The 57,671-nt window shown below is 54.5% G+C and carries 49 protein-coding genes; 24 read left to right on the plus strand and 25 right to left on the minus strand.

Annotation, left to right across the window (positions count from 1 at the left end):
• Nucleotides 1–128 precede the first annotated feature (128 nt).
• The 6 genes from kdpE to kdpF are packed head-to-tail and all read right to left on the minus strand — an operon-like array spanning nt 129 to nt 7,902.
• A complete protein-coding gene (gene kdpE, locus OGX81_RS05500) occupies nt 129–806 on the minus strand; it encodes a two-component system response regulator KdpE (protein ID WP_104868922.1) in 678 nt (225 codons plus the stop codon).
• Nucleotides 803–3,490 (minus strand): two-component system sensor histidine kinase KdpD, encoded by a 2,688-nt coding sequence (kdpD, locus tag OGX81_RS05505; RefSeq protein ID WP_104868921.1) that lies wholly within the window; start codon nt 3,488–3,490, stop codon nt 803–805. Before kdpD ends, kdpE begins: the two co-directional genes overlap by 4 nt.
• The gene (gene kdpC / locus OGX81_RS05510; protein ID WP_104868920.1) at nt 3,490–4,056 is read right to left on the minus strand and encodes a potassium-transporting ATPase subunit KdpC; all 567 of its coding nucleotides are present in this window, start codon (nt 4,054–4,056) and stop codon (nt 3,490–3,492) included. The genes kdpD and kdpC overlap by 1 nt, the downstream gene beginning before the upstream one ends.
• Before the next feature lie 8 nt (nt 4,057–4,064).
• The gene (kdpB, locus tag OGX81_RS05515) at nt 4,065–6,113 is read right to left on the minus strand and encodes a potassium-transporting ATPase subunit KdpB (RefSeq protein ID WP_104868919.1); all 2,049 of its coding nucleotides are present in this window, start codon (nt 6,111–6,113) and stop codon (nt 4,065–4,067) included.
• 20 nt (nt 6,114–6,133) lie between these two features.
• Nucleotides 6,134–7,813 carry a potassium-transporting ATPase subunit KdpA gene (gene kdpA / locus OGX81_RS05520; protein ID WP_104868918.1) on the minus strand — a complete coding sequence of 560 codons (1,680 nt, stop codon included), beginning with the start codon at nt 7,811–7,813 and terminating at the stop codon, nt 6,134–6,136.
• Nucleotides 7,813–7,902 carry a K(+)-transporting ATPase subunit F gene (gene kdpF / locus OGX81_RS05525; RefSeq protein ID WP_042285393.1) on the minus strand — a complete coding sequence of 30 codons (90 nt, stop codon included), beginning with the start codon at nt 7,900–7,902 and terminating at the stop codon, nt 7,813–7,815. The genes kdpA and kdpF overlap by 1 nt, the downstream gene beginning before the upstream one ends.
• Before the next feature lie 309 nt (nt 7,903–8,211).
• Between kdpF and OGX81_RS05530 the strand changes: the two genes are divergently transcribed.
• A complete protein-coding gene (locus tag OGX81_RS05530) occupies nt 8,212–8,418 on the plus strand; it encodes a YbfA family protein (RefSeq protein ID WP_024130535.1) in 207 nt (68 codons plus the stop codon).
• 570 nt (nt 8,419–8,988) lie between these two features.
• Here the strand turns inward: OGX81_RS05530 and OGX81_RS05535 are convergent.
• Nucleotides 8,989–10,470 carry an MFS transporter gene (locus OGX81_RS05535; RefSeq protein ID WP_104868916.1) on the minus strand — a complete coding sequence of 494 codons (1,482 nt, stop codon included), beginning with the start codon at nt 10,468–10,470 and terminating at the stop codon, nt 8,989–8,991.
• 266 nt (nt 10,471–10,736) lie between these two features.
• Between OGX81_RS05535 and ybgI the strand changes: the two genes are divergently transcribed.
• From ybgI to nei, 8 genes are all read left to right on the plus strand, one after another.
• On the plus strand, nt 10,737–11,480 hold the full coding sequence (gene ybgI, locus OGX81_RS05540; protein ID WP_024130534.1) for a radiation resistance protein YbgI: 744 nt from the start codon (nt 10,737–10,739) through the stop codon (nt 11,478–11,480).
• A 25-nt stretch (nt 11,481–11,505) separates the two neighbouring features.
• Nucleotides 11,506–12,162: a 5-oxoprolinase subunit PxpB gene (gene pxpB, locus OGX81_RS05545; RefSeq protein ID WP_047458123.1), complete on the plus strand. Its 657-nt coding sequence runs from the start codon at nt 11,506–11,508 to the stop codon at nt 12,160–12,162.
• Nucleotides 12,156–13,088, plus strand: a complete 933-nt coding sequence (gene pxpC / locus OGX81_RS05550; RefSeq protein WP_012133297.1) for a 5-oxoprolinase subunit PxpC — start codon at nt 12,156–12,158, stop codon at nt 13,086–13,088. Before pxpB ends, pxpC begins: the two co-directional genes overlap by 7 nt.
• A complete protein-coding gene (gene pxpA / locus OGX81_RS05555) occupies nt 13,078–13,812 on the plus strand; it encodes a 5-oxoprolinase subunit PxpA (protein WP_049009860.1) in 735 nt (244 codons plus the stop codon). The genes pxpC and pxpA overlap by 11 nt, the downstream gene beginning before the upstream one ends.
• A gap of 79 nt (nt 13,813–13,891) precedes the next feature.
• Nucleotides 13,892–14,617 carry a DUF969 domain-containing protein gene (locus OGX81_RS05560; protein WP_012133295.1) on the plus strand — a complete coding sequence of 242 codons (726 nt, stop codon included), beginning with the start codon at nt 13,892–13,894 and terminating at the stop codon, nt 14,615–14,617.
• Complete coding sequence (locus OGX81_RS05565) at nt 14,614–15,609, plus strand: DUF979 domain-containing protein (RefSeq protein WP_012133294.1); 996 nt, start codon at nt 14,614–14,616, stop codon at nt 15,607–15,609. Before OGX81_RS05560 ends, OGX81_RS05565 begins: the two co-directional genes overlap by 4 nt.
• Before the next feature lie 9 nt (nt 15,610–15,618).
• A complete protein-coding gene (pcp, locus tag OGX81_RS05570) occupies nt 15,619–16,263 on the plus strand; it encodes a pyroglutamyl-peptidase I (RefSeq protein ID WP_012133293.1) in 645 nt (214 codons plus the stop codon).
• Nucleotides 16,264–16,277: 14 nt separating this feature from the next.
• On the plus strand, nt 16,278–17,069 hold the full coding sequence (gene nei, locus OGX81_RS05575; RefSeq protein WP_012133292.1) for an endonuclease VIII: 792 nt from the start codon (nt 16,278–16,280) through the stop codon (nt 17,067–17,069).
• Between the two features lie 67 nt (nt 17,070–17,136).
• Here the strand turns inward: nei and OGX81_RS05580 are convergent, their stop codons facing one another.
• Nucleotides 17,137–17,985 (minus strand): AraC family transcriptional regulator, encoded by an 849-nt coding sequence (locus OGX81_RS05580; protein ID WP_012133291.1) that lies wholly within the window; start codon nt 17,983–17,985, stop codon nt 17,137–17,139.
• Nucleotides 17,986–18,178: 193 nt separating this feature from the next.
• Between OGX81_RS05580 and OGX81_RS05585 the strand changes: the two genes are divergently transcribed.
• The 4 genes from OGX81_RS05585 to OGX81_RS05600 all read left to right on the plus strand — a co-directional run bounded on the left by OGX81_RS05585 (nt 18,179) and on the right by OGX81_RS05600 (nt 23,334).
• On the plus strand, nt 18,179–19,960 hold the full coding sequence (locus OGX81_RS05585; protein ID WP_024130531.1) for a DUF2264 domain-containing protein: 1,782 nt from the start codon (nt 18,179–18,181) through the stop codon (nt 19,958–19,960).
• A 23-nt stretch (nt 19,961–19,983) separates the two neighbouring features.
• The gene (locus OGX81_RS05590) at nt 19,984–21,249 is read left to right on the plus strand and encodes an oligosaccharide MFS transporter (protein ID WP_012133289.1); all 1,266 of its coding nucleotides are present in this window, start codon (nt 19,984–19,986) and stop codon (nt 21,247–21,249) included.
• Between the two features lie 21 nt (nt 21,250–21,270).
• A complete protein-coding gene (locus tag OGX81_RS05595) occupies nt 21,271–22,461 on the plus strand; it encodes a glycoside hydrolase family 88 protein (protein ID WP_104868915.1) in 1,191 nt (396 codons plus the stop codon).
• An 81-nt stretch (nt 22,462–22,542) separates the two neighbouring features.
• On the plus strand, nt 22,543–23,334 hold the full coding sequence (locus OGX81_RS05600; protein ID WP_012133287.1) for an oligogalacturonate-specific porin KdgM family protein: 792 nt from the start codon (nt 22,543–22,545) through the stop codon (nt 23,332–23,334).
• A gap of 5 nt (nt 23,335–23,339) precedes the next feature.
• Here the strand turns inward: OGX81_RS05600 and OGX81_RS05605 are convergent, their stop codons facing one another.
• From OGX81_RS05605 to OGX81_RS22090, 7 genes are all read right to left on the minus strand, one after another.
• The gene (locus OGX81_RS05605) at nt 23,340–24,389 is read right to left on the minus strand and encodes an AbrB family transcriptional regulator (protein WP_104868914.1); all 1,050 of its coding nucleotides are present in this window, start codon (nt 24,387–24,389) and stop codon (nt 23,340–23,342) included.
• Nucleotides 24,390–24,593: 204 nt separating this feature from the next.
• Entirely contained in the window at nt 24,594–24,998 is a 405-nt protein-coding gene (locus OGX81_RS05610; RefSeq protein WP_049011595.1) for a DUF2251 domain-containing protein, read from the minus strand.
• Nucleotides 24,995–25,306 carry a bacteriocin immunity protein gene (locus tag OGX81_RS05615; RefSeq protein ID WP_104868913.1) on the minus strand — a complete coding sequence of 104 codons (312 nt, stop codon included), beginning with the start codon at nt 25,304–25,306 and terminating at the stop codon, nt 24,995–24,997. The genes OGX81_RS05610 and OGX81_RS05615 overlap by 4 nt, the downstream gene beginning before the upstream one ends.
• Nucleotides 25,307–25,349: 43 nt before the next feature.
• Nucleotides 25,350–25,628: a bacteriocin immunity protein gene (locus OGX81_RS05620; protein ID WP_049011593.1), complete on the minus strand. Its 279-nt coding sequence runs from the start codon at nt 25,626–25,628 to the stop codon at nt 25,350–25,352.
• An 11-nt stretch (nt 25,629–25,639) separates the two neighbouring features.
• Nucleotides 25,640–27,376 carry a type VI secretion system tube protein TssD gene (gene tssD, locus OGX81_RS05625; protein ID WP_104868912.1) on the minus strand — a complete coding sequence of 579 codons (1,737 nt, stop codon included), beginning with the start codon at nt 27,374–27,376 and terminating at the stop codon, nt 25,640–25,642.
• 230 nt (nt 27,377–27,606) lie between these two features.
• On the minus strand, nt 27,607–28,890 hold the full coding sequence (locus OGX81_RS05630) for a citrate synthase (RefSeq protein WP_012133280.1): 1,284 nt from the start codon (nt 28,888–28,890) through the stop codon (nt 27,607–27,609).
• A 205-nt stretch (nt 28,891–29,095) separates the two neighbouring features.
• On the minus strand, nt 29,096–29,203 hold the full coding sequence (locus OGX81_RS22090) for a hypothetical protein (protein WP_418222314.1): 108 nt from the start codon (nt 29,201–29,203) through the stop codon (nt 29,096–29,098).
• Nucleotides 29,204–29,586: 383 nt separating this feature from the next.
• Here OGX81_RS22090 and sdhC point away from each other — a divergent pair, with 383 nt between their 5' ends.
• From sdhC to OGX81_RS05675, 9 genes are all read left to right on the plus strand, one after another.
• Nucleotides 29,587–29,991 (plus strand): succinate dehydrogenase cytochrome b556 subunit, encoded by a 405-nt coding sequence (sdhC, locus tag OGX81_RS05635; protein ID WP_047458089.1) that lies wholly within the window; start codon nt 29,587–29,589, stop codon nt 29,989–29,991.
• A complete protein-coding gene (sdhD, locus tag OGX81_RS05640; RefSeq protein ID WP_012133278.1) occupies nt 29,985–30,332 on the plus strand; it encodes a succinate dehydrogenase membrane anchor subunit in 348 nt (115 codons plus the stop codon). The genes sdhC and sdhD overlap by 7 nt, the downstream gene beginning before the upstream one ends.
• Nucleotides 30,332–32,098: a succinate dehydrogenase flavoprotein subunit gene (gene sdhA, locus OGX81_RS05645; RefSeq protein ID WP_012133277.1), complete on the plus strand. Its 1,767-nt coding sequence runs from the start codon at nt 30,332–30,334 to the stop codon at nt 32,096–32,098. The genes sdhD and sdhA overlap by 1 nt, the downstream gene beginning before the upstream one ends.
• A 15-nt stretch (nt 32,099–32,113) precedes the next feature.
• On the plus strand, nt 32,114–32,830 hold the full coding sequence (sdhB, locus tag OGX81_RS05650; RefSeq protein ID WP_012133276.1) for a succinate dehydrogenase iron-sulfur subunit SdhB: 717 nt from the start codon (nt 32,114–32,116) through the stop codon (nt 32,828–32,830).
• Nucleotides 32,831–33,123: 293 nt separating this feature from the next.
• Nucleotides 33,124–35,925, plus strand: coding sequence for a 2-oxoglutarate dehydrogenase E1 component (gene sucA / locus OGX81_RS05655; protein ID WP_012133275.1), 2,802 nt, complete (start codon nt 33,124–33,126; stop codon nt 35,923–35,925).
• A gap of 14 nt (nt 35,926–35,939) precedes the next feature.
• Nucleotides 35,940–37,160 carry a 2-oxoglutarate dehydrogenase complex dihydrolipoyllysine-residue succinyltransferase gene (gene odhB / locus OGX81_RS05660; protein ID WP_286487532.1) on the plus strand — a complete coding sequence of 407 codons (1,221 nt, stop codon included), beginning with the start codon at nt 35,940–35,942 and terminating at the stop codon, nt 37,158–37,160.
• A gap of 129 nt (nt 37,161–37,289) precedes the next feature.
• Nucleotides 37,290–38,456, plus strand: coding sequence for an ADP-forming succinate--CoA ligase subunit beta (gene sucC, locus OGX81_RS05665; protein ID WP_012133271.1), 1,167 nt, complete (start codon nt 37,290–37,292; stop codon nt 38,454–38,456).
• Nucleotides 38,456–39,325 (plus strand): succinate--CoA ligase subunit alpha, encoded by an 870-nt coding sequence (gene sucD, locus OGX81_RS05670; RefSeq protein ID WP_012133270.1) that lies wholly within the window; start codon nt 38,456–38,458, stop codon nt 39,323–39,325. The genes sucC and sucD overlap by 1 nt, the downstream gene beginning before the upstream one ends.
• Before the next feature lie 589 nt (nt 39,326–39,914).
• Nucleotides 39,915–40,823 carry a LysR family transcriptional regulator gene (locus OGX81_RS05675; RefSeq protein WP_024130527.1) on the plus strand — a complete coding sequence of 303 codons (909 nt, stop codon included), beginning with the start codon at nt 39,915–39,917 and terminating at the stop codon, nt 40,821–40,823.
• A gap of 129 nt (nt 40,824–40,952) precedes the next feature.
• Here OGX81_RS05675 and cobO read toward each other — a convergent pair whose 3' ends face one another.
• The 10 genes from cobO to OGX81_RS05725 all read right to left on the minus strand — a co-directional run bounded on the left by cobO (nt 40,953) and on the right by OGX81_RS05725 (nt 52,241).
• Entirely contained in the window at nt 40,953–41,555 is a 603-nt protein-coding gene (gene cobO, locus OGX81_RS05680; RefSeq protein WP_012133266.1) for a cob(I)yrinic acid a,c-diamide adenosyltransferase, read from the minus strand.
• 9 nt (nt 41,556–41,564) lie between these two features.
• Entirely contained in the window at nt 41,565–43,217 is a 1,653-nt protein-coding gene (locus OGX81_RS05685; RefSeq protein ID WP_071259700.1) for a class I fumarate hydratase, read from the minus strand.
• Between the two features lie 108 nt (nt 43,218–43,325).
• A complete protein-coding gene (locus tag OGX81_RS05690; RefSeq protein ID WP_012133264.1) occupies nt 43,326–44,633 on the minus strand; it encodes a dicarboxylate/amino acid:cation symporter in 1,308 nt (435 codons plus the stop codon).
• Between the two features lie 167 nt (nt 44,634–44,800).
• Nucleotides 44,801–45,118 carry a DUF4387 domain-containing protein gene (locus OGX81_RS05695; RefSeq protein ID WP_012133262.1) on the minus strand — a complete coding sequence of 106 codons (318 nt, stop codon included), beginning with the start codon at nt 45,116–45,118 and terminating at the stop codon, nt 44,801–44,803.
• Entirely contained in the window at nt 45,115–46,485 is a 1,371-nt protein-coding gene (locus tag OGX81_RS05700) for an acyclic terpene utilization AtuA family protein (protein ID WP_104868911.1), read from the minus strand. The genes OGX81_RS05695 and OGX81_RS05700 overlap by 4 nt, the downstream gene beginning before the upstream one ends.
• Nucleotides 46,486–46,488: 3 nt before the next feature.
• Nucleotides 46,489–47,730, minus strand: coding sequence for a methylaspartate ammonia-lyase (locus OGX81_RS05705; RefSeq protein WP_012133260.1), 1,242 nt, complete (start codon nt 47,728–47,730; stop codon nt 46,489–46,491).
• Nucleotides 47,730–49,175 carry a methylaspartate mutase subunit E gene (locus tag OGX81_RS05710; RefSeq protein ID WP_012133259.1) on the minus strand — a complete coding sequence of 482 codons (1,446 nt, stop codon included), beginning with the start codon at nt 49,173–49,175 and terminating at the stop codon, nt 47,730–47,732. The genes OGX81_RS05705 and OGX81_RS05710 overlap by 1 nt, the downstream gene beginning before the upstream one ends.
• Nucleotides 49,176–49,193: 18 nt before the next feature.
• Complete coding sequence (gene glmL / locus OGX81_RS05715) at nt 49,194–50,582, minus strand: methylaspartate mutase accessory protein GlmL (protein WP_104868910.1); 1,389 nt, start codon at nt 50,580–50,582, stop codon at nt 49,194–49,196.
• Nucleotides 50,582–51,031 carry a methylaspartate mutase subunit S gene (glmS, locus tag OGX81_RS05720; RefSeq protein ID WP_012133257.1) on the minus strand — a complete coding sequence of 150 codons (450 nt, stop codon included), beginning with the start codon at nt 51,029–51,031 and terminating at the stop codon, nt 50,582–50,584. The genes glmL and glmS overlap by 1 nt, the downstream gene beginning before the upstream one ends.
• A 490-nt stretch (nt 51,032–51,521) precedes the next feature.
• Nucleotides 51,522–52,241, minus strand: a complete 720-nt coding sequence (locus tag OGX81_RS05725; protein WP_049008346.1) for a GntR family transcriptional regulator — start codon at nt 52,239–52,241, stop codon at nt 51,522–51,524.
• A gap of 177 nt (nt 52,242–52,418) precedes the next feature.
• Between OGX81_RS05725 and mngA the strand changes: the two genes are divergently transcribed.
• Nucleotides 52,419–54,335 (plus strand): PTS 2-O-a-mannosyl-D-glycerate transporter subunit IIABC, encoded by a 1,917-nt coding sequence (gene mngA, locus OGX81_RS05730; protein WP_104869154.1) that lies wholly within the window; start codon nt 52,419–52,421, stop codon nt 54,333–54,335.
• 21 nt (nt 54,336–54,356) lie between these two features.
• A complete protein-coding gene (mngB, locus tag OGX81_RS05735; protein WP_104868909.1) occupies nt 54,357–56,990 on the plus strand; it encodes a mannosylglycerate hydrolase in 2,634 nt (877 codons plus the stop codon).
• Nucleotides 56,991–57,671: the final 681 nt, after the last annotated feature.

Raw genomic sequence — 57,671 nt, forward strand, 5'->3', positions numbered from 1 at the left:
TTATATGTTATGGGTTTGTATTTTTATATTTTTTAAGGAATGAGCTTACACTGCAAAATACATTATTTGCAGTGTGGTTAATGATAAAAATGATATTTAGGAATTAATTAAAAAAAATGAATAACCATTCATGGCATAAAACGATAACCGATTCCGGTTTCGGTAATGAAATGGCGGGGGCGGGCGGGATCTTTCTCCAGTTTCTGTCGCAGGTGACCCATATAAATACGCAAATAGTGACTGTGCTCGACGGCGTTCGGGCCCCAGACCTGGTTCAACAGCTGCCGCTGGGTGAGCACTTTGCCCGCATTATTCAGCAACACGGCCAGTAGGCGAAACTCAATCGGCGTCAGGTGAATTTCTTCTTCATCACGGTGGACAAGGTGTGCTGCTAAGTCCACTTTTATGCTGGAAAAGTGCGCGATGGGGTCAGAAGAAGAGCCGCTGGCGTGACGGCGCAGCGCCACGCGTAAGCGCGCCTGTAGTTCGCCAATGCCGAAGGGTTTACTCAGATAGTCATCGGCGCCTGCATCCAGCGCAGTGATTTTATCGCTCTCCTCGCTGCGAGCAGAAAGCACAATCACCGGAATTGCGCTCCATTGTCGCAGGTCGCGAATAAAATCGATGCCGTCGCCGTCAGGCAGGCCAAGATCAAGAATGATGAGATCGGGTTTCCGCGTGGCGGCTTCCAGCAACCCACGGCTTAGCGTCTCTGCTTCGTACACGCGCAGCCCGTCGCTTTCCAGCGCGCTGCGCAGAAAGCGGCGAATAGCCTGTTCGTCTTCAACAATCAGAACGTTGGTCACATATCCTCATGAAAATCTTCAAGTTCAGGCGCAGTTTCCTGCGGGAGTGTAACACGGAAACAGGCTCCGCCCTGCGGGCGATTGTGGGCGGAAATCGTTCCACCGTGCACTTCAACAATCGCCTGGCAAATAGCCAGCCCCAGCCCAACGCCCGGTACGGCAGACTCTTTATTTCCCCGGGCAAATTTATCAAAGATGCTTTTCTCCTGCCCGTCAGGAATGCCGGGGCCATTATCCCAGACGTCAAGCTGAAGATGTTCGTCTTCAATATGGGCATCAATGCCGATCTCCGCCTGCGAACCGGCGTATTTGACGGCGTTTTCCAGAAGGTTGATCAGTACCCGTTCAAACAGCGGGCCGTCAACGTGTACCAGCGTCAGCGGCGCTGGCAGCGACAGGTTAATGGGGTGGGATAGCCCCGGCTCCAGCATTTGCAGGGCGCTGCCGACAACCTCTTCCAGCGTCAGCCACTCTTTTTTAAGATTAAATCCACCGGACTGGATGCGCGCCATATCCAGCAGGTTATTCACCAGCCGGGTGGTGTTGAGTATGTGCTGGCGGATTTCGCTGGCCTGGCGCGCATGTGGCGATCCTTCACTTGCCAAATCCAGGGTTAAAATCTCCGCCTGACCAAACAGCACCGTCAGCGGCGTGCGTAAGTCGTGGGAGAGGGCGGCGAGCAGGGCATTGCGAATGCTCTCGCGCTCGCTGGCGAGTCGGGCCAGCTCTTCACTGGCGGTAAGCGTCAGACGCTCCAGCGCGCTGGCGACCAGCAAGGTGAATGTTTCCAGTAGCCGCTGTTGCTCCGGGATCATCAACTGACGAAGATTCCCCGGCTCGACCACCACCAGTCCATGCGTTTTATCGGCGCTTTTTAACGGTAAAATTTGATACGGCACGCCGGGCAGGGTATCCGTGCCCGCCCCGGCCGGCTGGCCTTTGTCAAAGCTCCACCGGGCGATGGCGTCATCCCACGGCGTTATGCCCTGCTGGTGGGTCAGCGGCATCAGTGTGCCGTTTTCATCCGGCAATAACACCTGGCTGCGGGCCTGAAACGTGGAAGCGATAAACTGTTCGCTGGTGGCGGCGATATCCTGCCTGCTTCGCCCCACCGCCAGCGCTTTGGACATCTCGTACAGATGGCGCGTGCGCTGTTCCCGATAGCGGGCAACCCGCGCCTGATAGCGTACGCCCGCCGTCAGGTTACCGATCACCAGCCCCACCGTCAGCATCACGGCGAAGGTCAACAGATACTGCACATCGGAAACGGCAAGCGTGCCGCGAGGAGCAATAAAAAAGAGATCGAAGCTGGCGACGTTAATAAAGGTTGCCACTACCGAGGGCCAGCGCCCATAAAACAGAGCGATAATCACCACGCCCAGCAGATACAGCATCACCAGGTTAGCGGCATCAAAGGCGACCATCCACTGTACGGCGATGACGGTGGTCACCGCGCAAAGGGCGATCGCGACCAGGCAGCCCTGTATCTGCACCCGCCACTTATCTTTGAAGGCACGGGTATCCGGTGTCTGATTCAACGGGCGAGTCGGGGGATCATCAAGGGCGACGACCACCTGATCGAGATCCGGCGCCTGTTTCGCCAGGCGATCGGCAAACGAATCTCTGCGCCACCAGCGTCGCGTTGCCGGACGCCCCAGCACAATTTTGCCAAGATTATGTTCCCGGGCGTAACGCACAACCGCTTTTTCTTCGGCGGGATCGGAAAGCGTGGCGGTCTCTGCGCCCAGCTCCTGCGCCAGACGCAGGGCGCTCAAGATGGCGCGCCGCTGCTTTTCCGGCAGGCGATGCAGCGCCGGGGTTTCGACATACACCGCGTGCCAGACGCTGCCGAGGCGGGCAGCCAGCCGCGCGGCGGCACGCACCAGTTTTTCACTGCCGGTGTTGTGCCCGATGCACAGCAGAATGGCGTCGCGGGTATGCCACACTTTCTCTTCGCCTGGATGGCTCCGCCAGGCGCGCATTTGATCGTCCACCCGGTCGGCCGTGCGGCGCAGCGCCAGTTCACGCAGGGCGATCAAATTGCCTTTGCGAAAGAAGTGCTCAATGGCGCGTTCAGCCTGGCCGGCAATGTACACCTTGCCCTCTTTCAGACGCGCTCGCAGATCGTCAGGCGGCAGGTCGACCAGAACCACCTCGTCGGCGGCATCGAAGAAGGGGTCTGGTACGGTTTCTCGAACCTGAATGCCGGTCACGCCGCTGACCACATCGTTGAGGCTTTCCAGGTGCTGGACGTTGACGGTGGTAAAGACGTCAATACCCGCTTCCAGCAGTTCTTCTATATCCTGCCAGCGTTTAGGGTGGCGCGAGCCTGGCGCATTACTGTGCGCCAGTTCGTCCATGAGAATAAGCGCCGGGCGACGGACCAGCGCCGCGTCGAGATCGAACTCGCTGAGATGGCGTCCGTGACGCGTCTGCCGTTTTAGCGGCAGGATGCTGAGGCCGTCCAGCAGCGCGGCGGTCTCTTTACGCCCGTGGGTTTCCACGACACCCGTCAAAATATCCAGCCCTTGCGCCCGCAGTCGCTGCGCCTCAGCCAGCATCGCCCAGGTTTTCCCAACGCCTGCGCAGGCGCCGAAGAAGATTTTCAGTTTTCCCCGGTGTGGTGCGGCGGTCTGTTCCAGCAGGCGATCGGGGTCAGGGCGTAGCGGTTCTTCATTAACCATCAGAGCTTATCCAGCGCTAAATTGAGTTCCACGATATTGACCACTGGCTGGCCGATAAAACTGACCAGCGGCTTTTGCGTATATTCTGCGACCAACTGCGTCACGGCTTCAACGCTGAGATTTCGCGCTTTGGCGACGCGCGGGATCTGCCACGCCGCCGCCGCTGGCGTCAGGTTATTGTCCAGCCCGCTGGCGGAGGCGGTGAGCAGTTCCACCGGAATCGTCGTGCTGGCGTCCGGGTTAGCGGCCCGCAGCGCCTTCACCCGCTGCTGCAACTGGTTATCCAGCTCCGGGTTGCTGACCGCCAGATTACTGCCGCCGGAAGCCATGGGATTATAGGGTATTTCCGCCGTTGCTGACGGGCGTCCCTGAAAATAGCCGTCGGCGGTAAAATTCTGCCCGATAAGCGCAGAGCCGCGCACGAGACTGCCATCAATAATCAGTGAGCCGTTAGCCTGATGCGGGAACCACCATTGCCCCAGCGCGGTGGTAAGCAGCGGGTAAATGCCGCCGGTTAGCAGCGTCAGAAACACCAGCGTTGATAATGCAGGACGTAATCCACTCATTATAAACCTCACACCAGACCCAGCAGAGTCAGCAGTAAATCAATCACTTTAATGCCGATAAACGGCACAACCAGACCACCCAGGCCGTAAATCCACAGATTACGGCGCAGCATGGCAGAGGCCGAAAGCGGCTTATAGCTCACCCCTTTCAATGCCAGCGGGATCAGAAAAACGATAATCAACGCATTGAAGATCACCGCGCTGAGGATTGCGGAATCCGGCGAATGCAGACGCATAATGTTCAGCGTATTCAACTGCGGGTACGTCGCGGTAAACGCCGCCGGAATGATGGCGAAATATTTCGCCACGTCATTGGCGATACTGAACGTGGTGAGCGAACCGCGCGTCATCAGCATCTGTTTACCGATATGCACCACTTCGATCAGCTTGGTCGGGTTGGAATCCAGATCCACCATGTTACCGGCTTCTTTCGCTGCCTGAGTACCGGAGTTCATTGCCACCGCCACATCAGCCTGCGCCAGCGCCGGTGCATCGTTGGTTCCGTCGCCAGTCATCGCCACCAGGCGACCTTCAGCCTGGTACTGGCGGATCAACGCCAGCTTGGCTTCTGGTGTGGCTTCCGCCAGGAAATCATCCACACCGGCTTCGGCGGCAATCGCCGCGGCCGTCAGGCGGTTGTCGCCGGTGATCATCACCGTTTTGATGCCCATTTTGCGCAACTGGGCAAAACGTTCCTTAATCCCGCCTTTGACAATATCTTTCAGCGCGATAACGCCCAGCACGCGGGAACCTTCCACCACCACCAGCGGCGTGGCGCCAAGACGGGCGACGCTATCCACTTTTTGCTCCACGTCAGCAGGGAAGTGACCGCCGCTGGCTTCAACGTGGCGGCGAATGGCATCCACGGAACCTTTACGGATCATTCGGTTATCAATGTTGATGCCGCTCATCCGGCTTTGCGCGGTAAAGGGAACAAAGGTGGCATGGCGCGACTGCACATCGCGCTCGCGCAGATTAAAACGCTGTTTGGCGAGAATGACGATGCTGCGGCCTTCCGGCGTCTCGTCGGCCAGCGAAGAGAGTTGCGCCGCGTCGGCCAGCGTCTTTTCATCCACGCCCTGAGCGGGCAGAAAGTCCGAGGCCTGACGGTTGCCGAGAGTGATGGTGCCGGTTTTATCCAGCAGTAGGACGTCCACGTCGCCTGCGGCTTCCACCGCCCGCCCGCTGGTGGCGATGACGTTTGCTCCCAGCATTCGACTCATCCCGGCGACGCCGATCGCCGAAAGTAATCCGCCGATAGTGGTAGGGATCAGGCAAACCAGCAGGGCGACCAGCACCGTCACGCTAACGGCATGGCCGCCCCAGGCGGAAAAGGGCCAGAGCGTGGCGGTTGCCAGTAAAAAGACAATAGTCAGGGCAATCAGCAGAATGGTCAGCGCGATTTCGTTTGGCGTTTTACGGCGCTGCGCGCCTTCCACCATCGCGATCATCCGGTCAAGGAAGGTTTCGCCAGGATTCACGCTGCATTCGATGACCAGCCAGTCGGAGAGAATACGTGTTCCGCCGGTCACTGAGGCAAAGTCGCCGCCAGATTCACGAATCACCGGCGCGGACTCACCGGTAATGGCGCTTTCGTCCACCGATGCGCCGCCTTCAATGACCTCGCCGTCGCAGGGAATAATATCGCCCGCTTCAACCAGGACGATATCCCCTTTACGCAGCTCATCGGCAGGGAGGCGATCCGCCTGCGCGCCATACTTTGGTTCACGCAGTTTGCGGGCAAATGCCGTTTTCTTCACCCCTTTCAGACTGCTGGCCTGCGCTTTGCTGCGACCTTCCGCCAGCGCTTCGGCAACGTTTGCGAACAGGACGGTAACCCACAGCCAGAGGCTTATCGCGCCAGTAAACCGGGGATTACCTGGCATCTGCCCGGTTGCCATCGCCGCCGTGATAAGGGTCGTCAGCAGACTGCCGATCCAGACAATAAACATGACCGGATTGCGCCACTGGGTATGTGGGCTTAATTTTTTCACGGCCTCGATCAGCGCCTGAGCGACCAGGGAGGGCTCGAACAGCGCCAGTTGTTTGCGACTCATCACCATGTACTCCGCTTCGCTCAATATAAAGAGAGGTGTTCAGCAACCGGCCCAAGCGCCAGCGCAGGAATAAAGGTCAGTGCGCCCACCAGCAACACCGTACCGATCAGCAGGCCGACAAACAGCGCGCCGTGCGTCGGCAGTGTGCCGGGGCTGGCCGGCTGGCGCTTTTTACCGACCAGCGATCCGGCAATTGCCATGACCGGGATAATCACCCCGAAGCGACCGATAAACATGCAGAAGGCCAGCAGGCAGTTCCAGAAGGGCGTGTTGGCGTTCAGACCGGCAAAGGCGCTGCCGTTGTTGTTGGCCGCCGAAGAGACGGCGTACAGCACTTCGCTAAAACCGTGTGGGCCGGGGTTGAGCATTCCGCTACGGCCGGTTTCGGTCATCATCGCCAGCGCCGTACCGAGCAATACCAACGTCGGGGTAATCAGAATCGCCAGAGCGGTCATTTTCATTTCGCGCACGTCGATTTTTTTACCCAGATATTCTGGCGTGCGGCCAATCATCAGCCCGGCGATAAATACGGCTAACAATACGAACAACAGCATGCCGTACAAACCCGAACCGACGCCGCCAAAAACCACTTCGCCGATTTGCATCAGCCACATTGGCACCATGCCGCCCAGCGCGGTAAAAGAGTCATGCATAGCGATAACCGCCCCGCAGGAGGCCGCCGTGGTCACGACGGCGAACAGGCTGCTGACCAGCACGCCAAAGCGGCTCTCTTTGCCTTCCATATTGAGGCTGCTGTCGGCGCCAAATTTCAGCAGATGAGGATTGCCCTGAACTTCCGCCGACATCATCACGGCGACGCAGACCACGAAAATGAACGACATCGCCCACAGCAGCATCTGCCCCTGACGGCGATCGCCTGACGCATCGCCAAAGGCAAAGCAAAGCGCGGCGGGAATCAAAAAGATCGCCAGCATCTGTACCATGTTGGTTAATGCGCTCGGGTTTTCAAACGGATGCGATGAGTTGGCGTTGAAGAACCCGCCGCCGTTGGTGCCGAGCATCTTTATGGCTTCCTGTGAAGCTACCGGCCCCATCGGTAAAAGCTGTTTCACACCTTCAACACTGGTGAACGATTGATAGGGCAGCAGGTTTTGCAGTGCGCCCTGCTGGATGAAAAGCAGGGCGATTAACAGGGCGAGCGGCAATAAGATCCACAGCGTAATGCGCACCAAATCCATCCAGGCGTTGCCCAGCGTATTCATGCTCTGGCGCGTAAAGGCGCGGATCAGGGCGAAGATCACCGCGATACCGGTAGCCGCCGACAGGAAGTTCTGTACGGTCAGTCCCGCCATCTGGCTGAAGTAGCTTAAGGTGGTTTCCCCGCCGTAGGACTGCCAGTTGGTATTGGTGACAAAACTGATGGCCGTATTGAGCGCCAGATGCCAGGAAAGACCAGGCAACTGCTGCGGGTTCAGCGGCAGCAGGTTTTGCCCCAACAGCATCAGAAACAGCACTGCCAGACCCAACAGATTCAGGGTAAGAATGGCCAGCAGATACTGTTTCCAGTCCATTTCCTGCGTCGGTATCCCCAACCCGCGCCATAGCAGACGCTCTGCGCTGGCGGTGCCTGGCAGGGGAATGTCGTTGATAAGTCGCGCCAGACCCACGCCTAAAGGGCGGGCGAGCACGAACAGGATCAGTAAAAAACTGGCTGTCAGTAAAAATCCCTGGGCCGCCATCAGAATGCCTCCGCATTAATCAGGGCATACACCAGGTAACCCAAAAGTAAGAAAATCAGCACGATGCCGATGATTACGCCTGCACTCACGGTGCACCTCCAGTGGTTTTTCTTCTGATATGCGGAGGGTAATTTTTTGCCTGCAAAGATTTCGCAAAAATCGGCGCGTAGGGTGTAAAAAAAGTATAAAAATGGAAAAGACCATCATTTAACTAATGATTAGTATTAATTTAACTTTTATGTAACTTAATTACAGGGCGAATGTAAATAAAGCTTAAATAGACAAAAATAAGTGGTCGGATGAGTAGTAAAATTACACGCAAAGCGGTACTATTTTCAGCAGATAACCAATTTGACTTTACCGGTGATGATTACCGGCCAGATAAAGGGGAGAAAAGTATGGAACTCTATAAAGAATATCCAGCTCATGTTGTTTTGTTACGCCGCACTCTCGCCGTTGTGGCTGGGGTTCTGGCGCTGCCGGTCATGTTGTTCTGGAAAGACCGTGCTCGTTTTTACAGCTATCTGCATCGCGTCTGGTCGAAAACCAGCGATAAACCGGTGTGGATGGAGCAGGCAGAAAAAGTGACCTGCGATTTCTACTGATATACAGCATCGTCCGAGAAAACCGCCAACAGAAATGTGGCGGTTTTTTTATACGTTATGCCGGATGGCGGCGATGCCTTATTCGGCCTACAGATAGTGCCACACTGTAGGCCCGGTAAGCGTCGCGCCACCGGGCCTAAGAAATGTGGCGGTTTTTTTATACATTATGCCGGATGGCGGCGATGCCTTATCCGGCCTACAGGATAGTGCCACACTGTAGGCCCGGTAAGCGTAGCGCCACCGGGCGTAAGAAATGTGGCGGTTTTTTTTATACATTATGCCGGATGGCGGCGATGCCTTATCCGGCCTACAGGATAGTGCCACACTGTAGGCCCGGTAAGCGTAGCGCCACCGGGCGTAAGAAATGTGGCGGTCGGATGGCGGCGATGCCTTATCCGGCCTACAGGATAGTGCCGCACTGTAGGCCCGGTAAGCGCCGCGCCCCCGGGCGTAAGAAATGTGGCGGTTTTTTTATACGTTATGCCGGATGGCGGCGATGCCTTATCCGGCCTACAGAATAGAGCCACACTGTAGGCCCGGTAAGCGTAGCGCCACCGGGCGTAATGTCATTCAGGACTCAACCGCCAGCGGGCGGTTTCTGAATTTGAGTGACTGATACAGCCAAATCAACAGTACCAGCGCCACGCAGGCCAGCGCTCCCCAGGTTATCTGGTCGAACACATCGATATAGGCATTGATGGCGTAGTTGATCGCGCCGCTTGCATCAAACGCGCTCTGCGAGGTCTGATCAGCAATGACGCCAGCCAGATAGTTGGCGATTGCGCCGGAGAGCAACATATAGATACCGGTCAGAACGCCCGTCACGCCAGGGATCTCAATACGTGTAATCTGCGACATTGCGACCGGGTCGATGAACAACTCGGCAAAACCCATTACCGCCAACCCTAAGATCATCAGTGGCATAGAAGAGTGACCGTAGGCGGCAGATAACCGGGCGCTTACGGTCAGAATGCAGAATCCGGCGCTCATTAAACCGAGACCCAGGGCGAATTTCCCCCAGATCCGCACGGTACGGTTGCCGCCCATACTCTCCTTAATCAGCCAGGCCAGCACCACGCCGCACAGCATGACCGCGAAGGCATTCACTGACTGGAACATTGCCGTCGGTACTTCGTAACCCAGAATCGTACGGTTCACAAATCGGTCGATGTACAAACTGATGGAGCTGCCGCCCTGTTGGGCGAACGCCCAGAACAACATGCTGAAGAAGGTGAGAACCACAATCAGCCCCAGCTCTTTACGCTGTTTTTGCGTTTGTGCCTGACGGTAGATTTTTGTCAGCACCGCAAGACCAATGACGGTGGCGACAATCAGCGCATAGACCGACCATTCTTTCCAGAACAGCACCGTGATCAGCAGCGGTGCGGCAACTAACAGCACCAGCAGCCAACACCAGTTGGGCAGAACAAACGTTCTGGCGTGCAGCGCGGCTTTATTCACCCCAGTGGTGTGGGCGAAATGGCGATTGCCGTACAGGAAGATAATTAACCCGGCGATCATGCCGATGGCGGCCAGCGCAAAACCCATCGCCCAGCTGTACTCTTCCTGAACATAACCACAGGCGATAGGGGCAACGATCGAGCCGATATTACCGGCGGCATACAGCAGTGAGAATCCCCCGTCGCGGCGTGGATCTTCCGGTTTATACAGCTCACCCAACAGGCAACTGATGTTGGATTTGAACAGACCGTAACCGCAGACGATGATCGCCAGCGACAAATAAAGGAAGGTCGGCGCGATTTCACTCGCCCCCAGCACCAGATGCCCAACGGCCATCAAAAATGCTCCCAGCATGACAGCCATGCGATTACCAAGCACTTTATCCGCCAGATACCCGCCGAGAATCGGGGTGACATAGACCAGCGAACAGTAAGCGCTGAACAGCGCATACGCATGGTTATCGTCGTATTTTAGCTGGTTGGTGAGATAGAGAATCAGCAGGGCGCGCATGCCGTAAAAGCTGAAGTATTCCCAAATTTGCAGTGCGACGACGTAATAAATGGCGCGCGGTTGAGAAGATGGTTTATTCATTGTGATTCCGGGATGGATGTCACACCGCAAAAGAAATCCGCGACGTGAGTGTGTTTCCTTAAAGTTATAACTTCGATACAGATCTGATTATTTTTGCAATATGCTGTCTGATTGCATAAATATACATGAATCAGATCGAGTAAGGGTAAGCATTTTGCGTCTTAAAACGGCGTGATTGTTTCTCAATGTGTCGAAGAAATGGCTATCGACGAAGTGACGGGAGAACGCTATTTTAACGTAGTGCACATATGAAGAAGGGAGCGATGATGAAAAACACCGAACTGGAACAACTGATCAATGAAAAGCTGAACAGCGCGGCCATCAGCGATTACGCGCCGAATGGCTTACAGGTCGAAGGCAAAGAGACGGTGCAAAAAATCGTGACCGGCGTGACGGCAAGCCAGGCCTTACTGGATGAAGCGGTACGCCAGCAGGCTGATGCGGTCATCGTTCATCATGGTTACTTCTGGAAAGGGGAATCTCCGGTCATTCGCGGTATGAAACGCAACCGGCTGAAAACGCTGCTGGCGAATGACATTAACCTCTATGGCTGGCATCTGCCGTTGGATGCGCACCCGGAACTGGGAAACAACGTGCAGCTGGCGGCGCTGCTCGGCATTACCGTGATGGGAGAAATCGAGCCGCTGGTGCCGTGGGGAGAGTTATCAATGCCGGTGCCGGGGCTGGAACTGGCCTCGTGGATTGAAGCGCGCCTGGGACGTAAACCGTTATGGTGCGGCGATACCGGGCCGGAAAAAGTGCAGCGTGTGGCCTGGTGTACCGGTGGCGGGCAAAGTTTTATCGACAGCGCCGCGCGCTTTGGCGTGGATGCGTTTATTACCGGCGAGGTCTCTGAACAGACGATTCACTCCGCCCGCGAACAGGGGCTGCATTTCTATGCCGCCGGACACCACGCCACCGAGCGCGGCGGTATTCGCGCGTTAAGCGAATGGCTGACTGAAAATACGAGTCTGGATGTGACCTTTATTGATATTCCTAATCCGGCATAACGCATAAAACACGAGAGGGACGAAAGTGCAACGAGCGCGTTGTTATCTGTTAGGTGAAACGGCAGTGGTGCTGGAGCTTGAACCGCCGGTCACGCTGGCATCCCAGAAACGCATCTGGCGACTGGCGCAGCGTCTGGTCGATATGCCGAATGTTGTTGAAGCAATTCCGGGTATGAACAATATCACGGTGATCCTGCGCGAGCCGCAGACGCTGGCGCTGGATGCGATTGAACGTTTGCAGCGCTGGTGGGAAGAGAGCGAGGCGCTGGAGCCTGATTCACGCTTTATCGAAATTCCCGTGACCTACGGCGGCGAGGGCGGCCCGGATCTGGCGGAGGTGGCGCGACACAGCGGATTAAGCGAAAAGCAGGTGGTTGAACTGCACGCTTCAGTAGAGTACGTCGTCTGGTTTTTAGGTTTTCAGCCGGGCTTCCCGTATCTCGGGGGCTTACCGGAACAATTGCACACGCCAAGACGGGCAGAACCGCGCCTGATTGTTCCGGCGGGTTCCGTGGGGATTGGCGGCCCGCAAACCGGGATTTACCCTCTGCCAACGCCGGGCGGTTGGCAACTAATCGGCCATACGCCGCTGAAGCTGTTCGACCCACAGCGGGATGAGCCCATCCTGTTACGTCCGGGCGACACCATACGCTTTGTCCCGCAGAAGGAGGGGGTATGCTGAACATTATTCGCGCGGGTATGTACACCTCAGTGCAGGATGGGGGACGACACGGCTATCGTCAGTCCGGTATTAGCCATTGCGGCGCGCTGGACAAACCGGCGCTGCATATCGCGAACCTGCTGGTGGGGAATGACGCCAGTGCTCCGGCGCTGGAGATTACGCTCGGCCAACTGGTGGTGGAATTTGAATCCGACGGCTGGTTTGCATTGACCGGCGCCGGGTGCGAGGCCCGTCTGGACGACCAACCGGTCTGGACCGGCTGGCGGCTGCCGGTGAAAGCGGGGCAGCGTCTGGCGCTGAAGCGCCCGCTCCACGGAATGCGCAGCTATCTGGCCGTGGCAGGCGGCATTGACGTGCCTGAAGTGATGGGGTCGTGCAGTACCGACCTGAAGGTCGGCATTGGCGGGCTGGAAGGGCGCTTGTTAAAAGATGGCGATCGGCTGGCGACAGGAAGGTCAGAACGCCAGTTCAGCGGCCCGCAGGGCGTTAAACAGCTGCTGTGGGGGAACCGGATTCGCGCGTTGCCTGGCCCGGAATACCAGGAGTTTGAAGCGGCCTCGCAGGAGGCGTTCTGGCGCTCGCCGTGGCAGCTTAGCCCGCAAAGTAACCGTATGGGCTATCGTTTGCAGGGGCAACCGCTGAAACGTACCACCGAACGTGAGTTACTGTCGCACGGACTGCTGCCGGGCGTTATTCAGGTGCCGCATAATGGTCAGCCGATCGTGCTGATGAACGATGCCCAGACCACTGGCGGCTACCCGCGTATCGCCTGCATCATTGAGGCGGATATGTATCATCTGGCGCAGATCCCTCTCGGGCAACCGATCCATTTTGTTCAGTGTACGCTGGAGGAGGCGCTTAAGGCGCGTCACGACCAGCAGCGTTATCTGGAACAGTTAACATGGCGACTCAACGATGAACATTGATCTTAACGCAGACTTAGGAGAAGGGTGCGCCAGCGATGCGGCGTTACTGCAACTGGTGTCATCCGCCAACATCGCCTGCGGATTTCACGCGGGCGATGCGCAAACCATGCTGGCGAGCGTGCGCGAAGCGCTGAAAAACGGCGTAGCGATTGGCGCGCATCCCAGTTTCCCGGATCGGGAAAACTTTGGCCGCACCGCCATGACGTTACCGCCGGAAACCGTCTATGGCCAGACGCTGTACCAGATCGGCGCGCTGGCGGCGATAGCCCGCGCGGAAGGCGGCGTTATGCGTCATGTCAAACCGCACGGTATGTTGTACAACCAGGCGGCGAAAGATCCACAGCTGGCGGATGCCATCGCCAGAGCGGTACATGCCTGCGATCCGTCGCTGATTCTGGTCGGGCTGGCGGGCAGCGAACTGATCCGCGCAGGCGAGCATTATGGCCTGACGACGCGTCAGGAAGTTTTTGCCGATCGGGGGTATCAGGCTGACGGCAGCCTGGTGCCGCGAACCCAGCCGGGCGCGCTGGTAGAAGACGAAGAGCACGCGTTGGCGCAAACGCTGGGCATGGTGGAATCCGGTAGAGTGAAAAGCATTACCGGTGAATGGGCGAACGTTGTGGCGCAAACGGTATGTATTCACGGCGACGGCGAGCACGCACTCGCTTTTGCCCGTCGTTTGCGCGCGGCGTTTGAAGAACGCAGTATCAGGATTATGGCATAACCAATAACCAGGCTGACACAGTGCCCGAAGAGGCGCTGTGCAAATAAAAACAACGCAACACGACTGACAGGAACGGATCATGGGAGACGCAATTTCTCTCTGGCCACTGATGGGTATCGCCGTCATTGTGGCTGGATTTCTTTTACGCTTTAACCCGGTATTAGTGGTCATTATTGCCGGGATCGTCACGGGACTGGCGGCGCAGATGCCGATCGCCACGATCCTCGAAAAACTGGGTGAAGGGTTCCTCAATACCCGTAACCTGCCCTTTATTCTGCTGATTCCGCTGGCGGTTATCGGTCTGCTGGAACGCCACGGGCTCAAAGAGCGCGCGCAGGCGTGGATCGCGAAAATCCGCAGCGCCACAGCAGGACGTCTGCTGATTGTCTATCTGTTTGTCCGCGAAGCGACGGCAGCGCTGGGGCTGACCAGTCTCGGCGGCCATCCGCAAATGGTGCGTCCGTTGCTGGCGCCGATGGCGGAAGGGGCGGCAGAGAAAATACACGGGGAACTGCCAGGCACGGTTCGCTACCGGCTGCGGGCAATGTCAGCAGCCACCGATAACGTCGGGCTGTTTTTTGGCGAAGACATTTTCGTGGCTTTTGGCGCCATCATCTTTATGCACAACTTCATGCTGGAGTCCGGCGGGATTCAGACCGAGCCGCTGCATATTGCGCTGTGGGGGATTCCGACGGCGATCTGCGCTTTTCTGATTCACGGCGCGCGCCTGTGGCGTCTGGACAATTATCTGCAACGTGAGGTGGCGAAAGTCAGCGCGGCGATGAGCAAAGGAGAGGCGAAATGAATTTTCAACAAAGCTATCTCTATTGGCTGGCCGGTGTGGTGCTGTTGATTGTCGCCGTCATGTCGTGGCAGGACAAAGCCAACCCGCGTCGCCTGACGACGGGGTTATTCTGGGGCGTTTATGGCGTACTGTTCCTGCTCGGCGACTGGACTTATCAGCTGGTGGGCGACAAACGCATGGTTAACATCGCCGTCGGTGGGGCGGTGGTGGTGATGGCGCTGATTGCCGGTTTCGGCGGCGTGAAGCTCGGAAGCTATCACCAGCGAACTCGCGAACAGCGTGAGGAAAGCGCCAGTCGTCTGGGCAACCGCCTGTTTTATCCGGCGCTGGCGATCCCGGTGGTCACGGTGATCGGCGTGCTTATGTTCAACCATGTTCCCGGATTGCAGGAGGCGCTGTTCGGGCCGGGCAATCACGCCACGCTGGTGACGCTGTTTTCCATGACTGCGGGGTCATTAATTGGTCTGGGGATGGCGATAAAGATGACGCATGAGAAGGTGCACCAGCCGATTCAGGAAGCGCGTCGTCTGCTGGATTCCATCGGTTGGGCGTTCATTTTGCCGCAGATCCTCGCCACGTTAGGGCTGTTATTTACCGCGGCAGGCGTCGGCAGCGGAATTTCGTATCTCACCCAGGAATATCTTGCCGTCGATAGCCGTTTTATCGCAGTGGCGGTCTACACCATCGGTATGGCGCTACTGACGATGGTGATGGGGAACGCCTTTGCCGCATTCCCGATTGTGACGGCGGGGATTGGGATTCCAATCCTGGTGCTGCAACATGGCGGGAACCCGGCGGTGATGGCGGCAATCGGCATGTTCTCCGGCTACTGCGGAACGCTGATGACGCCGATGGCGGCAAACTTTAATATCGTGCCTGCGGCGCTGCTGGAACTGCCGGATAAAAATGCGGTGATCAAAGCGCAGGTGCCGACCGGTATTGTGCTGCTGTTGGTTAACGTGTTTCTGATGTATTTCCTGATGTTTCTGTAAGGAGGAAGGATGAAGACGGTATTAATCACCGGGTTTGAACCCTTCGGCGGCGAGCAGGTTAACCCTTCCTGGGAAGTGGTCTCGCGTCTCGACAATGCTATTATCGCAGGGTGTCGCGTGGTGGCCCGCCAGCTCCCTTGCGTCTTTGGCGACTCTCTCACCGTGCTGAATGCGGCGATTGACGCGTTATCCCCGGTGCTGGTGCTGGCGATAGGGCAGGCCGGAGGGCGCACGGATATTACCGTGGAGCGCGTGGCGATTAATATTGACGATGCGCGTATCCCCGATAATCGCGGCAGGCAGCCAGTTGATGAGCCCATCGTGGCGGAAGGCCCGGCAGCCTGGTTTAGCACGCTGCCGATCAAAGCGATGGTCTCGGCGATGCGCGAAGCGGGGATTCCGGCATCGGTCTCTCAGACCGCAGGCACTTTTGTCTGCAACCACGTAATGTATGGACTGTTGCATAAATTGCGCGATATTCAGGACGTGAAGGGTGGATTTATCCATATTCCTTATCTGCCGGAACAGGCGGCGGCACATCCTGGTGCGCCCAGCATGGCGGCGGAAACGGTGCGTCAGGCGTTGGAAATCGCCATTGTCACAGCGCTTCATGTGGAAACTGACATTGCAGTAACAGGCGGAGCAACTCACTAACAAAGGACAGAACTATGCCTGAAGGCCCGGAGATCCGTCGTGCGGCGGATAACCTGGAGGCGGCGATAAAAGGCAAACCGTTGACGGACGTCTGGTTTGCCTTTTCGCAGTTAAAACCGTATGAATCGCCGCTGATTGGGCAGACGGTCACCCATATCGAAACGCGGGGGAAAGCGTTGCTGACCCACTTTTCGCAGGGGCTGACGCTCTACAGCCATAACCAGTTGTATGGCGTATGGCGAGTAGTGGAGACGGGGAACATCCCGGCAACCACCCGGGTATTACGCGTTAACCTGCAAACGGCGGATAAAACCATTCTGCTTTACAGCGCGTCCGACATTGAAATGTTGACGCCGGAACAGCTCGCCACCCACCCGTTTCTGCAACGCGTCGGGCCGGACGTGCTGGACCCGCGGCTGACGCCCAGTGATGTAAAAGCGCGTCTGCTCTCTGCGCGTTTTCGTAATCGTCAGTTTTCCGGGCTGTTGCTGGATCAGGCGTTTCTCGCCGGGCTGGGCAACTATCTGCGTGTGGAAATTCTCTGGCAGGTAGGGCTGACGGGGCAGCATAAGGCGAAAGATCTCAGTGACCAACAGCTGGAGGCGTTATCTCATGCGCTGCTCGATATCCCGCGCCTTTCTTATACCACGCGCGGTCAGGCGGATGAGAACACGCATCACGGCGCGCTGTTTCGCTTTAAGGTGTTCCACCGGGACGGCGAAGCCTGCGAGCGCTGCGGCGGCATTATTGAGAAAACGACGCTCTCCTCGCGCCCGTTCTACTGGTGTCCACACTGCCAGACGTAATTCGTCAACGCGCCGGATGGCGGCTTCGCCTTATCCGGCCTACAGGCCAGGCCATCCAGCGTGGGAACTAGGCGGGGGAATACGTTTTGCGATATTGCAACGGCGTTTTACCCATATTCTTGCGAAAACAGGTAATAAACCAGGCGTACTCGGAGAAACCGACCTGTTCGGCAATCTCACGCACTGAGCTGTTGGTGTGCAACAGCAATTCACATGCCTGACGGATACGGCGCATCATCAGATACTCCTGAATGGTGCCGCCCGTTTCCTCGTGAAAGCGGCGTGAGGCATGTCCGCGTGAGCAGCCCATCTCGTGGGCGATATCGTCCAGCGAGCAGCGCTGGTGAAAATGGGTTTCTATCCAACGGATAATACTGACCGAAAAGGTATTGTATCCCGTCGCCTGCTCCTGATGCGGCAGCAGGCTGATAATCTGCATCACCAGAAATGCGCTGTCGCTGACGCTGAACGTTTTGCTTTTTACCAGCGTTTCAAAACGGCTCAGCAGCGTTTCAATCACCGGCTGTACGTCGCCGACATCAAATACCCGCGCCTTTTCTCCCCGACCGCAGAGCTGACGCAGCAACATTTGCTGACGCGGAAAATCCCGCAGGTACTGTTCAATAATTGAGCCATTAAAATGCAGCGTTGTACGGTGATAAACATTACGATCGTCCTGCTCGACAAACACCTTATGCAGCTTTCCCGGCGGAAAAATAAAAATACGCCCCGGCTTAACGGTGTACTGCTGGTGCTCCATTAGCGCGATGCCAACTCCCTGAGAAACTGACAGGATCTCCACACACTGATGCCAGTGGTAGTAGTTGGCAGGCATATTCTTCATGCGGTTAAAGTAAATCGACTTATCGTTGAGGTTGATATTCTCAAGATAACTGCTGTCTTCCATTCGCTGCATTTCTGCCCGCCCCTCCCGCAATGTGAATAAACTTAAATTTTTATCACTCTAATCGAATTTTTGTCACTAAAAGAGGATGAATGTTGTTATTCATCACCGACGTTGTCCGAAAATACGACAATTATCACATTTGTCTGTCCGTCTGAATCCTTATTATGCGTCCAACATTTATCAAATGAAACGAGGTTTCATTATGCGAATAAGGCAAGAATACGTCGGACTGGCGCAACAATGGCTGGCGTCAGCCGTCCCCCATTTGAGGCGAGGAAACACGCGTCTGGACGCCGGAGAAACGTCTGCACACTATCCGGCGGATGTCGCCGGAATGGAGGGTTTCTCTCGTCTGTTGTGGCTGCTGGCGCCGTTACTGAGCGGTGGCGAAGCCGATGATTTTCGCGAGACGTTTATCGACGGTATTCGTCACGGCTGCGATCCCGAACATCCTGACTACTGGGGCTCCCTGGCGGATAACGATCAGCGATGCGTCGAAATGGCGGCGTTTGGCCTGGCGCTGGCGTTACCGGGAACGGGGCTTTGGTCAGCGCTCTCCATCGACGAGCAAAACAATCTGGAGCGCTGGTTACGCCAGAGCGCCGACATTCAGATCCCCGATAACAACTGGCATTTCTTCCCGGTGCTGGTGCAGGTGGGGCTTAAGTGCGTCGGGCGGCATTACGACATGATGGTGATTGATAAGCATCTGAATGCCATTGAACCGTTCTGGCTTGGCAACGGCTGGTACGCCGATGGCGCCGGTAAGCCGCGCGACTACTACATCTCCAGCGGGTTTCACTTTTACAGCCTGCTGTACAGCCACTTTATGCAGGATGCTGATCCCGAACGTTGCCTGCGCTATCGTCAGCGCGCGCGTCAGTTCGCGAAAGATTATATCCATTACTTTACCGGTGACGGCAATGCGATCCCCTTTGGCCGTAGCCTGACTTATCGCTTCGTACAGGTCGCATTCTGGAGCGCGGTGGCATATACCGGGCTGGATGTGTTTAGCGTACCGGTTATCAAAGGGCTGATCCTGCGGCATATCGACTGGTGGATGAGCCAACCGTTTATCGGCCCGGATGGTTTGTTCACGCTGGGGTACACATACCCGAATCTGGTGATGACCGAAGATTACAACAGCCCCGGTTCGCCGTACTGGGCATGTAAGGCATTGCTGATTCTGGCGCTGCCGCAAGAGAGTGCGTTCTGGCAGGCGGAACCCGCGCCATTGCCCGCGCTGGAGACGGTTCACCCGATAGCGGAAGCCGGGCAGTTTATTGTTCATGCGGAGGATAACCATCACGTCTGGATGCTGATGTCCGGGCAGTACGATCGCAATAACTTCGTCAATTTCGACGCCAAATACTGCAAGTTCGCCTATTCCAGCCACTTTGGTTTCACCCTTGAACGCGGCGTGTATGGTCTGAACCATGCTGCCTGTGACTCGATGCTGATGTTCAGCGAGCAGGACGGCTACTGGCGCGGGCGTCGCGAGTGTGATGCGGTGGAGATGACGCCAGCGTGGCTTCGAAGCGTCTGGCGCCCCTGGCCGGATGTCAGCGTCACCACCTGGCTTATTCCGCATGAGCAGGGGCATCTCCGGCTACATCGCGTTGTAACCCCACGCACGCTCGACTGCGTGGAAGGCGGATTCGCACTGAATCGCCATCATCTGACGACGACCCGAATGGCAAAAAACGGGCTGACTCTCAGTACCACTTCCGGCGTGTGTCAGATCGAGGATTTGCTGGCTGAACGCCAGCCGCTGGTCGTCACCACCCCGCCGAACAGCAACATTCTGTATGCCTCTCCTGGAGAGATCCCCTGTCTCGGCACGACGCTCACGCCGGGCACTCACTGGCTGGCCTGTAGCGTTAACGCCACGATGTCTCCGACGCTGCCGCCGCCGGTAATCATGGCATTCGATCGTGTCAATCAGGTGCTGACGCTGAACTCGAAAACGCTGGAAATAAAATAATTGACGCTGATGCGGAGAAAATAATGATGAACCCTGTTCAGTCGACACGTTCGGCTTACATCAAGCTGAGTCTGTTTGTATTTCTGTTTACCTTTACCTGGGCGGCCAGTTTTGGCCTGTATGCTATCTGGCTGGGGGATAAAGCCGGGCTGGATGGCGTGGAAATCGGCACGGTGTTTGCCGTTAACGGCGTTTTTGCGGTGATTATCAAACCCGTTTACGGCTACATCATGGACAAAATGGGCATGAAAAAACACCTGCTCTATTTTGTCTGTATTGTTTCGGCACTGATGGCGCCGTTTTACATCTGGTGCTATCTGCCGCTGCTGCAAACCCATTTTGTCAGCGGAATGATTGTCGGCGCGCTGTTTTTCAGCCTCGGCTGGTATGCGGGCGTGGCGGCAGAAGAGTCGTATGTTGACCGTTTCAGCCGTCTGTATGACATGGAGTTTGGCCGCATCCGCATGTGGGCGGCGCTGGGCTGGGCGACGGCGTCATCGTTTTCCGGCTATCTCTACAATATCTCCCCCAAAATCAACTTTGTTATCAGCACCGTTTCCGCGCTGTGCATGTTCGCGGTGCTGCTGACGCTGAAGGTCGATCACTTTGGTCAGGAAGAAAACAACGTTCTGTCGAAAGAGAAGATTGTCATTGGCGATGTGTTCCAGCTGCTGCGCAATAAAAAGTTCTGGACCTTCTCCCTGTATATCGCGGGCGTGGCATGGATGATGTTTATTGCCGAGCAGCAATTCTCTCGCTATTTCGTCACCTTCTTCAGTACCAAAGAGGAAGGAAACGCCATGTTTGGCTATATGAGCACCGCGCAGTCCGCCGCCGAGTTCTTCGGCATGATGCTGGTGCCCGCCATCATTAACCGCATCGGCGCCAAGCAGGGGATGCTCCTGACAGGGCTGGTGATCAGCCTGCGTTTGATTATCTCCGGGTTAACCAACGATCCGCTGATTATCTGCCTGGTGAAACCGCTGTATGGGATTGAAATTGCGCTGATTCTGGTCTCGGTTTTCAAATATATCGCCGAACACTTCGACAAGCGCGTCAACGCCACGATGTATCTGCTGGGTTATCAGGCCATGATTTACGTCGGCTCTATCGTGGTGGCGCCGCCTGCCGGGTATGCCTATCAGAAGATCGGTTTTGAACACACCTATCTGATTATGGGCATCATCGCGCTGATATTTACCGGGATCTCCGCCATCACGCTATCTCCCTGCTATCAGCATAAAAAAAACACCGCCATCCCTGCCCACGGGCAAGAAGCCATTCATTAAAGTAAAGAAAACGAGAGAATTATGTCTGCAACTATCCGTAAAGAAACGATTGTCCCTGTTGCGCTACAGCGCGGCGAGCGCGCTGCTATCGCGCAGAAAATTCGTCATGCGTTGCCGGTGATTTTAAAGGCTGTTGATCGTAACAGCGCTTATTTCGGCCAGCGTTTTCCCGACGCGGCATGTAAAAACGGTATCTATCCGATTATCGATAATCAGGAGTGGACGACCAGTTTCTGGACCGGGCAACTGTGGCTGGCATGGGAGTGGACAGGGAATGCCGCATATCGTGCGTTAGCCGAGCAGCATGTCCGCTCCTTTGGCGAACGTATCGCAAAGCGCGACCACACTAACCACCACGACCTCGGGTTTCTGTACAGCCTTTCCTGCGAGGCTGCCAGCAAATTGACCGATAACCGGGAGGCAATATATATCGCCCAACAGGCGGCAGAAGTGTTGATGGAGCGCTATCACGACAAGTGCGGCATTATTCAGGCGTGGGGCGAGCTGGATAACCCGGAACAGCAGGGGAGGATGATCATTGACTGCAATATGAATCTGCCGTTGTTGTATCAGGCCAGCGCGACAACGGGCGACCCGCGCTATGCCCAGGCGGCGAAAAGCCATATTGAGCAGGCGCGACGCTATATTGTGCGCGAGGACGGCTCGACGTTTCACACGTACTATATGGATGTTCACACCGGTGAGCCACGTTTTGGCAATACCCATCAGGGGTTCTCCGACGATTCCTGCTGGTCGCGTGGGCAGGCATGGGGCGTGTATGGCTTTCTGCTGAACTACCTCTATACCGGGGATGAGAAACTGCTGGAATTGAGCCAGACGCTGGCAAACTATTTTATTAACCGTTTGCCGGAAGACCTGGTCTGTTACTGGGATCTGGCGCTGACCGATCCCAACAGCGAAAGAGACAGTTCTGCCAGCGCGATTCTCGCCTGCGCCTTGCTGGAGCTGGTAAAACAGCTTCCGGCGACTCATCCCGATCGCGAAAGTTATGAGGCGCTGGCATTGCGAATGATTGAGCGGATGCTCGACGGCTATCTCAATCTGGAGCACAAAGAAGGCGAAGGATTATTAAAACATTCTGTTTATTATTTTAAAGGTAACGTCGGCGTGAATGAATGCTGTGCCTGGGGTGATTATTTCCTGATGGAGGCCATTACCCGCGCAACGTCATGCTGGAATAGTTACTGGTAATATCCCACTCCTCCTGTTGAATAATAATGCTATTCAGTTAGCAGGGGGAGATTTTATCTCTGTTTCTGCAAGGAAAATATAATGCAAAGTAAGAATATGAATACAGCCCTATTAGCGGCTGCACTGGTCATGCCTTCCGCCAGCGTTTTTGCGGACAATAACAGTCATTCAACGACGGCGCCACAGGCAAAAGAAAAACCGTTTACGACGGTTTATTTTGCGCCACGCACACAATATCGCACGGCCAGCGAGCGTTTTTTACAACGACTGATGCTGACAGGCGTGGTGCAGGACCCGAACAGTATTTTCGCCCGAATGTACTGGAGTTTTGAGACGGACTCCGATCTCGGTAAAAATATGGAGCAGTGGAAAAGCAGCTACGAAGAAGCGGAGTTTAACAAGCCGTTCCCGCTGGGCGAGAGCGACTTCTGGCTTGAACCTGGGGTTGTCTTTCATTGGGAGTCCGCCGGTTCGCGTATCGATCCTTACCTCGGCATTGGTTATCACTTTGACCCAACGCTGGGTGCCGTTTTACGCTATCGCTATAATCATCAAAATCACGACAGCCAGACGCTACAGGGCGACTGGGATGACTCTTCGGAACATCGCGTTGATATTTATCTGACCAAATATTTTACGCCAGATTTTTGGGTGCAATATAATCCGACATATTACAGTAAAACGCATGGCGATAAATTTGAATATGCGAATGGTAAAAACCATACGCTGCAACATAATTTTGTTTTTAACTTCCATGCAACGCCGCGTTTTTATCCCTTCTTTGAATTAGGTTATCTGGATGAATATAAAGATGGCGATGACACCAAAAATGAATACCAGATCAGGGTTGGGTTTAAGTATAATTTAAATTAAACATTTTATACCTGCGGTTGTTTCGGCGCATAGGTTGAAATAAAACGGGCAACCGCAGGCCCGGTCAACAAAATGCTGAACAGCCGCAGGGTTTGCATCGCCATAATCAGCGCCATGTCGGCGTTGCTACCGGCGGCGATCACCGCCACGGTATCCAGCCCGCCGGGGCTGGTGGCAAGCCAGGCGGTGATAAAATCAATCTGCATGTAGTGGGCGAGTCCCCAGGCCATCGCCGCGCAAATCGCCATCAGGGCAAAGATGGAGGCCAGAATCTGCGGCAGCGGACGCAGCGCCATAAAAAAGACCTGTCTGTCGAACCCTAATCCGATGCGCCAGCCAATGGCCATATACGCAATCGCCAGCAGCCATTCCGGCAGTTCAATCACGATCATGCCGCCTGCATGAAGCCATGCGCCGACGATCATCGGCGCCAGCATAGTACCGGAAGGAATGCGCAATATGCGCCCGGTGAAACCTGCAACCGCAGCCAGCAGCAGCGTGCTCCACAGATTGCCGCTCAGCGGCGGGAACCACGCAATCTGCTGGCTGACCGCTTCTGCGCTGTCGCCGAGGATCAGCCGCGTGACCAGCACGGCGGCGCCTGCGACAAACAGTACCCGCAGGTACTGCATAAACGCCACCAGGCGGATATCCGCGCCGTAGTCCTGCGCCATCGCCACCATTGCCGCCGCGCCGCCGGGGGAGGAACCCCATGCGCCGGTATTGCCCGGCAGTGAGCTGTAGCGCACCAGCAGCCAGCCGACCACCGCGCTGGAGAGCAGCGTCACCATCAGAATGGCTAACACCACCGGCCAGTTCACCGCCAGTGTGGTGAGAATCGAACCAGTAAGGTTTTGCGCAATCATGCAGCCGAGAATGGCCTGCGCTGCGAGAAAAGTGGAGCGGGGGAGTTGCAGCGTAATGCCTTTCAGACTGAATGCGATACCGGCAATCATTGGGCCGAGCAGCAGCGCCGCCGGGAGGTGGATGCAGAGAAAAGCCAGCGAAAGAAGGAGTGATAGCAGGAACAACAAACCCCACTGCAAAACCGGCATCCTGTGCTCCCTGGCGGTATCCAATCAAGTGTATCGATACAGCATAGAGAAAAAGTACGCTGAAAAAAATATCAGGCGTCAATAAAAGCGGGCTAAACCAGAACTGAATAACAGGTGTCTGGTACTGTTTTATACTGACAGGAGGATACTTTAATTTTACCTCGACAGTATTGATATGCCTGACACCTGTGGGTTATTCACAAATCATCTGAAAAAATCATCAACGGTATCATTCCAGTTGTGACCTGAAACAGACCATTCCTGATTGATTGGGGGTGGGAAGCCACTTCGGCAGTATCCATTTTTAGATTCAAAATCAAATACACCATGCGGATAATTATTAATTAAAAGCACGCATTTCCTGCTGTCTTCTGACCAACCGATCTTCACATCAGACGGGATATGCCCGTCTGAAACGTCTTCTGTATTGTAGATATGTAGAGCATCTCTGATAGGATTACCATCAACAGACTCATCAAGGGCATAGAAATATCCCGTTTTTCCATCGTCTTCAAACACTGCTGCAAATGAACCTTCGGGGGCCAGACTCTCTATCACCTGCGCTTCACCCACAATGAGCTGAGCCTGAACCGTAACCAGTATTGTCATTTGAATTTCCTTAGGTTTGTATCTGAGTTTTTTCTGTGATTGAACGGGGGAAGTCCCTGGGATTTACGCCATCTTTTAATTTCTCCAATGATGCCTTGTGGACTGTCCTCCCTGTCATCCGGGGGATAAAAAATCAAACCATTGCCTTCAGGATGATCCACGATTTTATCGAAATGATCGACTAATGAGTCGATGTAAGATTCACGGTCCATTTCTCCCTGGTAGCGCGGGTTTGCGGAGAATTCATTTAGGAAGTCTAAGAATTCGGATTCAGTGTAGTCTTCGAGTTTTTGTTTAAAATGAATCATATGTTCACTTTTCTAATGTGTTGTTAAATACAGGGCCTCGTATTTACTCAGAGTCTTTGAATGATGGGCGTCCCTGAGATTTTCGCCATCTTTTAATTTCTTCAATGATGCCTTGTGGACTGTCCTCCCTGTCATCCGGGGGATAAAAAATCAAACCATTACCTTCAGGATGATCCACGATTTTATCGAAGTGTTTGACTAGCCTATTAGAGTGAGATTCAAATTCTCTTCCTTTCAGATTGCCAGGGTTTTCAAAAAATTCATTCAGGAATTCTATGAATTCGGATTCAGTGTAGTCTTCAAGACGTTGTTTTAGTTCCATGTGTATCCTCTCTACTTATTTGAGTGATTTTTAATGTGATTTTTTACAGTGTTAACGCGCATATTATCCATATCAAAGACTGCACCACCATTAATAATAAAATCAAGATGGTGAATTTCAAACCATGGTCTGCCTCCTACCTGTTCAGAAGGAATGCTAAATGGTGCGTTGCCACTAAGAATTCTGGTTTGATTCGATTTACTAAACTGTGACATCAGTTCAGGGCATTCCGACACCGCAAGCCAGAACTCTTTTCTGAAATGGTCAAAGTTGCGAAACGTTCTTCCTCGCAGCTTATCTGCGACCTGTGCAGGTATCGGCGCTCCCAGCCCTGAACTGGCGGCCTCAAGCCAACGACTATTTTCGGGTAAAATTTCGCCGTAACCGGTTGCCGTGCCGGGTTGTTTGCGCGGATCTTCACGAAGATAAACATATATCGGCTGAATGCCTGAATCGGCCGGAAAGACCAGAATATAATCGTTAAAATCGGCGACATCCGGCACCGGGAACGGTGGCGTGGTGTACTCATTTTTGCCATCCGGGATAGGTGTCACCAGAATGGTTGGCTGATCAAGCGGTGGAACATTGCTTCCGGTGTGATTAGGTAAATCACCAGTCACGGGGTTTTCCGGTGTCCAGGTGATTAACGGCCCGTCTACGTCGTGGGCGGGGGTAAATTCATAGCGCTTCGCGTTGGCATTCCACACCATGTTCGCGACGCGGACGTTTTCATAGGGGGTACCTTCCCCTGTATGTACGCCATAGACCTGCGGTGCGCCGTGAGTGTCGGTGCCCCAGAAAAAGCGTACCCGGGTGGTGGCGGTACTTCCGGCTAGCGCTTTCTGTCTGAGGGTCTCTTCGTACCAGTATTCATCACGCCCGGGAACGCGCGCGCTGCCTTCGCCAGCGGACGAAATATACAGAGCGGAAGCCAGGGCTCCCACATAAGGTATCGCTCTTGTCGCACTGAGCGTACCGCTGAGCGGCCACTCCCCCCACACCTGCGCCAGTCCGCCCAGAGCCAGCGGTATGGCTGAGGCTTCTGCGGGCTGCGTATATCCGCAACAATAATCGACTGACGATTGTGCAAAAATCGCCATCTGGCCGAAGTTTTCTGCCGGTTCTTCTGTGTTCCCGGCGTCCGTACATCCTTTCGCTTTCAGGCAGGATTTAGCATAGACCGGTGTGATTTTTGGGGGATGTTGGCTGGGGGGCGTGATTTTTATTGCCGCTGGTCTGGGGGGATTCACCGGTTGAGGGCGCTGCGGCATAAACAAGTGGTTATATTCAGCGGGAAATGCCAGGTAGTCAAATTCGGTATTGGCGATGAGGTGTTTGCAAAGAATATAATCATATGATACCGCAATCTCTTCGGTATCCAGCTCATTAAGGGCCACATGCGTTTGAATACTTCTTACAGAAGCATTTTTTAGTTGAATATAATAATAGCGTTCCCATCGGCCCGTTCTGTTTATTCGCCAGAAATCAATTTCAATGAACAGCCTTTCATTATTAGTGATTGCATTACAAAATAGCGGGGTGCTTTTATCGATTAATTTGCTGAATCTGAGTCCCTGAAGGTTAATACCCCTTCCTGTATTACTCAATGCGCTGAATAGCGAAAATACGAAGATCTCGTCTTCATGCCCTTTTTGCCAGCGATTACCTGTTGACGAATATGTTCCACATCCCGCCGAAATGTTTCCTTGTTCTTCACCTGTGATTCTCAGGTAAATAATATCGCCCATTCCATTTAGCCTTTACCTGCATCCAATTGTGTCGGATTAAAGATCTAATGGTTTTAAAGGTCAAATAATGCATTAGCTATTGATGCTATGTGAAAGGAAATAGCTATTTTTTCGGCGGTAATATATTGGGAGTGACTGGAGTAATAAAGGTTATATTGGCAAGATGAATATTGTTGCCAGAGTTTCAGTAAATAATAAAGGCCACCGGTGTTACCCGATGGCCAGGATGATTAACGCTTAATATCAGACTTGAAATCGCGCTTTTCGTAGCCGGTGTACAGCTGACGCGGACGGGCGATTTTCATGCCTTCGCTGTGCATTTCGTTCCAGTGTGCAATCCAGCCCACGGTACGCGCCATCGCGAAGATCACGGTGAACATGGAGGACGGAATGCCCATCGCTTTCAGAATGATGCCGGAGTAGAAGTCTACGTTCGGGTAGAGTTTCTTCTCGATAAAGTACGGGTCGTTCAGCGCGATGTGTTCCAGCTCCATCGCGACTTCCAGCAGGTCATCTTTGGTGCCCAGCTCTTTCAGAACTTCGTGGCAGGTTTCACGCATGACGGTAGCGCGCGGGTCATAGTTTTTGTAAACACGGTGACCGAAGCCCATCAGGCGGAAAGAATCATTCTTGTCTTTTGCCCGGCGAATAAATTCCGGGATGTGTTTAACAGAGCTGATTTCTACCAGCATTTTCAGCGCCGCTTCGTTCGCGCCGCCATGCGCCGGTCCCCACAGGGAGGCAATGCCCGCCGCGATGCAGGCGAACGGGTTCGCGCCGGAGGAGCCTGCGGTACGGACGGTTGACGTCGATGCGTTCTGTTCGTGATCGGCGTGAAGAATCAGAATCCTGTCCATTGCGCGTTCCAGCACCGGGTTAACTTCATAGTTTTCGCACGGTGTGGAGAACATCATGTTCAGGAAGTTGCCGGAATAGGAGAGGTCGTTGCGCGGGTAGACGAACGGTTGACCGATAGAATACTTGTAACACATTGCCGCCATTGTCGGCATTTTGGACAGCAGGCGGAACGCGGCGATTTCACGATGACGCGGATTATTCACATCCATCGAGTCGTGGTAGAACGCAGCCAGCGCGCCGGTGACGCCGCACATAACGGCCATCGGATGCGAGTCGCGGCGAAAACCGTGGAACAGACGGGTAATCTGCTCATGGATCATGGTATGGCGTGTGACGGTGGTTTTGAACTCGTCGTACTCTGCCTGGGTCGGTTTCTCGCCGTACAGCAGGATGTAACATACTTCCAGATAGTTAGACTCGGTAGCCAGTTGGTCAATCGGGAAGCCGCGATGTAACAGAATGCCTTCGTCGCCGTCGATGAAGGTGATTTTGGATTCGCAGGATGCGGTAGAGGTGAAACCTGGATCAAAAGTGAACATCCCCTTTGAGCCGAGACTACGAATATCAATAACGTCTTGACCGAGTGTGCCCTTTAGCACATCCAGTTCAATAGCAGAGTCACCATTTAGGGTGAGTTTTGCTTTTGTATCAGCCATTTACGGTCTCCTTAGCGCCTTATTGCTTAAGACTACTCAGTGAGATTTGCTTCGTTACATAAATCAACCGTTACCAGTTTGTTATTTGGCTCGCCGCTCTGCGAAAGAGGAGAAAACCAGGGTACAGAGCAATGGGCGCTTGCAGGTAAAAACAGTTAACTTATGGCGAATTAGCAACAAATCAACAACTTAGCAATCCGAATTATTAAACCTGACTATCACTAATAACTGTCCTGAATAAATTGGTCAATACCGCCACACTGTTACATAACTTATTAGCAGGTGAAAGAGTGACCCCATAACTTTTGCGCATTATATGCCTTTTCTGGTGTTGTTTGTAACAACTTTGTTTAATGTTTGTCAAATCAGATGATTAAAAATTAAATAAATGTTGTTATCGTGACCTATGTCACTGTTCGGGATAAAACCCGACAAACTATATGTAGGTTAATTGTAATGATTTTGTGAACGTCCTATACTGCCGCCAGGTCTCCGGAATACCCTGCAATCCCGAGCCACCCAGCGTTGTAACGTGTCGTTTTAGCAACTGGAAGCAGTGTTTTACATGACGCGCAGTTATAGAAAGGACGCTGTCTGACCCGCAAGCAGACCGGAGGAAGGAAATCCCGTCGTCTTTCTGGCTACAGGTAGATTCACCCTCTGTACCCGAAGTCCAAAGGGAATAATAAGAACAGCATGTGGGCGTTATTCATGATAAGAAATGTGAAAAAACAAAGACCTGTCAATCTGGATCTGACAACGATCCGGTTCCCAATCACGGCGATAGCGTCCATTCTCCATCGCGTTTCTGGAGTGATCACCTTCGTGGCGGTCGGGATTCTGTTGTGGTTATTGGGCACCAGCCTCTCTTCCCCTGAAGGATTCCAGCAGGCATCCGCCATCATGGGGAGCTTCTTTGTTAAATTTATTATGTGGGGCATCCTCACCGCGCTGGCGTATCACGTCGTGGTCGGTATTCGTCACATGATGATGGATTTTGGCTATCTGGAAGAAACATTCGAAGCGGGTAAACGCTCAGCCAAAATCTCTTTTGTTATCACTGTCGTGCTTTCACTTCTCGCAGGAGTCCTCGTATGGTAAGCAACGCCTCCGCATTAGGACGCAATGGCGTACATGACTTCATCCTGGTCCGTGCTACCGCTATCGTTCTGACCCTCTACATCGTTTATATGGTGGGCTTTTTCGCAATAAGCGGCGAGCTGACCTTTGATGTCTGGAGCGGTTTCTTCTCATCGGCATTCACCAAAGTCTTCACCCTGCTGGCACTTTTCTCCATCTTGATTCATGCCTGGATCGGCATGTGGCAGGTGTTGACCGACTACGTTAAACCTCTGGCCCTGCGCCTTGTGCTACAGCTGGCAATCGTTGTTGCGCTGGTGGTTTACGTCATTTATGGATTTGTTGTGGTGTGGGGTGTGTAATGAAACTGCCAGTCAGAGAATTTGATGCTGTTGTTATTGGCGCAGGCGGCGCAGGTATGCGCGCAGCGCTGCAAATTTCCCAGAGCGGCCAGACCTGTGCGCTGCTCTCCAAAGTCTTCCCAACCCGTTCCCATACCGTATCCGCACAAGGTGGCATCACCGTGGCGCTCGGTAATACCCATGAAGATAACTGGGAATGGCACATGTACGATACCGTAAAAGGATCGGACTACATCGGCGACCAGGACGCGATTGAATATATGTGCAAAACCGGCCCGGAAGCGATTCTGGAACTGGAGCACATGGGGCTGCCTTTCTCCCGTCTTGACGATGGCCGTATCTATCAGCGTCCGTTCGGCGGCCAGTCGAAAAACTTCGGCGGCGAACAGGCGGCGCGTACCGCAGCAGCGGCTGACCGTACCGGTCACGCGCTGTTGCACACGCTGTACCAGCAGAACCTGAAAAACCACACCACCATTTTTTCTGAATGGTATGCGCTGGATCTGGTGAAAAACCAGGATGGCGCGGTAGTGGGGTGTACCGCGCTGTGTATCGAAACCGGCGAAGTGGTCTACTTCAAAGCGCGCGCAACCGTGCTGGCGACCGGCGGCGCAGGCCGTATTTACCAGTCCACCACTAACGCTCATATCAACACCGGCGACGGCGTGGGTATGGCGCTGCGTGCCGGTGTTCCGGTGCAGGATATGGAAATGTGGCAGTTCCACCCGACCGGCATTGCGGGCGCGGGCGTGCTGGTGACAGAAGGCTGCCGTGGTGAAGGCGGTTATCTGCTGAATAAACATGGCGAGCGCTTTATGGAGCGCTATGCCCCGAACGCGAAGGACCTGGCCGGTCGTGACGTGGTCGCGCGTTCTATTATGATCGAAATCCGTGAAGGTCGCGGCTGCGACGGCCCGTGGGGGCCGCACGCGAAACTGAAGCTCGACCATCTGGGTAAAGAAGTACTCGAATCCCGTCTGCCGGGTATCCTCGAATTGTCCCGTACCTTTGCGCACGTTGACCCGGTTAAAGAGCCGATCCCGGTTATTCCAACCTGTCACTACATGATGGGCGGTATCCCGACCAAAGTGACCGGTCAGGCGCTGACCGTGAACGAGCAGGGCGAAGACGTGGTGATTCCTGGTCTGTTCGCGGTGGGTGAGATCGCCTGCGTATCCGTACACGGCGCTAACCGTCTGGGCGGCAACTCGCTGCTTGACCTGGTGGTCTTCGGACGTGCGGCCGGTCTGCATTTGCAGGAGTCCATCGCCGAGCAGGGCGCGCTGCGTGACGCCAGCGAGTCTGACATTGAGGCCTCTCTGGAACGTCTCAACCGCTGGAACAACAACCGTGACGGCGAAGATCCGGTGGTTATCCGTAAAGCGTTGCAGGAATGTATGCAGCACAACTTCTCGGTATTCCGTGAAGGCGACGCGATGGCGAAAGGGCTTGAGCAACTGAAGGTGATCCGTGAGCGTCTGAAAAACGCCCGTCTGGATGACACCTCCAGCGAGTTCAACACCCAGCGCGTCGAGTGTCTGGAGCTGGACAACCTGATGGAAACGGCTTACGCAACTGCGGTATCCGCCAACTTCCGTACCGAAAGCCGTGGCGCGCATAGCCGCTTCGACTTCCCGGATCGCGATGATGAAAACTGGCTGTGCCATTCCCTGTATCTGCCAGAGACGGAATCCATGACGCGTCGTAGCGTCAATATGGAACCGAAACTGCGCCCGGCATTCCCGCCGAAGATTCGTACTTACTAATGCGGAGACAGGAAAATGAAACTCGAGTTTTCGATTTATCGCTATAACCCGGATGTTGATGACGCTCCGCGTATGCAGGATTACACCCTGGAAGGCGAAGAAGGGCGTGACATGATGCTGCTGGATGCGCTGATGCAGCTGAAAGAGAAAGATCCCAGCCTCTCTTTCCGTCGCTCATGCCGTGAAGGCGTGTGCGGTTCAGATGGCCTGAACATGAACGGCAAAAACGGCCTGGCGTGTATTACGCCGGTTTCGGCGCTACACCAGCCGGGTAAGAAGATTGTTATCCGTCCGCTGCCCGGTTTACCGGTTATCCGCGATTTGGTGGTAGACATGGGGCAATTCTACGCACAATATGAGAAGATTAAGCCTTACTTATTGAATAATGGGCAAAATCCACCCGCTCGTGAGCATTTACAGATGCCCGAGCAGCGTGAAAAACTCGATGGGCTGTATGAGTGTATTCTTTGTGCGTGCTGTTCAACGTCGTGCCCGTCGTTCTGGTGGAACCCGGATAAGTTTATCGGCCCGGCAGGTCTGTTAGCAGCGTATCGTTTCCTGATCGATAGCCGTGATACCGAGACCGACAGCCGCCTGGAAGACCTGAGCGATGCATTCAGCGTATTCCGCTGTCATAGCATCATGAACTGCGTCAGTGTATGTCCTAAGGGGCTGAACCCGACGCGCGCCATCGGCCATATTAAGTCGATGTTGTTGCAACGCAGTGCGTAAATAATAACGCCGGTAAGCGCAGTAAATGACAGTCCCGTAGGCCGGATAAGACGTTGGCGTCGTCATCCGGCATATATTGCCCGATGGCGCTACGCTTATCAGGTCTACGGGGCCACCACCGGTTTGAAATGCAGGAAACCTTTAAAAACTGCCCTGATGGTTAGACAGTTTCTAAAGGTTCCTTCGCGAGCCGCTACACAGAGAAGAGCTCGCAAGTGAACCCCGGCACGCACAGCAATGTGCGTGGTAGTATCCACGGCGAAGTAAGCATACAGAATGCTTAAGGGATCACGATGCAGAACAGCGCTTTGAAAGCCTGGTTGGACTCTTCTTACCTCTCTGGCGCAAACCAGAGCTGGATAGAACAGCTCTATGAAGACTTCTTAACCGATCCTGACTCGGTAGACGCTAACTGGCGTTCGACGTTCCAGCAGTTACCTGGCACCGGAGTCAAACCGGATCAATTCCATTCAAAAACGCGTGATTATTTCCGTCGTCTGGCGAAGGATGCCTCACGTTACTCTTCTTCGATTTCCGACCCTGACACCAATACGAAGCAGGTCAAAGTCCTGCAACTTATCAACGCTTATCGTTTCCGTGGTCACCAGCATGCGAATCTCGATCCGCTGGGACTGTGGGAACAAGAAAACGTGGCGGATCTGGACCCCTCTTTCCACGATCTGACAGAGGCCGATTTCCAGGAAAGCTTTAACGTAGGTTCTTTTGCGATTGGCAAAGAGACGATGAAGCTGGGCGAACTTATTTCCGCGCTCAAACAAACATACTGCGGCCCGATTGGCGCCGAGTATATGCACATCACCAGCACCGAAGAGAAACGCTGGATTCAGCAGCGTATCGAATCCGGCCGCGCCGCCTTCAGCGCGGAAGAGAAAAAACGCTTCCTCAACGAACTGACCGCCGCCGAAGGGCTGGAGCGTTATCTGGGGGCGAAATTCCCGGGGGCGAAACGCTTCTCGCTGGAAGGCGGCGATGCGTTAATCCCGATGCTCAAAGAGATGATCCGCCATGCGGGCAACAGCGGCACCCGCGAAGTGGTGCTGGGTATGGCGCACCGTGGTCGTCTGAACGTGCTGGTCAACGTGCTGGGTAAAAAACCGCAGGATCTGTTCGACGAATTTGCGGGCAAACATAAAGAACACCTCGGCACCGGCGACGTGAAGTACCACATGGGCTTCTCGTCTGATATCGAAACCGAAGGCGGTCTGGTTCACCTGGCGCTGGCGTTTAACCCGTCGCACCTGGAAATCGTCAGCCCGGTGGTGATCGGTTCCGTGCGCGCCCGTCTGGATCGTCTGGATGAGCCGAGCAGCAATAAAGTGCTGCCAATCACCATTCACGGCGACGCCGCAGTGACGGGCCAGGGCGTGGTTCAGGAAACCCTGAACATGTCCAAGGCGCGTGGTTACGAAGTGGGCGGTACGGTGCGTATCGTCATCAACAACCAGGTGGGCTTTACCACCTCCAACCCGCTGGATGCGCGTTCCACCCCATACTGCACCGACATTGGCAAGATGGTTCAGGCGCCGATTTTCCACGTTAACGCGGATGACCCGGAAGCGGTGGCTTTCGTTACCCGTCTGGCGCTGGACTTCCGTAACACCTTTAAACGCGATGTCTTCATCGATCTGGTGTGCTACCGCCGTCACGGCCATAACGAAGCCGACGAGCCGAGCGCAACCCAGCCGCTGATGTACCAGAAAATCAAAAAGCATCCGACGCCGCGTAAACTCTACGCCGACAAGCTGGAAGCGGACAAGGTCGCTACGCTGGAAGACGCCACTGAAATGGTCAACCTCTACCGCGATGCGCTGGATGCAGGCGAATGCGTGGTGAAAGAGTGGCGTCCGATGAACATGCACTCCTTCACCTGGTCGCCGTACCTCAACCATGAATGGGATGAGAGCTACCCGAACAAGGTGGAAATGAAGCGTTTGCAGGAACTGGCTAAACGCATCAGCACGGTGCCGGAAGCGGTAGAAATGCAGTCGCGCGTCGCCAAAATTTACGGCGATCGTCAGTCGATGGCCGCTGGCGAGAAGCTGTTCGACTGGGGCGGCGCGGAAACGCTGGCCTACGCCACGCTGGTTGATGAGGGGATTCCGGTGCGTCTGTCCGGCGAGGACTCCGGTCGCGGCACCTTCTTCCACCGTCATGCGGTGATTCATAACCAGGCAAATGGTTCCACGTATACGCCGTTGCAGCACATTCATAACGGTCAGGGCACCTTCCGCGTCTGGGACTCCGTCCTGTCTGAAGAAGCGGTGCTGGCGTTCGAATACGGCTATGCGACCGCTGAACCGCGCACCCTGACCATCTGGGAAGCGCAGTTCGGCGACTTCGCCAACGGCGCGCAGGTGGTGATCGATCAGTTCATCTCCTCTGGCGAGCAGAAATGGGGGCGGATGTGCGGCCTGGTGATGCTGCTGCCGCACGGCTACGAAGGGCAGGGGCCGGAGCACTCCTCCGCGCGTCTGGAACGTTATCTGCAACTTTGCGCTGAGCAAAACATGCAGGTTTGCGTCCCGTCCACTCCGGCGCAGGTTTACCACATGCTGCGTCGTCAGGCGCTGCGCGGTATGCGCCGTCCGCTGGTCGTTATGTCGCCGAAGTCGCTGCTGCGTCATCCGCTGGCGGTCTCCAGCCTGGACGAACTGGCCAACGGCGCCTTCCAGCCAGCGATTGGCGAGGTTGATGAGCTCGATCCGCAAGGCGTGAAGCGCGTGGTGATGTGTTCTGGTAAGGTTTATTACGACCTGCTGGAACAACGCCGTAAAAACGATCAGAAAGATGTCGCCATTGTGCGCATTGAACAGCTCTACCCGTTCCCGCACAAAGCGGTTCAGGAAGCGCTGAAACCGTACGCCCACGTACATGATTTTGTCTGGTGCCAGGAAGAGCCGCTCAACCAGGGCGCATGGTACTGTAGTCAGCATCATTTCCGTGAAGTGATTCCATTTGGGTCTGCTCTGCGTTACGCAGGTCGCCCGGCCTCCGCCTCTCCGGCGGTAGGGTATCTGTCCGTTCACCAGAAACAGCAACAAGATCTGGTTAATGACGCGCTGAACGTCGATTAATTAAAGGATAAATAATGAGTAGCGTAGATATTCTTGTTCCCGACCTGCCTGAGTCCGTAGCGGACGCAACCGTTGCGACCTGGCACAAAAAACCGGGCGATAGTGTCCAGCGTGATGAAGTGCTGGTAGAAATCGAAACTGACAAAGTGGTACTGGAAGTACCGGCATCGGCTGACGGCATTCTGGATGCGGTTCTGGAAGATGAAGGTACGACGGTAACGTCTCGCCAGATCCTGGGTCGCCTGCGTGAAGGCAACAGCTCCGGTAAAGAGACCAGCGCCAAATCCGAAGAGAAAGCGTCTACACCGGCTCAGCGCCAGCAGGCGTCGCTATCCGAGCAGAACAACGATGCCCTCAGCCCGGCGATCCGCCGTCTGTTGGGTGAACATAACCTCGACGCCAGCGCCATCAAAGGCACGGGCGTAGGCGGTCGCATCACGCGCGAAGATGTGGAAAAACATCTGGCGAAGGCACCGGCGAAAGTGGAAGCCAAAGAGCCGGAAGCCGCGCCTGCCGCACAGCCTGCGCTTGGCGCTCGCAGTGAAAAACGCGTCCCGATGACCCGTCTGCGCAAGCGCGTAGCCGAGCGTCTGCTGGAAGCGAAAAACTCCACCGCGATGCTGACCACGTTCAACGAAGTCAACATGAAGCCAATCATGGATCTGCGTAAGCAGTACGGCGACGCGTTTGAAAAACGTCATGGCATTCGTCTGGGCTTCATGTCCTTCTACGTGAAAGCGGTGGTTGAAGCGCTGAAACGCTACCCGGAAGTGAACGCCTCCATTGATGGCGACGACGTGGTGTATCACAACTACTTCGACGTCAGCATGGCGGTTTCCACGCCGCGTGGTCTGGTAACGCCGGTACTGCGTGATGTCGATACCCTCGGCATGGCGGATATCGAGAAAAAAATCAAAGAACTGGCCGTGAAAGGGCGTGACGGTAAGCTGACGGTGGACGATCTGACCGGCGGTAACTTCACCATCACCAACGGTGGCGTGTTCGGCTCGCTGATGTCTACCCCGATCATCAACCCGCCGCAGAGCGCAATCCTCGGCATGCATGCGATCAAAGATCGTCCGATGGCGGTGGATGGTAAGGTTGAGATCCTGCCGATGATGTACCTGGCGCTGTCTTACGATCACCGTCTGATCGATGGTCGTGAATCAGTGGGCTTCCTGGTCGCCATTAAAGAGCTGCTGGAAGATCCGACGCGTCTGCTGCTGGACGTGTAGTCACTTTTTAGTGTCACCTGCCCTGTAGGCCGGATAAGGCGCTGGTGAGATGCCTGATGGCGACGCAGCCGCGTCTTATCAGGCCTACAGGTTTAAAGATAACGATTACCTGAAGGATGGACAGAACACATGAACTTACATGAATATCAGGCAAAACAACTTTTTGCCCGCTATGGCTTACCGGCGCCGGTGGGTTATGCCTGTACTACTCCGCGTGAAGCAGAAGAAGCCGCTTCAAAAATCGGCGCGGGTCCGTGGGTAGTAAAATGTCAGGTTCACGCAGGCGGCCGTGGCAAAGCGGGCGGTGTGAAGGTTGTTAACAGCAAAGAAGAGATTCGCGCGTTCGCGGAACACTGGCTGGGTAAACGCCTCGTGACCTACCAGACAGACGCTAACGGTCAACCGGTCAACCAGATTCTGGTTGAAGCGGCGACCGATATCGATAAAGAGCTGTATCTTGGCGCGGTTGTTGACCGTAGTTCCCGCCGCGTGGTCTTTATGGCCTCCACCGAAGGCGGCGTGGAAATCGAAAAAGTGGCGGAAGAGACCCCGCACCTGATCCACAAAATCGCCCTCGATCCGCTGGCGGGCCCAATGCCGTATCAGGGCCGTGAACTGGCGTTCAAACTGGGTCTGGAAGGTAAGCAGGTTCAGCAATTTACGAAGATCTTTATGGGTCTGGCGACCATTTTCCTTGAGCGCGATCTGGCGCTGATCGAAATCAACCCGCTGGTGATCACTAAACAAGGCGATCTGATCTGTCTCGACGGTAAACTGGGCGCTGACGGCAACGCGCTGTTCCGCCAGCCGGATCTGCGCGAAATGCGCGACCAGTCTCAGGAAGACCCGCGTGAAGCGCAGGCGGCGCAGTGGGAACTGAACTACGTGGCGCTGGACGGCAACATCGGCTGCATGGTTAACGGCGCAGGTCTGGCGATGGGCACGATGGACATCGTTAAACTGCACGGCGGCGAACCGGCTAACTTCCTCGACGTAGGCGGCGGCGCGACCAAAGAGCGCGTAACCGAAGCGTTCAAAATCATCCTCTCTGATGACAACGTGAAAGCGGTTCTGGTTAACATCTTCGGCGGCATCGTCCGTTGCGACCTGATTGCCGACGGTATCATCGGCGCGGTAGAAGAAGTGGGTGTTAGCGTACCGGTTGTCGTACGTCTGGAAGGCAACAACGCCGAACTCGGCGCGAAAAAACTGGCTGACAGCGGCCTGAATATTATTGCAGCGAAAAGTCTGACGGATGCAGCTCAGCAGGTTGTTGCCGCAGTGGAGGGGAAATAATGTCTGTTTTAATCGATAAAAACACCAAGGTTATCTGCCAGGGCTTTACCGGTAGCCAGGGGACTTTCCACTCTGAACAGGCGATTGCTTACGGCACGCAGATGGTGGGCGGCGTAACGCCAGGCAAAGGCGGCACCACGCATCTGGGTCTGCCGGTGTTCAATACCGTGCGTGAAGCGGTAGAAGCCACTGGCGCCACCGCAACGGTTATCTACGTTCCGGCGCCGTTCTGTAAAGACTCCATTCTGGAAGCTGTCGACGCGGGCATCAAACTGATTATCACCATCACTGAAGGCATCCCGACGCTGGATATGCTGACCGTGAAAGTCGCGCTTGACGAAGCGGGCGTGCGCATGATCGGGCCGAACTGCCCGGGCGTGATCACCCCAGGCGAGTGCAAAATCGGCATCATGCCGGGCCACATCCACAAGCCGGGCAAAGTGGGCATCGTGTCCCGCTCCGGTACGCTGACCTATGAAGCGGTTAAGCAGACCACTGACTACGGTTTCGGCCAGTCCACCTGTGTGGGCATCGGCGGCGACCCGATCCCGGGCTCTAACTTCATCGATATCCTGAAACTGTTCCAGGAAGATCCGCAGACTGAAGCGATCGTGATGATCGGTGAGATCGGCGGTAGCGCGGAAGAAGAGGCGGCGGCATACATCAAAGAACACGTAACCAAGCCGGTTGTTGGTTACATCGCGGGCGTTACCGCGCCGAAAGGCAAGCGTATGGGTCACGCGGGCGCGATTATCGCGGGTGGTAAAGGTACGGCGGATGAGAAATTCGCCGCGCTGGAAGCCGCAGGCGTGAAAACCGTTCGTAGCCTGGCGGATATCGGCGAAGCGCTGAAAGCCGTAATGAAGTAATTCTCAAAAAGCAGCAATAAGGCCCGACTCCTTCGTGCGACAGGGGAATACCTGAAGCGCGAAGGATGCAGGGCTGGTCCGTTTTCGACATGGTTGGTCACCTTCTGGTGACCTTTTTTTTGCCTGTTTTGCCGCTTAACCGTGTTGAAAATAAGCATCTTGCTGCGGTAAACGTTTACCCGCGCTTATTGTTATTAATATCATCCTGCCAGCAGGTGACGAACAGAAAATTATCAGACACATAAACAGTCGCTTTCTGTTATGCCGCGTGTTAAATCCTCCTTAAATAAACCACAAATAATATTGATTCACCTCGCAACATTTTTTCTCCATAAAACAAGTTAACATGAAAAATTATTAAGAACTTATTAGCACTATTTGCCTGTAATTAACCGCGTTTAAATTGTGTTTATTGTCGGGGTTGAGTATTATTGCTTAATATTTAAACACTGGCAGTGTGCGTAAATCATGGAGTGGATCAATGACATTAGCGGAGAAAATAAAATATAACTCTCGGGGATAATCTGGAGGGGTTGCATTAATTTTTTATAAATTAAACTATTTTTGTACGCTGCATATGGAAGACGTTATGAGAGGAAAGATACCCAAGACCGAATTACTGGTGACTTTTGAAGTGGTGGCGCGTCACGAAAGCTATACCCGGGCAGCAGAAGAGTTGGCGTTGACTCAGAGCGCAGTGTTCCGGCAGGTGAATGCGCTGGAGGATTTTTTACATACCTCGTTATTTAACCATGCCAAAAAGCGAATTTTTTTAAATGCAGCCGGTAAGCATTATCTGAGCATTGTTAAAGAAACACTTAACAAACTTGAACGCGATACCAATACGATAATGACCTGGCAACCCACCGTTCAGGTCATTGAGCTGGCGGTGAACCCAACGTTCAGTACCCACTGGCTGATTCCGAATTTACGTGAATTTAATAAAATAAATCCTGACATTATCGTTAATATTCATTCGCTGGCGAATATTGGCGATTTTCTTAACCGTGAGTATGACGCCGCCATTATGCGGGAAGATTTTTGCTCGCCCTGGTCAGAGGTGGAGTATTTATTTGAAGAGGAAATTTTACCCGTATGCAGTGGCAGCCTTTTACCTCAGCCGAATCAAAAACTGACCGTAGAAGAGTTGCTCAATGAATTTCCCCTTTTGCATCAAAGTACGCGCATCAAAGGCTGGCAGGAATGGTTCGCGCTGTCGGATATCAACAGTCCGCTGGTGAATAAAGGCCCGCGCTTTGATTTATTGTCGATGCTGATTGCCGCCGTGCGTTCTAATCTGGGCGTGGCGCTATTGCCCCGGTTTGCGATCCAGCACGATCTGGATAACGGTGAGATGGTGATTCCCTGCGATGTGCCGATGCGTACAGGGAACCGGTTTATTATGACGTGGCGCGAAGAAAAAGCGGAATCCCGGTATTTACAGATCTTCCGTGACTGGCTGCTGCAAAAATCGGTAATCTCAGCGGTGGAGCGCTGATGCCGGATGGCGGCCAGTGGCCTTATCCGGCCTACAAGCGGTGAGGGCTGCGGCCGGTGGCCTTATCGGGCCTACAAACGGTGAGGACTGTAGGCCTGATAAGCGCAGCGCCATCAGGCAAAGGCGCGGCTACCAGTCTATCCCCGCCTGCGCCTGAATGCCGCTATCGAATGCATGCTTCACCGGGCGGACTTCGCTGACCGTATCGGCGAGTTCCAGTAACTGCGTATGACACCCGCGACCGGTAACGATCACGCTCTGCTGTTCAGGACGATTCACAATCGCGGCGATCACGTCCTGGGTGTCCAGGTAGTGATAAGCCAGCATGTATGTCAGTTCATCCAGCACCACCAGATCGTAACGCGGGTCGGCGAGCATGCGCCTGCCTTCCTGCCAGACGGCTTCCGCCGCCTGTATATCCGCTTCCCGGTCCTGCGTCTCCCAGGTAAAACCGGTGCCCATAATGTGAAACTCAACGCCAAGCGGTTGCAGCGTGTTGTATTCACCGTTATCCCACTGACCTTTGATAAATTGCGCGACGCCAACGGTTTTGCCGTGACCGACCGCGCGGGTCGCGGTGCCAAAGGCCGCCGTCGATTTTCCTTTACCGTTCCCGGTGAAAACAATCAGGACTCCTTTCTGTTCCGTGGCCGCCGCCACACGGGTGTCCACCTGTTCTTTCAGTTTTTGCTGCCGCTGGCGGTGCCTGTCAGTATTGGCTCGCGCTTCCATAAATGCTCCTTAATGTCCTGCCGGACAGGTCGCGCAGCGATGTTGCTGCTCAAACTGGCTGAAGAAGTTATTGCCTTTATCATCCACCAGCACAAAGGCGGGCAGGTTTTTGACCTCCATCATCCACACGGCTTCCATCCCCAGTTCGGGATACTCAAGGCAGCGCAAGCTTTTAACGTACTGCTGCGCCAGAAGCGCGGCGGCGCCGCCAATGCTGCCAAGATTGAAGCCGCCATGCTTGTGGCAGGCCTCGGTCACTTGCTGGCTGCGGTTGCCTTTCGAAAGCATGATCAAACTGCCGCCCGCCGCCTGGAAGGCGTCAACATAGCCGTCCATGCGCCCGCCGGTGGTCGGGCCGAGCGAGCCGCAGGCCTGTTTTTCCGGCGTTTTGGCTGGCCCCGCGTAATAAACAATGTGATTTTTCATGTAGTCCGGCATCGGTTCGCCGTTATCCAGACGCTCTTTAATTTTGGCGTGCGCGATATCGCGGGCGACGACAATCGGGCCGTTCAGCGACAGTCGGGTGCCGACAGGCAGCGTGGAAAGGTTATGCAGGATCTCGCGCAGCGGACGGTTGAGATCGAGCTGTACGGTCTGGGCGCTGTTTTCCACGCGCAGGGATTCAGGAATAAATTTTCCCGGATTGTGTTCGAGTTTTTCCAGCCAGATGCCGCGCTTGTTGATTTTCGCTTTAATATTGCGGTCGGCAGAGCAGGAGAGCGCCATTGCGATGGGGCAGGAGCCGCCGTGACGCGGCAGGCGGATAACGCGGATATCATGAGCGAAATATTTGCCACCAAACTGTGCTCCGATGCCAAACTCGCGGCTGGCATTGAGCAGGGTTGTTTCCAGCGCCGTGTCGCGAAACGCCTGGCCCAGCTCGTTTCCGCTGGTCGGCAGGGTGTCGTAATATTTGGTTGAGGCCAGCTTCGCCACTTTCAGCGCCTGGTCGGCAGACAATCCGCCAACCACAAAAGCGATATGGTAGGGCGGGCAGGCTGCTGTTCCCAGCGACCGCATTTTTTCGATCAGGAAAGCGGTGAGTTTTTCGGGTTGCAGAATAGATTTGGTTTCCTGAAACAGCGCCGCTTTGTTGGCGGAACCGCCGCCTTTATTGACGAAGAGAAACCGGTATTCGTCACCCGGCGTCGCGCTGATATCAATCTGGGCGGGCAGGTTGGTTTGGGTATTCACCTCGGTGTACATGTCCAGCGGGGCGTTCTGGGAGTAGCGTAAGTTATTTTCCTGGAAAGTGATGTACACGCCTTTGCTCAGGGCTTCGGCATCGTTGCCGCCTGTCCAGACGTGCTGACCTTTGCTCGCCACAATGGTTGCCGTTCCCGTGTCCTGGCAGTTTGGCAGTACGCCTTTCGCCGAGACTTCGGCATTGCGTAACAGTTGCAGCGCGACGTACTTATCATTACTGCTGGCCTGCGGATCGTGCAGGATGCTGGCAATCTGCTTCAGATGCGCGGTGCGCAGGAAAAACGAGGCTTCATAAAATGCCTGTTGGGCCAGCAGAGTCAGCGCTTCAGGCGCGACTTTGATAACCTCTTCACCGTCTAACTCCGTTACCGTAATGTGCTTGTCGCTGAGTAATTCATATTCCGTCGTATCTTTGCTTTGAACAAACGGTTCCTGCCAGACAAATGGTTTAGACATATTAACTTCTCACCTTTAAGTTATTTTTGCCGGACGGCTGTCCGGCCTACAACAATGCGCAAACCGTAGGCCGGATAAGCGTTAGCGCCATCCGGCATCGCTGTGGTATCAGGACATCGCCACTTCTGAGTGTTCGGTTGCCGGGCGCTCCTGTTCCGGGGTTTTGACCGGTGCTTTGCCACGGCAGCCTGCGCCGAAGTGCTCGCCTTCCCAACGACCGACAATCGCCGCACCCATCGCATTACTCATCACGTTGGTGGCAGAACGGCCCATATCGAGGAACGGATCGACGCCCATCAGCAGGATCAGACCGGCTTCTGGAATGTTGAACTGGTTGAGGGTAGCGGCGATAACCACCATTGACGCACGCGGCACGCCTGCCATTCCTTTGGAGGTCAGCATCAGAATCAGCAGCATGGTGATCTGCTCGCCCATGCTCAGTTCAATGTTGCACGCCTGGGCGATAAACACGGTGGCAAACGAGCAGTAGGCCATTGAGCCGACGAGGTTAAAGGAGTAACCGATAGGCAGTACGAAGCTGGCAATCTTGGAAGAGACGCCAAACTTCTCCAGTTTGTCCAGCGTACCAGGGAAAGCCGCTTCCGAGCTGGACGTGGTAAAGGCCAGCAGCGCGGGTTCGAAGATTGCTTTGGTCAGACGACTGATGCACGGCCCGACAATCATTGTTGACAGGCCAATCAGGATCGCCCACAGCATCCCCAGCGTCAGGTAGAACTCGCCCATGAAGATCCCGGCGCTGACCATCACGCCCAGACCGCGTTCAGCAATCAGACCGGAGATGGCGGCAAAGACGGTCAGCGGCGCAAACAGCATCACGTAACCTGTCAGCTTCAGCATGACGTGCACCAGCGAGTCGAGCACTTTAACGATGGCGGCGCCTTTTTCACCAACGGCGGCCAGGCTGCAACCGAGGAAAATGGAGAACACCACAATTTGCAGGATCTCGTTGCGCGCCATCGCATCGATAATGCTGGTGGGCACGGCGTGCGAGATAAAGACTTTCAGCGTGAAGGGTTCAGACTGCACGGCGGCAACCGCGCCTGCGTCGTGTGCCACAAAGTTAATGCCTGCGCCTGGCTGGAACATATTGACGATGACCAGACCCAACGCAATAGACAATAATGAGGCGCAAATAAACAGGAAAAAGGTTTTAGAGAATATACGCCCCAGCGTTTTGGCATCGCCCATTTTGGCGATCCCCACCACTAACGTTGAAATAACCAGGGGGGCAATAATCATTTTTACCATGCGTAAAAATATGGTGGTAAAAATAGAGATGTCCTGGGCGTACGATTTTGCTGTTTCAGCCGATGCCATATTATTAATGGCCACCCCGGCAATCATGCCGAGTATCAGGCCTAATATGATCATTTTGGTTAAACTTATTTTTTTCATGTTTGCTCCATCGGATAATGGTTGGAGAATAATGTGTAGGGCAGCGCATACCCGAACGCAGACAACCGCTCAGGTACGCGCTTGTTATGACCAACCGCATGAATAATCAGGAAAACAGTGATACAGCAAAATCCTGTATCCTGATGGCTGTTGTTGTATTGTTATGACTACAAGTCGAAGGTAATACTTAATAGCGGCGCGTGTTGCTGCGCGCCATAAACATCATTGTCACCAACGTTGCCGGAAATAATATCGCGCGGCATGACAATTTTTACCGCATTTGCCGGATCAAACCAGACAATGCGATGAATAAAATCAGGCTCGACGTTATATAAACGGGCAATAAGCTGCGGCGTTAATTGTTCCGATGCTTTTACCCGCTGATAGTCTTCCCGGGTTTTAAACAAAATATCTAAAACCAGTTCGTACGGTCCGGCGTTTTTGGAACGAATCACCTGCGCCAGTGAGCAAATAGAGTGTTTCATGCCTGAACTCCTTCCGGCGTCACCTGTTCGAGGTGGAAATCAAATTGCAGCGCGTCGCTCGCTTCAATCAGGTGATAGATTGAAAACTCATACACTGGCCCGCTTTGAATATCGGAAGGCGAGAACGGGAAGGCGAGGTTGCCCGCCGTTGCAATCCGGTTTTCATAGCCGTAGTGCAGGAGGGTGGAACGCACCAGCGAACAGACGCTGTTGGCGATATCCTGCGTCGGCGCGACCACGTCAAGCAATATGCCCAGTTCGTGCCCGGCGCTCTGCATCGGTTCATGATTGCCCATCACCCCGTTCTTACCGTACAGGTGGAATGTCATGCGGATGCTGTCATCATTCAGCGAGAGGTTACGCGCCACGCTGGTCTTCACCTCTTCGAGAATGGTGTCAATGCTGGCAATCATGATCGGGTCGCGGGTCCCGGCGATGGTCAGACAGCGGAAGCCCACCTGACGCGCGCCTTCCAGCTTCAGCGCGTACGGCGTCTCTTCGTGACGGGAACCGCTGACGTAGACCTCGCCCTCGTTGACCGCTTTGAAGCTGCACCCTTTCAGATTCAGCACGCCGCCCGGCCCCGGCAAGTAGTACGGATCGGATTTCTCATACAGGGTGTGCGCCGCCGCAGAGGTTTCGGTGAACTTGCGCTTTGGATTGAACGTTTTAAGCGTAAAGCCGTTATCGTCAATGATCCCCATCGCGCAGTCGGAACCGGAACCCGGCGTCGCGGCGATGGCCGCGCACTCAAGGATCTTGCCGCAGTGCAGCGCCAGACCTTCATCAAAGCCCTGCATGATCGGCAGCGCCGCGAAGCAGGCCGGATCGTAAGCGCGTCCGCCCAGCACCACCTGCGCACCGGCTTTCAGCGCCCGCTGGAAAGGTTCGATGCCCATTTGTGCGACGATATAGGTGCTTTGGTCGATCGCGTCGTGGGTCAGTTCCGGGACGAAATCCAGCGCGGTGATTTTGCCGTTATCCAGCGCCTGGTGAACGATCGCTTTATTAACATCTGACGGGATAAGCGCCATCGAGAACGACAGCTTCTCTTCCTGCGCAATCTCAAGGATTATCTGGCGACACCACTCCAGATGCGGCGCCGCGCCGGAACCTCCGGCAGTGCCGATCACCACCGGGATGTCGTTTTTCACGCCTGCGGTAATCATATAGCGCAGATCGCGTTTCACCCCGGCCCTGTCGGTAAAGGGTTTCCCTGCCCCCAGGTAGTGGGGGCCAGGATCGGAGGAACCGGCGTCAACGGCGATCAGATCCGGCGACTCCTCCATCGCTTTGCGAAAGCTCTCTTCCGGGAAGCCATAGCCCAGAATGGCCGTCGGCGATAAGATCTTAAATGTACGTGCCATTTCTCAATCCTTTGTCTGCAACAGCGCGATGGTACGGTTCATCTCGTTAAACACGATGTTGAGACCTTCATCGAAGCCCATACCCGGTTTCACCAGCATCCGCATCGGGCGCGCGGCCAGCGCGACATGTACGCAGGTGCGGGCGCTGATCTCGGTTTCGTTACAGGTGCCGCCCTGATAGGCTTCCATCCCGTGTTTGTTGCAATAGAGCACGGCGTCAACGATGTTATGAATGCCGCCGAGATCCGGGGTTTTGATCTGCACCATGTGGCAACTGCCCGCGTCAGTGAAATCGACGATGTCCTGATAGGTGTTACACCATTCGTCAGCGACAATTTTCACGCCGGAACCGAGGCGGGTCAGCTCTTTGGTGATGGCGGTCAGCAGACGGATCTGATCCGGTTTGTTACCGGCATCCACCGGGCCTTCAATGTACAACGGCAGACCCTGCGCTTCTTTCTCCAGGCTGGCGATGTACTCCGCGCAGCGTACCGGGTCCATATCGAAGATCAGGCCGATGGTGCCGTAGACATCAATATGCAGCGTCGGGTGATAGCGTGGGCTGGTGCGCAGGCTCAGGATGCGATCGGACAGCCAGCGTACATACTCACGCAGTTTCTCGCCCTGAAAGCCCAGTTTCTCTTCCACGTTGTTGATCAGCGCATGCGGCAGCACGTCAACGCCTTTGAGGATCATCTTATCGACGGCGATATAGCGATCGTCGCCGCTCTGACCAAATAACGGAATCGCTTCCGGGACGCACGGCAACTGCCATTCATCGCAAACCACTTCTGCTTTCAGACGACCGGACGCCAGCGCGGTGGCGTCGAGCAGCGCCTGCGACAGGCCGTAACGCACGGCGGTGTGCAGCAGATTGCCGTCAATGCGCAGCTTGTCGAAGAAGCGGGCGTTCGGCAGGAACGCATCGACATCACGGCCTTCCAGCAGCGGTTTAATGTGATCGTTCAGGAACGGAATAAAGTGCTCCGCCAGGAACAGCGGGTCACGACCGCCAGCGCCGGAATACTGCACGGCGGCGCAGTCACCGACCGCTACCGCGCCATTTTCCAGAATCAGCTGTACCGAGATGCACTCGCCCGCCTGACGCACAGAGGTAAAGCCGGGCGTGACCGGCGCGCCGGTATAAATGAATCCATCATGACCCGCGCCGTTTTTAATCGCCTGCTGATCGTCGAAATAGAATGAGGAGTAGCCAGCGGTGAAAAGGGCCTGTTTAATTTTCATTATGGTCTTCCTATTAATTGACTGTGGGATACCGCGTTGATGTCATCAACAACCATCTGGAATGAGGGCTTGCGTCCTTCAAAATGGGCGCGCTCAGCGACGTAATCGTGGTGCAGGGCGAGGATATCTTTCGGCAGCGGAACCGCACCGGCTTCAAGGATGCGAATGGCGCCGGAGTTATCGCGAACCGGCAGGATTTTGCCTGCGTTACAGGAGGCCGGGGCGAAAGGGACGTCCAGCACGCCGGCTTCAAAAGCCAGCACCGTGCCGCGCGCCACATCGCCGTTACCCAGCTCAAAGACTTTTTTCAGCACCGCACGGACTTCGCACTTAATCAGTTCGACTTCCTGTTCTACGGCCGCGCACGGCGGGAATTTCTGGTCGCTGACCATATTGAGCATCTGGCGAGAGGCTTTAAGCCCCTGGGCGTTTGCGGCGGCCGTTGGGATACCGAAGGCTTCGTGCGGACTCTTGGTGATCACTTTGGTCGCGCCGGACATACCCGCCACCGCTGCGCCCCAGGAGATAATGGCGAACGCTTTGGATTCATCTTCCGGGAAGCCGCCCATCCACTGGTGGAAGACGGTGCTCAGTTCGTAATCATCAAAGCCGTAGTTCTGGAAATATTCGTGGGACAGTTCGCGCAGTGACTGAATGGCGGCGATATCCTGCGTCAGGCTGCCCACCTGGCCATAGCCGACGGTAATCGACTTCACGCCCTGTTCCAGCGCCAGCAGACCTTCGATGATGGCGACCGCGTGGGACATAAACGGCGGGATCAGCGTGCCGGTCAGCGGGCCGAACGGCTCGCGGTTAATACGGATGCCGTGCTCTTCATACATTCCCATCAGACGGTCGCAGTACTGCCAGTCGCGGATTGATTTTTCCAGCGTGACGCGCTTGGCGTAAGGAATGTTGTAGGAGATGCCGCCGCCTTCATAGCTGGTGAAGCCGCTGGCCATCGCGATTTCCGCCAGCAGTCGCGCATCCGGCGTACCGTGACGAACCTGAATGGGTTTTTCCAGTGCTTCCGTCATCCGGCGGCAGGCAGCAACGCCGTGGTTGACAACCGGCAGGCCGTTCAGCTTAGAGGTGCCTGCTTCGATGGATTTTTGAATACCGATCGCCGCTTCTTCGTAACGGTTCAGACGGGTATAGGCATCGATGGTGCTGGGAAGCAGATCGCACTCTTCCTGCAACGTTTTGAGCAGCGCGATGTGTTCATCCATCAGCGCCACGCCCGCGCGCGGCTGGCTGAGCGTTTTGCCTTCCTGATCGGCTTTTAACAGGGCGTGAGAAAAGCGTTTTTTCTCTGGAATGGTTTGCTGATACTTCACGCCATCTTCAAAATTCTCGACGTCCTTGCCGGTATGCCAGGTTTGCAATACCTGATGCCGCTCGGTCATGAATTCGTCATGGGTTAATTTTTTATTTCGGAGTTCCATTCGTAGCTGCCTTAGGTTTTATAGGGTTAAACATTGAATACTGGTGCGAGCGGCGAGCTGCGGGTACAGCCTGGCGACGTTCGCCAGCAGAGGAAGCAAGCCTTTTGAATCGCGGTAATAGTCAAACTGCCCGGGTAAGAGAATGCGTCTGCCGTCATCGTCCAGCTCGCGGTATTTCAACCAGCGATGGATGTCGAACTGACTGGCGCGGGAGAGCCATCCGCCGGAACCGACAACTTTGCGAACGGTGGTGAGGTCGCGCCCCATCTGTAAGTCGACGTTGCCCACGCAGGTGCAGACCTGCTTTTTGGTGCCCGCGTGACGTTCGCTGGCATAACCCACGCACAGCCCTGCCAGCAGGGCGTCGAAGAATTTCTCTTCGTCGCTGCGGGGGAGGTAATCGGGGTGGGACACCAGGTGGCGCAGATAGCCGTAAAACGCCTCCTGACGCTCAGGCTGTTGGGCAAACACGACGTTTACCATCTCCTGGGTGCTTTCTCCGACCACAAGGGCAGAGACGCGCATCCCGAGATCGCCTTCAACGGTGCGTTTGACGAACGGTTCCGGCACGCCATGCAGCACGGTATCAGGAGAGAGCATATTGGCACAGGCGGAGTACACGTCGGTGGTGGCGCCGCCCATATCGATCAGCATGAACTCTTTCCATGCGCTGTCGATGTCGCTGATGGCTTTAACCAGCTCGTAGACGGTCCACGGTGTTGGCATCGGCTCTTCGCCGGTTTCGCTAACAATCACGTCCAGCCCTTTGCCTTTCACGATGCGGGACAGGAACAGATCGCAAATGGCCTGGCGGGCGGCATACGGATTCGGGTGATCGAGGTCGGGCAGAATGTTGTCTACCGTGGTCAGATCTTTATGCCCCAGAATGGCCTGTACCTCATCCTGAATGTCACGGTTTCCGGCATAAATAATCGCGCAATCCAGATTTGAGTTCGCCAGCGCGCGCGCATTCGCCAGACCGTAGCTTTCTTCGCCGCCATCCGTACCGCCGGTAAACAGCAGGATGTCCGGCGGCGAGTTTTCTAACGCCTGGATGTCATGGCGGTTGAGCTTATACGCGTAATATTGCGCGATCTTCGCCCCCGCTGAGTGGGCAGTAACTTTTGCGGATTCCAGCGTGATAGACGGCACCAGCCCCATAGCGGCGACGGCGAGCCCGCCTTTTGCCGATGAGGAGTATTTCAACTGCACTTCGCCGCTTTTCAGCAACGGACGAGCATCGGCGACATTCAGCACCTGATTCAGACTGGCAAAAAAACCGTCTGCCAGATGGTATGTGGTGGTTGGCGTCAGGACATGGTTCACCAGGGTTAACGCATCCCCCTCCCTGGCGAAGAGGGCGGCTTTGGTCCATGTCGAGCCGATATCGACAGAGACGATTTGCATCAGATGGCCTCTTCAAGGCAGCGCTGTTCAACACCATGACGCGGGTTAATGTCCCCGGCCATTAACCGGCACACATCTTCCAGATCATGACTTGGCGCAAAGACGCGGTTAAAGCCCATCTCTTTAAACTTCGCTTCCACGTCGGCAAAGTCATGTTTACCCACCACCAGATTGCCGCCGACATAGAGCAGAATGTCACCAATACCGCGTTCGATGCAGCGTTCACGTAAACCGAGGCAGTCGATATCGCCGTGGCCGTAAATGGATGACACGACAATCGCATCGGCGCCGGTTTCGATTGCGGCATCAATATATTCATCCTGGCTTACCATGACCCCCAGATTGATTACGCGAAAATCATGGGCAGTAAAAACGCGATCCAAAACTTTATTGCCTACTGCATGGCAGTCAGCACCAATGACGCCAATAACAAGTGTTGATTTTTTCATGAGTAATCCTCTGTAGAGCTGATGAACAAAAGGTAAGAGTCTTCGTTTAATATTGCGCACTCAGGTTTCTGCAACCTTTTAATAGTCATGGAGTGTCTGTGCAGGCGGGAAGGGATGCAATTGATCTATTTTCAAAATATCTTTCTTAAAAATAATGTTCTTAATTAATCATTGGAAGGGTGTTTGTTATCAATGAGTTATTATTGATTGCCCAGCTCTGGTTAATTTAATTGGAACAGGGGGTTAATAAATAATATGCTGTGTTTGTGATCGCGGTCTTATTTATTTTTGCAAACGGTTATTGAGAGATAAATATAATACAAAGGCAAAACTGTGAGTTAAATAACGGAACAGAAATGGATGTTTCTATAGGAACACGGTTCATTGTTAATGAAAGGATAAATATGATAATAATTTGTTCTTTCTTACCGGGCGGATTATTTGTGAGCCCGGTAGCATATTGTCACAATACCGTGAACAGAAAACATGATCAGCGCTGTTTTCTGCGCGCGATCAACGTAAATTTATAATCATCGGTATTAAACGCATTACGGCTATATTCAAATACCTGACCGTCTTTCAGGAATCCGCGAGAAACCTTTTCCAGGATCGGTTTGTTTGCGCTGATCGCCAGCGTGCGGCTCATTTCTTCGGTTGGCATGATTGGGATCAGCTCCTGCTCGCTGCGATCAATGACCATCTGCTTCACCTCTTCAATAAAGTGATACTTGGAATTTTCCATCACCTGCCAGGTCAGGTCGGGAAAGAGCGCCAGCGGCATCCATGTCTCTTCGAGGGCGACGGGTTTTTGCTTAATGTAACGCACGCGTTTTACGTGCCAGACCCGGTTGTTCTCCGCCAGTTGTAACTGGTTGCGCAGAAAGTCGTCCGCCGGGATCACTTCAAAAACCAAAACGTCACTGTGGGTGTCAACATGGCGATCGGCGAGTTTTTCGTAAAAGCTGGTTAGCTGGTAGATATCGTAATTGACCCGCTCTTCTTTCACATAGGTCCCGCTGCCCTGAATGCTTTCGATGATCTGCTGTTCGGTCAGTTGCTTGAGCGCCTGACGTACCGTGACCCGGCTCACGCCAAACGCATGCTGCAATGCCTGCTCGGTGGGTAACGCGTCGCCTGCTTTCAGTTCGCCACGTTCAATCTGCTCGCGGATTCGGTCGGCAATCTGTCGGTATAACGGTTTTTGGCTCATCTTTTTACTTTTGTATGAATGAATTAATACGACTTCGTTGATTATGCCCGATCAATAGCTCTTGTAAATAATACAAATTAAATACAAATTATTTTGCGTAAGTGAAAATGATCACATAAATGTATTTTTTCATCTGGCACAATTTCTGAAACATACAATGACAGTGTGAGGACTATGATGAACCTGACGACGTTAACCCACCGCGATGCGTTATGCCTGAACGCCCGGTTTGGCAGTCGTGAAGAGGCTATTCACGCGTTAACCCAGCGGCTCGTGCAACTGGGGAAAATTTCAGATTCCGATGCTTACCTTGAAGAAGTCTTTTTGCGTGAAAGTCAGGGGCCAACGGCGTTGGGAGAAGGGCTGGCGGTGCCGCATGGTAAAACGTCGGCGGTTAAAGAAGCGGCATTTGCCGTGGCCACCCTGCGCGAACCCATGATGTGGGAAGGGGTTGACGGGCCGGAAGCGGTGACGCTGATTTTTCTGCTCGCCATTCCGCCAGGCGAAGCGGGAAGCACCCATATGCAGTTGCTGACCGCACTCACCATGCGACTGGCGGATGATGACACCCGCGCGAGGATTCTGGCAGCGACCACGGCGGATGAGCTACTGTCGGCGCTGGACGACCAATATCAGGAAAGCGCTTTTCAGCCCTTACAGGATGCGCCGACCATCGTCTGCGTAACGGCGTGCCCGGCGGGGATTGCGCACACCTATATGGCGGCGGAGTATCTGGAAAAAGCGGGACGCAAACTGGGCGTGAACGTGTATGTGGAAAAGCAGGGCGCTAACGGAATTGAAGGCCGTCTTACCGCACAGCAGCTGAACGCGGCAAAAGCCTGCATTTTCGCCGCAGAGGTGGCGATAAAAGAGAGTGAGCGCTTTGCGGGCATTCCTGCGCTGTCGGTGCCCGTCGCCGAACCTATCCGCCACGCCGAAGCATTGATCCAACAAGCGCTGGCGCTGGAACCCGCGCAGGGCGATCGCGCGGTTTACCAGGAAACGGCAGCGCCTAAGAGTCTAAAAACGGAGTTAAAACAGGCGCTGTTGAGCGGCATCTCGTTCGCCGTGCCGCTGATTGTCGCCGGGGGAACCGTACTGGCCGTGTCGGTGCTGCTGGCGCAAATGCTCGGCTTGCAGCATCTCTTCGATCAGGAGAACTCCTGGCTGTGGATGTACCGCAAGCTGGGCGGTGGGATGCTCGGCATCCTGATGGTGCCGGTGCTCGCCGCCTATACCGCCTATTCGCTGGCGGATAAACCCGCGCTGGCCCCCGGATTCGCCGCCGGCCTTGCCGCCAATATGATTGGCTCCGGCTTTCTCGGCGCGATCGCGGGTGGCTTGATCGCCGGATATCTGATGCGCTGGGTGAAAAACCATCTTCGCCTGAGCAGTAAATTCAACGGCTTCCTGACCTTCTATCTGTATCCGGTCATCGGCACCTTAGGCGCGGGCAGCCTGATGCTGTTTGTGGTGGGCGAGCCCGTTGCGTGGATCAACAACGCGCTGACCGCCTGGCTTAATGGGCTGAGCGGCGCCAATGCGCTGCTGCTTGGCGCGATTCTCGGCTTTATGTGTTCTTTCGATTTGGGCGGGCCGGTCAATAAAGCGTCTTACGCGTTCTGCCTTGGGGCGATGGCGAACGGCGTCTACGGCCCGTATGCCATTTTCGCCTCGGTCAAAATGGTGTCCGCCTTCACCGTAACGGCATCAACGATGCTGGCGCCGAGGCTGTTCAAAGAGTTTGAGATCGAAACAGGAAAGTCGACCTGGCTACTGGGGCTGGCGGGCATTACGGAAGGGGCAATCCCGATGGCGATTGAAGATCCGCTGCGGGTTATCGGTTCTTTTGTTCTGGGGTCAATGGTGACGGGCGCGATTGTCGGCGCGATGAACATTGGTCTTTCGACGCCGGGCGCAGGCATTTTTTCACTCTTTCTTTTGCATGACGCCGGATACGGCGGTTTCGCCGCCGCCGCAGGCTGGTTTGGCGCAGCGTTAGTGGGGACAGCGATATCGACCACTATCCTGCTGTTCTGGCGTCGTCATGCGGTAAAGCAGGGCAAGTATCTGACTAACAATGTGTTGCCATAAACGAACTAACAGGAAACGAAGATGAAAGCAGTATCTCGCGTTCACATTACGCCGCACATGCACTGGGATCGTGAATGGTATTTCACCACGGAAGCGTCACGTATTTTGCTGGTCAACAATATGGAGGAGATCCTGACCCGCCTGGAGCAGGATGCAGAGTATAAATATTATGTCCTTGACGGGCAGACGGCGGTGCTGGAGGACTATTTCGCCGTCAAAGCGGAAAATAAAGCGCGGGTAAGAAAACTGGTGCAGGCCGGAAAACTGATTATCGGCCCGTGGTATACCCAAACGGATACCACGCTGGTATCCGGGGAGTCGATCGTGCGTAATCTGATGTACGGTATGCGCGACTGCCAGGCGTTTGGCGAACCGATGAAAATTGGCTATCTGCCGGATTCGTTCGGCATGTCGGGGCAGCTTCCGCATATCTATAACGGTTTCGGTATTACCCGCGCCATGTTCTGGCGTGGTTGTTCGGAACGCCACGGCACCGATAAAACCGAGTTTTTATGGCAAAGCGCGGATGGCAGTGAAGTGACGGCGCAGGTGCTGCCGCTGGGCTACGCGATTGGTAAGTACTTACCGGAGGACGAGGCCGGGCTGCGTAAACGTCTCGACAGCTACTTCGATGTGCTGGAGCGCGCGTCGCTGACCAAAGAAATTTTGCTGCCGAATGGCCACGATCAGATGCCGTTGCAGCAAAATATCTTTGCGGTAATGGATAAACTGCGCGAAATCTACCCGCAGCGTAAGTTTGTGATGAGCCGCTTTGAAGAGGTGTTTGAACACATAGAAGCCCGCCGCGAGCAGCTTGCCACGCTGAAAGGCGAGTTTATTGATGGCAAATATATGCGCGTTCATCGCACCATTGGTTCGACGCGGATGGACATCAAAATCGCCCATGCGCGCATTGAGAACAAAATCGTCAACATTCTTGAGCCGCTGGCGACGCTGGCCTGGACGCTGGGGTTTGAGTATCACCACGGTCTGCTGGAGAAAATGTGGAAAGAGATTCTGAAGAATCACGCCCACGACAGCATCGGCTGCTGTTGCAGTGACAAAGTACACCGCGAAATTGCGTCCCGTTTCGAGCTGGCTGAGGATATGGCCGACAACCTGATCTGTTTTTATCAGCGCAAAATCGCCGACAACATGCCGCAGAGCGATGCCGACAAACTGGTGCTGTTTAACCTGATGCCGTGGCCGCGTGAAGAGGTGATTAACACCACGGTACGCCTGCGCGCCAGCCAGTTCTCTCTGCGGGATGATCGGGGCAACGCCATTCCTTATTGCATTCGCCAGGCCCGGGAGATCGATCCCGGTTTAATCGACCGCCAGATTGTGCATTACGGTAACTACGAGCCGTTTATGGAATTTGATATCCAGATCCAGCAGATTATCCCTTCAATGGGCTATCGCACGCTTTATATCGAACCGAACGCAGCGGGCAATGTGGTGAGCCCGACGGTTTCATCAGACGCGCTGCTGGAGAACGCGTTCTGGCAGATTACGGCGAATGATGACGGTACGCTGAACCTGCGCGATAAAGACAGCGGCGTGCGTTATCAGCGCATACTGGCGCTGGAAGAGGGGTCAGACGATGGCGATGAGTACGATTACTCCCCCGCCAGAGAAGAGTGGCTGCTTACTTCGACGACGGCAAAACCGGAATATGAAGTGATTCATGACGCATGGCAGAGCAGGGTTGTCATTCGCTATACCCTGGCGGTTCCGGCGAATCTTGCCGAACGCAGCGCGAGGCAGCGCAACGGAACGTTAGGCGTGGAGATCGCCGTCACCCTGAGCCATAACAGCAGACGCATTGATGTTGAGGTGGCGCTGGATAATCAGGCTGACGATCACCGCGTGCGGGTGTTAATCCCCACGCCGTTCACGACGGATGTTGTGCTGGCGGACACCCAGTTTGGCGCAGTGACGCGTCCGGTACAGGACAGCGCGATGGAAAACTGGCAGGAAGAGGGGTGGAAAGAGGCGCCGGTACCGGTCTGGAATATGCTGAACTATGCGGCTCTTCAGGAAGAGAGAAATGGCCTTGCGCTTTTCACGGAGGGATTACGTGAATTTGAAGTTATCGGCGAAGGGAAGAAAACGTTCGCCTTAACGCTCCTGCGTGGGGTGGGGCTGCTGGGGAAAGAGGATCTACTGCTGCGGCCAGGGCGGCCTTCCGGCATCAAAATGGCGGTGCCGGATTCACAAATGCGCGGAACGCTGCGCAGTCGGTTTAGCCTGTTCAGCTATAGCGGAACGCCTTTTAGCGCCGGTGTCGCGCAACAGGCGAAGGCGTGGCTGACGCCTGTTCAGTGCTATAACAAAATTCCCTGGGATGCGATGAAACTCAACAAGGCCGATGTTTGCGTACCGGAACATTACAGCCTGTTAACGATGTCGCCGGTGGGCTGCCTGTTAAGCGCGCTGAAAAAAGCAGAGGATCGCGATGATGTCATCCTGCGCCTGTACAATCCGTCCGAAACAACCTCATGTGATGCCACCGTTGCCTTCGGCAGAGCCGTTAGCGCATGTACAGAGACTATGATGGATGAACAGACGTGCCCTGCGAAAGGAGAGGGGGCAAGTGGGGCTGGCCTCTTTCTGCCGGGGCAGTCCCGAACGTTTAGCTACACGCTTGCCTGAATCTCAGACAAACAGATTAAAGCCACGCTTAGCGTGGCTTTATTGTTAACGGAATAATAACAATCCGGTGTTAATTTCAATGGGCTCAAAAGTAAAATATTTGTGATTATTTTCATGGCGAATTGACCCTGTGGAAAATTACGCTGAAGCGTCTACGCTAAATAGTTGCAGACGGCAAAAGAATGTCGTCGATGATAACGTTAAATGAAATGCTGTTTTTTTATATATACCTTTCTATTAGATAACCGCCAACACCCTCAGAGATACATATGCGCAACATTGTTTTCACTGTGTTTACGCATTGTATACACCGTTAACGAATTTTGGTGTTTTTGATTTAAATCAATGTTTAATGCTTGGAAAAAGATGTCAAAACACGATAAATTGTCGCCGATCAAATTGGCCTGAAACTGGTAAATTAGCTATAAATTGATCAATGTCGAAAAATGCAAATTTGACTCAATAAAAACCTGTTTATTGTAGGGATTTTACGGCGTAATATATTTGCGGGATCAATTTAGGTTTTTTATTAACATGTTTGTAACTTTTTATCATTGCTGTTTCCTCTGATGATGAAACGGCAACGGTGAAGGGGAGCAAATAAATTTTATTGGGGCATGCGTGTGACCCTTTCTAACGGGGTTCACTCTCGGAGTCTTCATGCGATGAGCAAGGAGTCAT

Origin of the sequence: Citrobacter sp. CK206, assembly GCF_030333125.1 — a bacterium.
GTDB classification, from domain to species: Bacteria; Pseudomonadota; Gammaproteobacteria; order Enterobacterales; family Enterobacteriaceae; genus Citrobacter_B; species Citrobacter_B koseri.

Excerpts from the sequence above, each read along its gene's own strand:
- kdpB (WP_104868919.1), bottom strand. The coding sequence starts at position 6,113 with ATGAGTCGCAAACAACTGGCGCTGTTCGAGCCCTCCCTGGTCGCTCAG.
- pxpC (WP_012133297.1), top strand. The coding sequence starts at position 12,156 with ATGCTGAACATTATTCGCGCGGGTATGTACACCTCAGTGCAGGATGGG.
- OGX81_RS05530 (WP_024130535.1), top strand. The coding sequence starts at position 8,212 with ATGGAACTCTATAAAGAATATCCAGCTCATGTTGTTTTGTTACGCCGC.
- OGX81_RS05595 (WP_104868915.1), top strand. The coding sequence starts at position 21,271 with ATGTCTGCAACTATCCGTAAAGAAACGATTGTCCCTGTTGCGCTACAG.
- OGX81_RS05590 (WP_012133289.1), top strand. The coding sequence starts at position 19,984 with ATGATGAACCCTGTTCAGTCGACACGTTCGGCTTACATCAAGCTGAGT.
- sdhB (WP_012133276.1), top strand. The coding sequence starts at position 32,114 with ATGAAACTCGAGTTTTCGATTTATCGCTATAACCCGGATGTTGATGAC.
- kdpA (WP_104868918.1), bottom strand. The coding sequence starts at position 7,813 with ATGGCGGCCCAGGGATTTTTACTGACAGCCAGTTTTTTACTGATCCTG.
- OGX81_RS22090 (WP_418222314.1), bottom strand. The coding sequence starts at position 29,203 with ATGCGCAAAAGTTATGGGGTCACTCTTTCACCTGCTAATAAGTTATGT.
- OGX81_RS05700 (WP_104868911.1), bottom strand. The coding sequence starts at position 46,485 with ATGGCACGTACATTTAAGATCTTATCGCCGACGGCCATTCTGGGCTAT.
- OGX81_RS05585 (WP_024130531.1), top strand. The coding sequence starts at position 18,179 with ATGCGAATAAGGCAAGAATACGTCGGACTGGCGCAACAATGGCTGGCG.
- OGX81_RS05710 (WP_012133259.1), bottom strand. The coding sequence starts at position 49,175 with ATGGAACTCCGAAATAAAAAATTAACCCATGACGAATTCATGACCGAG.
- OGX81_RS05620 (WP_049011593.1), bottom strand. The coding sequence starts at position 25,628 with ATGGAACTAAAACAACGTCTTGAAGACTACACTGAATCCGAATTCATA.
- tssD (WP_104868912.1), bottom strand. The coding sequence starts at position 27,376 with ATGGGCGATATTATTTACCTGAGAATCACAGGTGAAGAACAAGGAAAC.
- OGX81_RS05605 (WP_104868914.1), bottom strand. The coding sequence starts at position 24,389 with ATGCCGGTTTTGCAGTGGGGTTTGTTGTTCCTGCTATCACTCCTTCTT.
- pxpA (WP_049009860.1), top strand. The coding sequence starts at position 13,078 with ATGAACATTGATCTTAACGCAGACTTAGGAGAAGGGTGCGCCAGCGAT.
- OGX81_RS05600 (WP_012133287.1), top strand. The coding sequence starts at position 22,543 with ATGCAAAGTAAGAATATGAATACAGCCCTATTAGCGGCTGCACTGGTC.
- mngB (WP_104868909.1), top strand. The coding sequence starts at position 54,357 with ATGAAAGCAGTATCTCGCGTTCACATTACGCCGCACATGCACTGGGAT.
- cobO (WP_012133266.1), bottom strand. The coding sequence starts at position 41,555 with ATGGAAGCGCGAGCCAATACTGACAGGCACCGCCAGCGGCAGCAAAAA.
- sucA (WP_012133275.1), top strand. The coding sequence starts at position 33,124 with ATGCAGAACAGCGCTTTGAAAGCCTGGTTGGACTCTTCTTACCTCTCT.
- OGX81_RS05580 (WP_012133291.1), bottom strand. The coding sequence starts at position 17,985 with ATGCAGCGAATGGAAGACAGCAGTTATCTTGAGAATATCAACCTCAAC.
- OGX81_RS05610 (WP_049011595.1), bottom strand. The coding sequence starts at position 24,998 with ATGACAATACTGGTTACGGTTCAGGCTCAGCTCATTGTGGGTGAAGCG.
- ybgI (WP_024130534.1), top strand. The coding sequence starts at position 10,737 with ATGAAAAACACCGAACTGGAACAACTGATCAATGAAAAGCTGAACAGC.
- OGX81_RS05675 (WP_024130527.1), top strand. The coding sequence starts at position 39,915 with ATGAGAGGAAAGATACCCAAGACCGAATTACTGGTGACTTTTGAAGTG.
- OGX81_RS05565 (WP_012133294.1), top strand. The coding sequence starts at position 14,614 with ATGAATTTTCAACAAAGCTATCTCTATTGGCTGGCCGGTGTGGTGCTG.
- nei (WP_012133292.1), top strand. The coding sequence starts at position 16,278 with ATGCCTGAAGGCCCGGAGATCCGTCGTGCGGCGGATAACCTGGAGGCG.
- OGX81_RS05560 (WP_012133295.1), top strand. The coding sequence starts at position 13,892 with ATGGGAGACGCAATTTCTCTCTGGCCACTGATGGGTATCGCCGTCATT.
- glmL (WP_104868910.1), bottom strand. The coding sequence starts at position 50,582 with ATGCAAATCGTCTCTGTCGATATCGGCTCGACATGGACCAAAGCCGCC.
- sdhC (WP_047458089.1), top strand. The coding sequence starts at position 29,587 with ATGTGGGCGTTATTCATGATAAGAAATGTGAAAAAACAAAGACCTGTC.
- sdhA (WP_012133277.1), top strand. The coding sequence starts at position 30,332 with ATGAAACTGCCAGTCAGAGAATTTGATGCTGTTGTTATTGGCGCAGGC.
- sucC (WP_012133271.1), top strand. The coding sequence starts at position 37,290 with ATGAACTTACATGAATATCAGGCAAAACAACTTTTTGCCCGCTATGGC.
- OGX81_RS05690 (WP_012133264.1), bottom strand. The coding sequence starts at position 44,633 with ATGAAAAAAATAAGTTTAACCAAAATGATCATATTAGGCCTGATACTC.
- OGX81_RS05630 (WP_012133280.1), bottom strand. The coding sequence starts at position 28,890 with ATGGCTGATACAAAAGCAAAACTCACCCTAAATGGTGACTCTGCTATT.
- kdpC (WP_104868920.1), bottom strand. The coding sequence starts at position 4,056 with ATGAGTGGATTACGTCCTGCATTATCAACGCTGGTGTTTCTGACGCTG.
- OGX81_RS05535 (WP_104868916.1), bottom strand. The coding sequence starts at position 10,470 with ATGAATAAACCATCTTCTCAACCGCGCGCCATTTATTACGTCGTCGCA.
- OGX81_RS05705 (WP_012133260.1), bottom strand. The coding sequence starts at position 47,730 with ATGAAAATTAAACAGGCCCTTTTCACCGCTGGCTACTCCTCATTCTAT.
- kdpD (WP_104868921.1), bottom strand. The coding sequence starts at position 3,490 with ATGGTTAATGAAGAACCGCTACGCCCTGACCCCGATCGCCTGCTGGAA.
- mngA (WP_104869154.1), top strand. The coding sequence starts at position 52,419 with ATGAACCTGACGACGTTAACCCACCGCGATGCGTTATGCCTGAACGCC.
- glmS (WP_012133257.1), bottom strand. The coding sequence starts at position 51,031 with ATGAAAAAATCAACACTTGTTATTGGCGTCATTGGTGCTGACTGCCAT.
- sucD (WP_012133270.1), top strand. The coding sequence starts at position 38,456 with ATGTCTGTTTTAATCGATAAAAACACCAAGGTTATCTGCCAGGGCTTT.
- OGX81_RS05615 (WP_104868913.1), bottom strand. The coding sequence starts at position 25,306 with ATGATTCATTTTAAACAAAAACTCGAAGACTACACTGAATCCGAATTC.
- OGX81_RS05685 (WP_071259700.1), bottom strand. The coding sequence starts at position 43,217 with ATGTCTAAACCATTTGTCTGGCAGGAACCGTTTGTTCAAAGCAAAGAT.
- pcp (WP_012133293.1), top strand. The coding sequence starts at position 15,619 with ATGAAGACGGTATTAATCACCGGGTTTGAACCCTTCGGCGGCGAGCAG.
- OGX81_RS05695 (WP_012133262.1), bottom strand. The coding sequence starts at position 45,118 with ATGAAACACTCTATTTGCTCACTGGCGCAGGTGATTCGTTCCAAAAAC.
- sdhD (WP_012133278.1), top strand. The coding sequence starts at position 29,985 with ATGGTAAGCAACGCCTCCGCATTAGGACGCAATGGCGTACATGACTTC.
- odhB (WP_286487532.1), top strand. The coding sequence starts at position 35,940 with ATGAGTAGCGTAGATATTCTTGTTCCCGACCTGCCTGAGTCCGTAGCG.
- OGX81_RS05725 (WP_049008346.1), bottom strand. The coding sequence starts at position 52,241 with ATGAGCCAAAAACCGTTATACCGACAGATTGCCGACCGAATCCGCGAG.